The sequence below is a fragment of the Candidatus Nanosynbacter sp. TM7-008 genome (assembly GCF_022828245.2).
In the GTDB taxonomy this organism is placed as follows: domain Bacteria; phylum Patescibacteriota; class Saccharimonadia; order Saccharimonadales; family Saccharimonadaceae; genus Nanosynbacter.
Window position 1 is genome coordinate 173,015 of record NZ_CP157587.1, and the last position, 57,174, is coordinate 230,188.

Below are 57,174 nucleotides of genomic sequence, written 5' to 3' on the forward strand. Positions count from 1 at the left end.
GCGACTACTCCAGTTCTAGTAGAATCAACCTCAGTTCCAGCTTCTCCACGCAAAGAAGCTAAGCCTACCGAGACTTTAGCTGAAACTGGCGCGAGTGTATACTCAGTTATTGCCGCTGCTATTACGGCAATTACCGCTGGCGGTGCTGCAATTATTAAGCGATCGTAATTTTGTAGATTCTCATAAGAATTTCAGTAAAAAATATCCTCCTCTTCATGGGGAGGATATTCTATTGACTTTTAACCGTACTTATGCTAATATATCACTGTTAATTGATAAAAATAAAAAAAGTTATGCAAAATTTATTCAACAAATTATTCGGTAGTAAAATAGGGTTTTCGCCAATCGACCCGCTGGCGGATGGGCTTGCTGAGGAAATTATTAAAGAGCAGCGGGAGCCGCAGGCGATTCGTCTGGATGCCGACGATATAGAGGATATTCGTAAGTTTTGGTCTCGTGCGGATGGCGATTTTGACAGATAATAGTGTATAATTAGCTCATGTTAATTGAGTCTTTAATGTTTTTTGCTCGAGCCGGCGGAGGAGGGTCGGGCTCTTCTGGGGGATCCTTAATTTTGATGCTACCCGCAGCTGTATCGGGCGGTGTGGCAGGCTTTGTAAAAAGGAAGACTAGATCAAAAATAGCAGGCTTCTTGGTGGGCGTTGCTGTTGGACTAGTTTTTAGCTTACTGTATTTAGCCGACTTAATGTGGTTCATATGTGCAGTTATTTCTACTTTTGTGGGGGCCGCTATCTCTGTATTTGTTGATAAGCTCAAAGTATTTCGCCAAAATAGTGAGGCGGCTACTAATACAGTTCACCAAGCTTCCTCCGCTGATTCGTTATGGCAGCCAGATAATCTTACTAATTACGCTAGGCAAGTTTTCGAGAGGTTTCAGTATGATTGGAGTAACTTAGATTATGAGTCAATTCATAAGTACACGACACAGAGATATTCAAATCACATTGGACTAGTAATGCAGGCTTTGCGTCAAATGGGTCGTAGGAATGTCGTCGATAACGTGCGGATAAATGAGGCCATTTTTGCTGACGCGCATGACGATGCTAATAATCAAAGCGATCGGGTGAGTGTAGCATTTTTGGCGGAAGCAGACGATAGGCTGGAGGAGGTTGCTACAGGTAAGAAAATCCGAAGTGCTAACGAAGAATTTGCAGAGAAGTGGAACTTTGTTCGTGAAGGCAATGAGTGGAAATTAGATGGCATAAATCAGCCAACTGAAGATGTAAGTACGTTGATTGGCTCACTCAATAAGTTTGCCGAAGATAACGGTATGTATTTTAGCCTGGATTGGGGTAGGCTACTTCTTCCGAAGGGTGGTAACTTATTTTTGCCGCGCTATTTTAACTCTGCTGACGTAAATAACCACGTTATTGGTGTTTGGGATGGTGGCATTCTTGTTCAGCTTTATACTTGTGTGCTTAAAAATGGCAATGGATTTACGGACGAGGGTAAAAACAAAGATGAGGTTAACTATCTTATCGGTCAGATTATGCTGCCCAAATCTTACGGTGGAATTTTGGTCGACAGGGATGATAATAGCATTTTTAGGAAGCGCGTGATAGCTCCGTTTGGATACAAAAAAGTCAAAATGGAGTGGGGTGATTTTAATAAACGCTATACCATTTTTGCCACAAACGAAGATCAGGCGGCGAGCTTTGAGTTATTAAATCCGAGTTTTATGGCATGGCTATATGACCAGGATATAAAAGCTAACATTGAAGTGATGGATAATATAGTTATTCTATATGCCCGGGTTTCTTCTGATGAAAAACGCTATGCGGAAATGTTGGAGATTTTAAGAAGAGCTCACAAAGAGCTGAAAATGTAGGAGGTGCTATGATTACTAAAGCTATTATTCCGGTCGCTGGTTGGGGAACGCGAATGCTGCCGATTACCAAATCTATCGAAAAGTGTATGTTGCCAGTTGGTACTCGTCCAGTGATTGATTATATTGTGCAAGATGTTGTGCGAGCGGGCGTGAAGGATATTTACTTCGTAGTTGGTGAGCAGAGTACGCAGGTGCAGAGCTATTATCGATCGAATATTCAATTGAACGATTATTTACGTCGAGCGGGCAAGCAGGACAAGCTTCCTCTGGTGGCGCCACTTCGCGACGTCCGAATACATTTTTTAACTCAGCCGGGAACTGGTGGTTACGGCACAAGCATTCCAGTTGGTCTGGCGAGCGAATTTATCGAACAGGGCGAGTCGGCTTTTGTGATTATGGGTGATCAATTCTTTTGGCGTGACGATGGCGGCTCGAATGCGGCAGATTTGGCGGAGTTGGTGGAGTCGCGCGGATTGTCGGCTGGGCTATTGGGAAATCCCGTCGAAGAGGAATTTATTCCACAAACAGGAATTATTGAAACTGACGATCAGGGCAATTTTGTGCGAATAATTGAAAAGCCAAAATTGGAAGAAGCTCCAAGTAACCTCAGTAATTCAAGTTTTTACGTCTTGAACAAAGAGATTTTCGAGTTGGCGCGAACTTTGCCGGCGAATCCTAAGAGAGGCGAGTTTGAGCTAACGGACGCGATTAATGCGTACATCGATGGCGGCGGCGTGATTGTTGTCGGCGAAGCTAAGGGAGAATATATGGAATGCGGCTCACCGAGCGGTTGGTTGAAGGCGAATAACACCATGGCGAAAAACGCTACTTGCTAACTGTACTTGATTTTATTGCTAGTTTTTGATAGAATTATTAGAGTTAATTCATAATAATTAAGGAACGAAATGAAAGCAGTCGTAAAAATCTCTGGCAAACAATATCTTGTCAGTGAAAAAGAGTCCCTCTTGGTGGATCTCCTCCCTGAAGGCACAAAAGAACTCACTCTCGACGCACTTTTAGTGATTGATGGTGATAAAATTAAGGTTGGTACGCCAACTGTAAAAGGATCTAGCGTTAAAGCTAAGGTCGTAGAAGCGGAAGTTAAGGGCGACAAGCTTCGCGTTATCCGCTACAAGAGTAAGAAGCGTGTACATAAAGAAACTGGTCATCGCCAGAAGTACACGAAGATTGAAATTACGTCAATTAAATAATCTGAAGAGCCGCTTTCGCAAAGGAAGCGGTTTTTTGATGTCTGTTATTTATGTTCTGCTCATGCTATAATTAAGGCAGGTAAAAAGGGGAACGAATGACAAAAATCATTGCGGTGACAAATCAAAAAGGTGGCGTCGGCAAAACAACGACGTCGATTAACGTGGCGTATTTTTTGGCAAAAGCTGGCAAGAAAACATTGTTGGTGGATTTTGATCCACAGGGTAATGCTACCAGTGGACTTGGAATAGATAAACAGAATTTGGGCGCAACAATATCAGAGGTGATTATGCGACAAATTGACCTGGCGAATATCATATTGCCGACGGAATATAAAAACTTATCAATCGCTCCAGCCACACCTCATTTGGCGAATACAGAAGTGGAGTTGGCGCAGGCGCAGGGAAGGTTTGTTCGCTTACGAGAAGCTTTACAAAAGGCGACGGATTACGACTATATTATTATTGACAGTCCGCCGAGCTTGAGTTTGTTGACGGTCAACGGTATGATTGCCGCTAATTACGTATTGCTTCCAGTTCAGGCGGAATTTTATGCTCTGGAAGGGTTGGGGCAGCTTTTGGAAAGTATGAAATTGATAAAGAAGGGGCTTAATCCACCTCTGGAATTATTGGGCGTTTTATTGACGATGATGGATTCCAGGACTACATTATCTGGGCAAGTTCACGCTGAGGTTAAAAAATATTTTCCAGATAAGATTTTCAAGAATAGCATTCCGCGAAATATTCGCTTGGCTGAAGCCCCTAGCCATGGCGCGCCAGTTGGAGCATACGATCGTTTCTCAAAAGGTTCTCGGGCTTATAAGGCGCTAACGAAAGAAATTATAGAGAGGGTGGAACGATGAAAAAAGGTTTAGGTAGAGGTTTTGGGTCATTGATTCCAACCAATTTGATCGATGAAACGTTCGATCCGACAGCGCAACAGGACGTGAAAGTTTCTCATTTGAGAGATATTGCTATTGATCAAGTTGTCCCAGATCCAGATCAGCCGCGTCGTTTTTTTGATGAGAATGCTTTGAATGAGTTGACGGAATCGGTGCGCGAGCACGGCGTGGTTCAGCCGATTGTTGTGACGCCAAAAGGCGATAAATATCTGATAGTGGCGGGCGAGCGACGCTGGCGTGCGGCGAATAGGGCGAATTTAACAGAGGTGCCGTGTATCGTCAGGAGTATGAGCGATCAAAATCGCCTGGAGGTCTCTTTGATTGAAAACTTGCAACGACATGATTTGAATGCGCTTGAAACTGCGACTGCTTATCAAAAATTGCGCGATCAATTCAATATGACGCTGGAGGAAATTGGCAAGCGTTTGGGCGGCAAATCTATAAGTGCGGTCAGTAATACGTTGAGGCTACTGAAATTGCCGAAGTCTGTGCAGCAGGCGTTGTTTGAGGGGCGATTAAATGAAGGGCAAGCAAGGCCTCTAATCGGTTTGCCTGATGACGCCGCGGAAGATATTATGGAGCGAGCTATTCGCGAGGAGTGGTCAGCACGACGAATTGAACAAGTGGTGACGTTATGGAAGCAGGCGAAGGCTAGTCCAATAGAGAACAAACGCCGCCCAGCAGATATGCCTCACGCAGATGCTGTTGAAAGTCTTTCAAAGCGATTCGGCACAGGTGTGAAAATTCGTACAAACGGCCGTGGAGCTGGTCAGATTAGTATCAAGTTTAAGGATAATCTTGAATTTGAACGAATAAGAGAATTGCTCGAAAAGTAATTTTTATTAGAACGAGCGAATTTTATTGAACGGGAATATTCGTAGGCTGACTGGTCCGACGATATCATAAAGGGGGATTGGTCCCATGCAGTTTCGAGAGTCGCAAGAATAGCTTCCTTGGCGGTGATCGCCCATGACGAATATCGTGCCTTCCGGTACAGTCGTATCGACATCTCCAGAAGTAGGCTGTCCTGGCTCATTTTTATTGACTGAGGTGTCAGGGTTAAATCCGTCGGGATTTTCTGTGTTGTAAACAGTTACGGTACCGTTTTTCACAGTAACTCGCTCACCAGCAAAGGCGATTACACGCTTAACAATATATTCGTCTTTGCCTGTCGAGGCGTTAAAATTCGGATTCTTAAACACAATTACTTGTCCGCGCTTTGGAATATAATTTTTATTCTGCAATTTTGAACCAGTGACGGGCAATCGATTGACGATCAGACGATCACCAGTGTACATCGTCGTTTCCATGCTGGCACCTTCAACATTGAAAGTTTGAAATACAAAAGTGTTCAATAAAAGAGTGCCGATCACCACGCCAACAACGAAAATGACCATTCCCAGGCCATCTTGTAATTTCGGATGACGATCCATAAAAGTAGCGTCCATTGTTTCAATTATAAGCGTTTTGTGTGTTATAATCAATAGATATGAAACCACGCAAACAGTCGATGGACGGATTTGTCGCCAAGCGACCACAGCGAACTTCGTTGGGGGAAATCACTAGCAAAAAAACGACTACGCTCGGGCATCATCGTAGTAACGAAGATAGTCCGCAAGTATCGAATAATGCGACAAGGAATATTCAGCAACCAACTTCTGCTAATAAATTAAAGCAGAATATTAGCGAATCGTTGGCGGCGATTGATGAAAATACCAAGCCTTCTCATCGACAGGAGCGCAAACAGAAGCGTAAGAAAAAGTTAATTACCAGGATTATTCTTGCGATTATCGGAATTATTATTGCAATTGTGGCGGGTTGGCTGCTATTAAAATTATGGCAGACGATGAACTCGGTGTTCCATAACGGCGGAATCTTAGGACTATTTTCACAGCAGAAACTGAAAGAGGATGCTTATGGTCGAAGCAATGTGCTGATTTTAGGTACAACAGATGATGATCCGGATCACCCGGGTGCGACATTGACCGACTCAATGATGATTCTTAGCGTCAATCAGACAAAGAAGGACGCGTATATGTTCAGCATTCCACGTGACTTGTATGTAAAATTTGGCATGGCGTGTAACTCTGGCTACGCTGGTAAAATCAATGAATATTTTGGTTGCGTGAATAACGGAGATAGCGCACAGGCAGAAGCTGAACGAATGGATAAAACGAAGAAATTCATCGGCGATATATTCGGTATGGATATTCAGTACGTGGCGCATATTAATACTGCGGTGATTCGTGATGCTGTCAATGCGGTCGGCGGAGTTACTGTTGATGTACAGAGTCGTGATCCGCGAGGAATCCTTGATCCAAGCATGGACTGGATGTGTCGAGCGAAGGAGTTGAATTATCAGCAACGTCGCGAACGATGTCCAACAGGTCACTATATGCAATTAACTAATGGCAAGCACGAAATGGACGGCGAAAAAGCGATGTGGTTTTCTCGAGCGCGTGGTTTGGTGGCACCAACTTACGGATTGGAACAATCCAACTTTGATCGAGAGAAAAACCAGCAATTGGTACTTATGGCACTGAAAAACAAAGCTACTTCCACGGGAACGCTAACTGACTTTGGTAAGGTGACGTCTCTGATGGATGCCATGGGCAAAAACTTGCGCACAAACATTGACACGAAAGAAATCCGCACAATTATGAACCTTGGCTCGGAGATAAAAGAATCTGATATTCACAGATTGAGTTTTGTCGAGGAAAACAACGTACTTATGACTACTGGCACGGCGGGTGGCGCAAGCATAGTTCAGCCAGCTGCGGGATTGTATGATTATGACGACATTCGCGCTTATATAAAGTCTGAGATTTATGCAACGCCGCTATCTAAGGAAAAAGCCACAGTTGCTGTCTTGAACGGTTCTGGCGTGGCTGGTGCAGCGCAGAAAGAAGCGGACAAATTGACAGAATTAGGAATGAAAGTTGTTCATGTCGGCAATGCTCCAGGTAATGAAAAGCTAGGGAAGACTCAAGTTTATCAATTGCCAGCTGGTAAAGAAAAAACTGCCACGAAAGATAAATTTAAGGAGTTGTATGGCTCGGTTTCATCAGATTCCTCGAAGTATAATTTGAATGTTGATGCACAATTTATCGTTGTTGTGGGAAGTGGCTCATAATTTGGTATAATAGAGTAAGTTATGGAGTTACTGAAAACTGTTAAGCGAAGAACGTTTTGGAGCGAATTAGTTTACTATGTCTTAAATATTGGCTTGGCGGCTGCATTGCTTGTCATTGCTCAAGCATTTCAGACCCCATTTCCAGCGTTAGCGCTTGTTGTGCTGAGCAAATGGCGCATAATTGCCGTTCGTCCGCGTTTTTGGTGGGCAAACATTCAGGCTAATTTAGTTGACTTAACGGTCGGAATTGGTGTTGTTGGTTTGATGTATCTACCTACGTCGGTGTTTTATTTCCGTGTAGCGTTGGCGATACTATATGCAATTTGGCTAGTTGTGATTAAGCCGATGTCTAAGCGCTGGCAGGTTGCTATGCAGTCGTTGATCTCTATTTTCGTCGGCGTAACTGCGCTGATGGTGGTGTCATACGAGTGGCCAGTTTCTGTGGTTGTTATTCTGATATTCTTGATCGGCTATAGTTCTGCGCGCCATTTCCTACACAGTTATGACGAAGAGCAAACGGTTTTACTTTCGGCAATCTGGGGGCTCGTCTTTGCTGAACTGGGTTGGCTGTCGTATTATTGGACTTATAGTTACGGAAAATCATTATTTGGCGGCGTTTCACAGGTTACGATAATCTTATTGCTATTCTCGCTCGTCGCCAGTAAAGCTTACCAATCTTATAACAAACACAAAGTTATTCGATTTTCAGACATATCCGCTCCAGTGATTCTTACAATCGGAATTATCTTAGTGATGCTAGTGTTCTTAAATTCTGTAGTGATTTAATCTTTAGCGCCAGTGAAACGCAGGACCAGGATGTAATTGAGAACTCTCTCTTTTGCGAAACCATTTTTCACGGCTTCGTCAATTATTCTATTGTGCTGTTGAGGATCCGCCTCGATAAATAGTAAGCCTTTTGAGGCGAGACATCGTGGTGCTTGTGAGATCAATTGCAATATCAATTTCAGCCCTTCGTCTTCGGCGAAAAGCGCAATTTCTGGTTCGTATTGGAGCTCTGGTGACACATCCCAATTTTTGTCAACGTAAGGCAAATTGGCAAATATATAGTCGACTGGTTTGAGCTGACCATTAAGTAATGATTGCTGTTGAATATGGACGTCTGCATTTAAGGCATTTGCATTTTTTTCTGCAATGTTTAAGGCTGGTTTGCTGATATCGGATAAAATTACCAACAAGTTGCTCCTCTCTAATTTGGCAGTAATTCCCAGGCAGCCAGATCCTGTGCCAACGTCAATTAAAACTTTTTCGACAATTTCACTGGCGGTCAGTTCTAAGAATAATGAAATTAGATCTTCGGATTCAGGGCGGGGAACTAAAACAGAGGGAGATACAGTGAATTTACGCCCGTAAAATTCTTTATAGCCCAGAATGTAGGCGATTGGTACGCGGTCTAATCTTAGATCTAGTCTGGCATTTGCGATGTCAAATCTTCTGGGGTCAATTTCTTCGTCCAGGTGAGCGTGTAGGTAAGTGCGGTTTTTCCGTAAAGTGTTGGCTAATATCAATTCGGCGTCTAATCTGGCGGATGAAATTCCAATATTTTTCAGGGATTTGGTCGCTGTTTTTAACCAGTCAGAGATAATCATGTGGCTAATTATAACATATATCTATGGAATGTAAAAAGTAAAATGCTTGCAAAAACAAAACAAATGGAGTTTGCAGAAGGATTTAATCTTGAACTGACGACCGAAGAAAAGTTGCGGGCGGCAAAGGAATTTGATGATCTGGTTCAGCTGACATTGCTTAGATTCGCGGGAGACGCGGAAACTTACGATCATACTGAATCGATGGATCGGGTAAAATCGCAAGTTTTATTAGAAATTCCTCAAAAAGACGGATCTTATGTATTGGTCAGTGTGGAATCCGCTCTGCTTGATAATGGAGATAAAGAACGATCCATATTAATTATGGAGTGGAATGAGGGAAGTAAAGAGACGCATGATTATTATATAGAAGATGATCAGGTTTTTAGGTACGATGACAATATTGCTGAGCGGTCGAGAGAGTTAAAGAGAGTACTGCGCCCCGAAGGTATCATCATAATACGTATGGTTGATAGGTGTAACGATGAAATAGAGAATGATAAATTAGAGCAACAAATGGGGCTGAATCGTCAACCAGTCGGTGTGGACGAAATAAATAAGCTGGCAGAATTATTGGAGTCTACTGAGCCGCGTAAGCCGTACTAGTTACTAGCATTCTGAGCTTTCAGTTCACGCTCATATCTCTGTAGATTTTCAATCAAATCATCGATATCCCCGTTCATTGCAGCGGGGATATTGCTACGGCTGTAGTGAATGCGGTGGTCGGTGATTCGGTCTTGCGGGAAGTTGTACGTTCGGATTTTTTCCGAGCGGTCGCCAGTTCCAACCAACGAGCGTCGCTCGGCACTTAATTTGGCGTTTTCCTCGTCAATTTTCATCTGTAACAATCGCGAACGAAGCACGCTCATGGCTTTTTCGCGGTTTTTAATTTGCGATTTTTCGTCTTGGTTTGTGACGATCATTCCAGTCGGCAAGTGGGTGATTCGCACCGCTGAGTCTGTGGTGTTCACGCTCTGTCCGCCGTGTCCGCTGGAGCGGTAAATATCAACTCGCAAATCGTTTGGATTTATCTCAATGTCAGCCTCTTCTGCTTCTGGCAAAACCGCCACCGTTACGGTTGAAGTATGGACGCGACCTTGGCTTTCAGTGACTGGGACTCGCTGGACTCGGTGTACACCACCTTCGAACTTCAATTTAGAGTATGGCGCATCGCCCTTGATCATGAAAATAACTTCTTTATAGCCGCCAGAATCATTGGCTGATTCGCTAATTAGTTCTACTTTATAGCTGTTAGATTCACACCAACGTAGATACATGCGGTATAGTTCCGCCGCAAATAACGACGCTTCATCGCCACCAGCTCCAGCGCGGATTTCCATGATGATATTTTTCTCATCATTGGGGTCTTTCGGGGTAAGCAGGATGAATAATTCTTCTTCTAATTCGGTCAATCGAGCTTCAGTTTCAGTGATCTCAAGTTTTGCCAGGGCAGCCAATTCACCGCCTTCGCTAGCTAACTTTTTGGCCTCTACTAAGTTTTTTTCCAGGTTTTCTCTCTCTTCACCCTTGGAAATAAGCGTTTCTAATTCTGAAAATCGTTTGTTTTTTACCGTAAAATCTGGTGAGCTGTAAGCGTCAGGTTGCGCTAAAAAATTGCTTAAATCAGCTCGTTCATTTTTCAGAGAATCCATATCTAAAGAAATCTTTGCCATATCTATAAAATTATATCATACATTGACAAATATTTCTCAGTATTGTATTATATGGTGACAATGAAAGAATGCAAGGTTGATTCGCGTGATTTGGTTTACGAAAATGCTGATAAGTTGGCGCTTTTCGACGTTGGAAAGTCGTCTGAACTGGTGCAGTGTATTGAAGACCTTCCAGAGACTATGTCAGCAAACGATCCGAGAGTTGATTTGATCGTGAAGAGTTTGTTTGAGATTGACGCCAATCCAATAGAGAAGCCAGTTTCACTACGCGATTTGAATGAATCAATTAAAGGTAATATTGTCAGTGAAACGAAAATATCTATATATGAGGGTGAGTGGCCTGACATGAGAGCGATTCCGGAATCTGACGTTCCGTTGCCGGTTGAATTATTTGTGGCTGCACCGATGATTAAAGATTGGCAGGAAGGGAGAGTGTCGGAATCGAAAGGCGGGAAAAGTAGCCGCGATATTATTAGACAATACGCAGGAATGAATCCGAAAACTAGCCCTCCAATACGCAGTGTAGACGTTGTTGTGGATTCTGATGGCGGAGTATTTTTGGCTTTACAAGGCGACGGCGCTCATCGTTTATGTGCCGCAAAGATGCGGGGAGATCGTGAAATATTGTGTCGCGAGATAAGTATTGTCAAATTGAACTAACGTAAAATAAAACCGCCCAGCGATTGAGCGGTTTTTGAATTATCGGACTAATTTGTCAGATTATTTAGTCTTTTTGTCTGATTTTGGAGAATCAGTTTTAGCTGCTTTTTTAGCGTTAGCTTTCTTTGCTTTGTTCGCCAAAGCTGCTTTACGAGCTTCAGCGGCTGCTTGACGAGCCTTAAAGCGATCAACACGACCTTCGGTGTCGATAATCTTTTCCTCACCAGTAAAGAATGGGTGAGATGCTGATGAAATGTGAACCTTAACCAATGGATACTCGTTGCCGTCTTCCCATTTGATAGTTTCGGTTGTTTGCGCTGTTGACTGAGTCAAGAACGCGAAGCCCGCTTGTTCGTCGCTAAATACGACAGGGCGATAGTTCTGTGGGTGAATACTGCTTTTCATAACTGTTCAATTGTACATAATTTATCGGAAAATGTCAAAAGTCGGTAACCTTAACTTTGCTATTTTGATAAAATTATTATATAAAATAAAAGTATGAGTGAGTTATCAGCTAGTCTTGATGTTTTGGACGTGTTAAATCCGGTGACACCGCCAGATTTAACACTGCAGGCTCAAGACACTAGTCGAGGTAATCTTATGGTCTATGTAAAAGCGGATAATTATCTGGGCACGGAAACGAGCGACCCTTCGTTCATGAAAAGTCGATGTGAAACGACTGAATACGAAGCGATAAATGATTTTGTGCAATTTATAGAGACGACAAAGCATTATTTACCTGATTACATGGAGTATTGCGCTAAAGAATTAATAGATGAATTGGTTTTTTTGGGCATGTCGGAATTGCATTTTGCGGCAACAGCGCTAGCAAAAAGACTTAGGCACCATTTGGAGGTTGATAATAAGCCGGTCTATATTGACGTAGGAAATTCGCTAAGTCAGTGTCGTGTTAAAAACGAGATGAAAAGTAGTCAGTATATTTTAAGTCTGGTCTTATCTAAATTTCCAGACGATGAATTCGAAGAATATGAAGGTAGACTGAAAGTGTATGGCGGTAGAGGTGAGATTGACAAGAGTTCTAAGGTTTTATTTCTTGATGATTGGATTATTAGCGGTGATCAAGTAAAGAAGCGAATTGCAGGATTTGCAGTAGATAATGATCCTGAGAGCCATGAGGCAAGTGTTTTGGTTATGGCAGCTAGTAGTGAATACATTGATAATGGTATAGTTGCGGACTCTCTGTGGGGGGAGGCGACATATCCTGTAGAGGCTTACTACAGACTCAAAAATGACCATAATGATTGGGGTGTGAGTAGAGTGACAGGTATACATTCTTCGACTGATAGCGCATTTGGCTATGAGGTTGATGATATAGCTTATCGTGCTATCGAAGGGGGGATTCTCAAGGGGGAGAGAATTTATAGGTTAACTTTACCTGCGTTGGTAAATATAGTACGACCGTATCGAAATGGTGAAGATTTTGATGGTTTATCGCGATTTAGACAATTGCTAGAGAAAGGGTAATATTTGCAGATTTATTGATTATTTGGTATAATTGCCAAGTAACTAATTTTAATGACACAGTCCGTTTCACACTCCAAATCGTGGGCGGATGAGGCAAAAGGAGAAGAGGATGTCTGTAAAGGTAGACATTAAGGCTTTGCTGGAGTCAGGTGTTCATTTTGGACACAAAACCAGCCGCTGGCACCCAAAGATGGCGCCATATATTCACAGTAAGCGTCAGGATAGTCACATTATTGACTTGACTAAGACTGTTGAAGCTTTGGACAAGGCTTTGCCAGAATTGACAAAAATCGCCGCATCAGGCCGTAAGGTTTTGTTTGTTGGCACCAAAAAACAAGCCAAAGACGTTGTTCGTGAAGCAGCTGAAAAGATCAACCAGCCATACGTAGTTGAGCGCTGGATTGGTGGTATGCTGACTAACGGTTCAACTATTGCTCAGCAAATTAAGAAACTGAAGAATCTTGAAAAGCGAATGGCTTCAGGTGACTTGGAAAAGCGTTACAATAAGCTTGAGGTGCAGCGCTTCCAAGAGGAAATCGACAGCTTGAATATGAAATATGGCGGCATTAAGGATTTGATGGGCAAGCCAGGCGCTGTTGTTGTAGTTGACGCATTGACCGACGCAAATGCAGTTCGCGAGGCTCAAACTTTGAGTGTGCCAGTATTTGCGATTGTTGACACCAATGTTAACCCGACAGGAATTGATTACGTAATTCCAGGTAACGACGACGCTGTTAAGGGCATTCAATTGCTATTAGACTACTTCACCGCAGCTGTTGCTGAAGGTGCAGGTAGTGTAAAGGTTGAAGAAAAACCAGCTAAAAAAGAGGAGAAATAGGATGGGTGTTTCTGTTGACGATATCAAAAAATTGCGTGAATTGACCGGCGTAGGCTTGACTGACGCTAAGAAAGCTTTGGTTGAAGCTGAGGGCGATTTCGATAAAGCTTTGGAAGCTATGCGCAAAAAAGGCTTGACGAAAGCTGAAAAGAAAGGTGACCGCGAAGCTCGTGAAGGTTTGATCGAAGGTTATGTTCACTCTGGTCGAATCGGCGTTATCGTTGAGGTAAACTGCGAAACCGATTTCGTGGCTCGACTTGACGACTTTAAGACGTTGGCGCACGAAGTCGCTATGCAAATTGCAGCGATGAGCCCAAAGTATGTTTCTGAAGCTGACATTCCAGCAGAGGAAATGGAGCGCGTTAAAGCTGAGCTTATGGCTAGCGAATCTTTGGCAAGCAAGCCTGAAGAAATGCGCGAAAAGATTGTTGAAGGTCAATTGAAGAAGCACTTTGCTGAGCAGGTTCTTATGAGCCAGGCTTACATCTTGGACGATTCTAAGACTGTTGAGCAGCACATTAAGGAAGCAATTGCGAAATTAGGCGAGAACATCGTAGTTCGTCAATTCAAGCGAATTGAGCTGGGCGTAAGCGAATAGATTTTCACGCAGAGAAGAAGTCGGCCGTAGCAATGCGGTCGATTTTTTATTTTGTCAATATTTATCATAAGCATATTGACAATATCGCAAATATGTGCTAGTATGGGTACATATCAAAAATGATAGTAAAAACAAAAAAGGAAAGATATGAGCGAAAAACCAAAGGTAAAATTTAATCCAAACGCTGATGTGCCTGATACAATGACATATGAGCTTAGGGATATACCAAAGTCGCGTGATGAGCGTATTGCTGACGGTCAAGAGAAAGTTGCTGCGCTGAAGAATAAGGCTAAAGAAGGTCTTGGTCGCGTATGGAAGGGTTTGAAAGATAGTTTTTATATTGGTGTGAGTCGGGGTTCTGAATTACCTGGACAGATTGCTGAAGGAGCTGGACGCGCTAAGGAACAAATAGGCAATACTTTGTCTGAAGCAAAGAATAAGGCTGCAGAATTGTTTGCGGGCGGTCGAGAGTTTATTCTTCAGAAAGCCTCAGAAGCCCGTACGCGAAAAGAAGAAAGGCAAAAAGCTCGTCAAGAACGCAAGGAAGCTCGGGCTAAGGCTAAAGAACAGCGCGAGTTGGATAGACAGAAATATAACGAAGCACGGGAGCAGGATAAGGCAGGCAATGAGGCTGACAAGTCGACAATTGATAGCAATAAAGAGACTGTAAAAAACTCTAAGCAAGAACAAAAAGAGGCTGTCGTCAAGCTGGAAGAATTAGAAAAGATACGACGAGAGGCGGAAGAGAAGGCTAAGAAAGCTGCCGCTGAGTATGACGCCGCAAAGAAGGCATTTGAAGCTGATCAAACGAATGAGAAGTTGTGCTTGGAGGCTGATAAAAAGCGTAATCTGGCTGAGGCTGCCGCAGTGGATTTGAAGCTTGCTGAACTTGATGTTAGTGAGCAGAAGAGTAAGATTGATTCTGCCGAGGAAGAAATTGATAAGGCTAAGAGTGAAATAGATAAAGCTAAGGAAGCCATGAAGGAGCGTGCAGGAAAAGCCCGGGAACGTAAAAACGCACGACGACAAGCTCGCAGAGAGGCTCTCGGTGACAAATGGGAATCTGCCAAAGATAAACTGGCGCGGGTTGCTGGCAAGAGCGCGAACTGGATGCTGAATCTTGGTAGAAGGGCTGTTGCGGGAGCTGGTAGGGCTGTCGGTAGGGCTGCTAGGGCGGTCGCCAACAAACTTGACCCAGTTGAGGCAAATAGCGAATCAAGCAACGGTAAATAAGCATAATTGATAATAAAACATAAAAAGGATATTATAAAATCATGAATAACGACCAAACCCAATTAAACATTCGAGTAACAATAGTCACCAAGGCACAGCTGAATTCAATCGGCATCAATCTACCGGAAGATCAGATGCAGGCGCTGATTCAGCACGTAGAAGATACGATCAATAGCCAAATTGGCGAAGAAATCGTTGAATCTCTGGACGATGATCAGCTGAAAGAGTTGGTACAGATGCAGGACAATGACGCGCCAGCTGAAGAAATTGACGCATGGATTCGTGCACGAGTTCCAGAATATGATGAGATCATTGAAGATAACGTGGCGATTGTTCTGGGTGAATTAGCTGATAACTCTGATGCGATTCAAGCATAAATAAGCCTAGGAAAAATAAATCCGCCTTCACATGAGAGGGCGGATTTTATTGTGTGGAAATTATTGAGCAGCCGTCTTTTTGGTGGCGCGCATCTGTCGTGGTGACGATGAATTGATGATTCTGGATGGTTTCTTGGAGGAGTTTTTCGCGAGTGGCGTCTAGTTCCGAGAAAACGTCGTCCAGTAGAATTAGCGGTCGAGATTGACTGACTTCTGTTTGAAGTTCTAGCTCTAATAATTTGAACGCCAGCATAATAGTTCGCATTTCGCCACGTGAAGCAACTTTAATAGCGGGCTGATTATGGAGGAAAATTGTGAAATCTTCACGGTGTGGTCCAGCCGAAGTAAATCCTGTGACTATTTCATATTCGCGGGATTTTCCTAAGCGATTGAGTAGGGCTTGGTCGTAATTTTCCAGGGGTACAATAGCGCCATATTCGATGGATAATTGCGTGTCCTTTCCCGCCAAAGATTCGTATAAATTTTTTATGCGAGGCTCGTTTATCTGGAGAAATTTGGCTCGTTTTTGGGCAATGTTGGTTGCATATTGGACAAATTTTATGTCCCAAGCAAACAGGTTGTCGCGCCAAATTGATGAGTCTTCTTGGTGGGACTTTAAGAGTTCGTTGCGCTGTAAAAGAGTGCGATTGAAAGCTCTTAAATCCGTGTCGTATTTGGGGTCAAGTCGGGCGATTAAGTCATCCAGAAAGTCGCGTCGTCGGGACGGTGAGGAGGAAATTAATCTTAGTTCGCTTGGCTCAAACAAAACGACAGGCAAGCGGTTTTTTCTGGTTAAAGCCTTTGATTTGGCGTCGTTGATAATGAATTCTTTGTTGATTTTTCCGGAAATTGAGTCTAGCTTAATACGTCGCTCGCCAAAATCGCCCTCCAGATGAACAATTGTTTGCGGAGCGTTCAGCGTCATGCAATCACTGAGGCTGCCACGAAAACTACTGCCGCGTAGCGCCACATAAACTGCCTCAAGCAGATTCGTCTTGCCGGTGCCATTTGGTCCAACGATTACCGTCCCAGAATTGCTAAAAGTCGCTTCGTGCAGATGATAAGACCGAAAATTGTATAGCTTAATCTTAGAAATCACTCTGTTATTATAGCACGGGGCGCGAGGCAAAATTAGCAGACAAGACGCTTGAAGTTTGATATAATAACGGATAGATAAATTGGAGGAAATATGTTCGACACAAACCCTTATGAAGAAAAAATGAATGCAGCGTTTAGCTTTTTTCAAGATGAATTGAAGAAGGTGCGAACGGGCAGGGCGCACGCTGGAATGCTCGACGGCATTATGGTTGAGGCTTACGGTACGAAAATGCCACTTAATCAAGTCGCAAACGTTACCGCACCTGAGGCGCAAATGTTGTTAGTTACACCATTTGACCCGAGTAACATTACGGCAATTTCTTCTGCAATTCGCGATAACCAAAGCTTGGGTTTCAATCCATCTGATGATGGACGAGTGGTTCGCGTTCCAGTTCCGGCCTTGACCGAAGAGCGCCGCCATCAATTGGTGAAACAGGTTAGCGAGAAGGTTGAGGAGGCTCGAATTGCGATGCGAAATATTCGTCAGGATGCCCTTAAGGACGCTAAGCGAATGAAGGACAATAAAGAGCTGAGTGAAGACGATTTGAAGCGTGTAGAGAAAGAAATTGACGGCTTAATGAGCAAGATGCAGGCGCAAATTGACGAGGCATTTAAGGCGAAAGAAAAGGACGTCTTAACAGTTTAATGAGCGAAACTTTTGCCGACAAAGTGAAGGCGTTGAATTTGCCGTTGGATCAAATTATTGTTATTGGTAGCGGGATTTTGGATCAATTGGGGATTCGTCCAGCTAGTGATATTGATCTTGCGGCGAGTTCTGATTTGATGAAAAAGCTCTCTGAGGAAAGTGGCGATTGGATTAAAAAGTTTGACGACAATCAGCGTTTTTATTTTGTAAAAGATGATGGTTCGGCTGAAGTTTGGGACGGCTGGGTTTTTGATGGGCAGGCTGTTGGCTATGATGATTTGCTTGATTATGCGGTAGAATATGATGGCGTGAGGTTCGTCAATTTAGAGTTTTTATATCAATGGAAAAAATGGCGTAGTCGCGAAAAAGATGTTAAAGATGTAAAATTAATTGATGAATGGAGGGCAGATAATGAGTGAAAATGCTAATTTGCCGCGGCATATAGGGTTTATTGTTGATGGAAATCGGCGATGGGCAAAACAGCATGGTCTGCCGGCGTATGAAGGACATCTGGCGGGCTATAACGCGCTAAAAGACGTGGCGCTAGAGGTTCTTCATCGAGGCGTGAAATACGCGAGCGCTTATGTTTTTAGTACAGAGAACTGGAAGCGATCAGAGGAAGAAGTCCGACATTTGATGAAATTATTATTGAACATACTGAAGGCTGATCTTCCGATATTTATTGAAAACGAGGTTCGCTTGAGGGTTGTTGGGTCCAGGGAAGGTCTGTCGGATCAATTGATCAAAGCGATTGACGAGGCTGAGGAGAAAACTGCCGATCTGAAAAATGGAGAATTGGTTTTATGTTTGAATTATGGCGGACATTTGGAAATTGCTGATGCGGTTAAAAAAATTGTTCAATCTGGAATTTCTGCTGAGGAAATTACGCCTGAGTTGATTGCTCAAAATATATATGCGCCAGAGGTGCCGCCGTGTGATTTGATTGTTAGAACTTCTAGTGAACAGCGGCTCAGCAACTTTATGTTGTGGCGCTCGGCGTACAGCGAATTGATGTTTATTGAGAAGAATTGGCCAGACATGACGGTGGACGACGTGTCGGTGATTTTAGAGGAATATGCTAATCGGAATAGGCGGTTTGGAAAATGATTATTTGGGGAATACTTTTAGGGCTATTTGTTCTCATTTTATTGGTGGTTTTGCATGAATTAGGTCATGCTATTGTCGCCAAGAGAAACAGCGTTAAGGTTGAAGAGTTCGGAGTCGGGTTTCCGCCTGCCGCAAAAAAATGGAAAGTAAAGCGAAGTTTCTTGGGCGAGAACGTAACGTTTAGCTTGAACTGGCTGCCGCTTGGTGGGTTTGTCAGATTGAAAGGCGAATACGATTCCGCAAAAGGCGAAGGCACATACGGCGGATCGACGTTTTGGGTGAAGACGAAGATTCTGCTGGCTGGCGTTATGATGAACTGGATAACTGCGATTGTTTTGTTCACGATTCTTGCGATAATTGGCATGCCGAAAATTCTATCAAACCAAATCCAATTGCCATTTGATACAGAGTTCAGGCGTTCGCCGGTGGCGATAGCAAAAGTTACGCCAGGTTCGCCTGCCGATAAAGCTGGGCTTAAGATTAATGATCAATTGGTGCAAATAAATAATCAACCGCTTACAGAGGCGGGAAAGTTGCCAGTTGTAACGAAGGAGAATGCTGGCAAAAAAATCAACGTTAAGTATAGGCGTGACGGCAAAGAGTCAACTATTGACGTCCAGTTGAATGATGAAAAGTCCGTGAAGGGAAGCGGATATCTGGGTGTTGTTCCGGGGCAGACGGAGAAAATGTATAGCACATGGTCGGCGCCTATTGTGGGTGTGGCGACTACTGGGCAATTGTCATACGAAACTATCAAAGGCGTTGGTGTGTTATTGGTGAAAACCGTGCACGGATCAATTGGGCAAATATTCGGTTCTGCAGAATCAAAAGAATCTGCACGAGCTGATTTGGCCTCTGTCAGCGGGAGCGTAGCAGGACCAATTGGCATATTGGGCGTATTATTCCCGTCGGTTGTCAGTTCTGGAATTGAGTACATCATTTTCGTGGCGGCGTTAATCTCGCTGACGCTGGCGGTGATGAACATTTTACCAATTCCAGCGCTTGACGGTGGTCGCTGGTTCACTATGACGATTTTCCGCTTATTTAAGAAAGATTTAACAAAAGAGCGCGAGGAAAATATTCAGGCAACTGGTATGTTGGTCCTATTAATCTTAACAATTTTGGTGACGATCAGTGATGTTGGAAAACTCTTCTAAGAAATTAAAAAACCGCAAATGGTGGCTGATTTTGGCGCTCCCAGCTTGGGTTTATGGCGTATTTTTGGCGGTGGAAGTTGTTGTTTCATTGGCGGTCGGTGCTTTGGCAAAAATCGGCGTACCTCTCAATTCTGTGAATCCAGTTATTTTTCATACGGTGCTTTCGGTTGTTGTATATATTTTGTCGCTAATTGTCGTGATTTCTGTACCGTTTTTGGTTAAGAAGCGCCGAACAACTTTGAGCAATTTGGGCGTGAATGATTGGCCAACGTTTTTGGAAATATTCATCTCTCCGTTTGCTTTCGTGGCGTACTTTTTACTAACAATGGTTACGATGAGCATTGCCAGTGGTGTTTTCTCGGTGGATATGCAGCAAAAGCAGGCCATACCGTTCAGTCAGAGTATGTTGGCGACTCATTGGCAATTTATCATGGCGTTTGTTGTATTGGTGGTGCTGGCGCCGATTGTTGAAGAACTTTTGTATCGCGGATATCTTTACGGCAAGTTGCGTAATTCTTTCTCGATTTGGCTATCAATTATCGTAACGAGCATAGCGTTTGGCGCGGCACATCTTTGGGTTGGTCCAGATTCGCCATTGCAATGGGCGGTGGCAGTTGATACATTTACTTTAAGCCTGGTTATGTGTGCGACCAGGGAATATACTGGCGCAATTTGGGTGCCTATTATGATGCATATGGCGAAAAACGGAATAGCGTTTTATTTCTTGTTTATCAATACGGGCGCGATTAATCAGACAGAATCGTTATTGCCATTTATATTTATGTAAAGGAGAAAAAATATGCGAATGACACAACTTTTTACTAGAACTTTGAAACAGGCGCCAGCTGGCGAGGTTGCGCGAAATGCTCAGCTTTTGATTCGTGCTGGCTACGTACATAAAACGATGGCGGGCGTGTATTCGTTTTTGCCGTTGGGCTTGAGAGTTCTTGAGGATATCAAGCAAATTGTTCGCGAGGAAATGGACAAGGTTAATAGCCAGGAATTGGTGATGAGCACTTTACAGCGAAAGGAATTATGGCAAGAAACTGGTCGCTGGAGTGATGAATTGGTCGACGTTTGGTTTAAATCTAAGCTGCAAGACGGCACAGACATTGGTTTTGGTTGGACGCACGAGGAGCCGATTGTTGACCTTCTTCGCAATTACTTAAAGAGTTACAAAGATTTGCCAATTAGCGTTTATCAATTCCAGAATAAATTGCGAAATGAGCTTCGCGCTAAGAGTGGAATTATGCGTGGTCGTGAATTTGTGATGAAGGATATGTATTCGGTTCACGACAGCAAGGAGAGTCTGGATAGTTACTACAATTCAGTCATTGAGGCGTATAAGCGTTGTTATGACCGATTTGGAATTGGCGATGAAACGTATGTGACGTTTGCTTCTGGCGGCGCTTTTACGAAGTTTAGCCATGAGTTTCAGACAATTTGCGATGCTGGTGAGGATTATATTTATCTGCATCGCGGTAAAAATATCGCTGTTAATGAAGAAGTTTTGGACGAGGCAATTGAGGAGCTCGGCGTCGATCGTACTGAGTTAGAGAAAGTGAAAACTGCCGAAGTTGGCAATATCTTTAATTTCGGCACGCAGAAATCCGAAGAAATGAAGTTGGTATTTACTGACGCTGAAGGTAAAGAGCGATATGCTTACATGGGAAGTTATGGCATTGGAATTACGCGAGTTATGGGCGTGATTGTTGAGAAGTTCGCTGATGATAAAGGTTTGGTCTGGCCGGAAAATGTTGCGCCGTTTAAGGTTCATATTGTTGCAATTGGCGAAAAGGGTCAGGAACTAGCAGGCAAGTTTTATGACGAGCTGGCTAGTAGCGGCGTCGACGCGCTGCTCGATGATCGCGATGAGCGTCCAGGCGTGAAATTTGCTGATGCTGAGCTAATGGGATTGCCGTGGCGGATAACGATCGGCGATCGAGCGATTGACGGTGATGGCTTGTTTGAACTGACGGAACGATCAACTGGCGAAACGCGAAAAATGGATTATCAGCAGTTGATGGATTTTTGCTTGAGTCGGTAAGGCTGATTATATTGACATAATAAATAGCGATTGATATACTCAGATAGACTTAATCAAGACTAATTAAAAACACTATATTTAGTGTAGATCGTAAGACTAATACCACTACATACAGTAGAGGAGGAAATTTTTATGAAAAAAACTTATCAAATTACAGAAGCTGGAAAGGCTGATTTAGAAAAAGAATTGGCAGAGTTGAAAGGTCGACGTGGCGAGATTGCTGAAAAAATTGCGGCAGCGCGAGACTTTGGCGACTTGAGCGAAAACGCGGAATATGACGCTGCACGCGAAGAGCAAGGCTTGGTGGAAACGCGAATTTTGGAAATTGAAGATATTATTCAGAACGCCGAAATTATTAAATCCAACGGTAGCTCAAGCGTTGGTTTGGGTAGTACAGTTGAATTGCAATGTCCAGAAAGAACCGTATCTTACACAGTGGTCGGACCAGTTGAAGCTGATCCATTGGCTGGACGAATCTCAGATCAGTCGCCAATTGGTAAAGAATTGATTGGTAAGAAAATTGGTGATGAAGTAACGATTAAAACGCCAAAAGCCGAAATTACTTACATTATTAAGTCGATATCTTAAGTCTGGCGAGATCTGCCGCGTATAATGTGCTATAATTATCTCTGTTATGGCTACACTTCAAGATTATCGCAATGAACGACTACGAAAACTGGAAACATTACGTCAATTAGGCGTTGAACCATATCCAGCAAAATCAGAACGAACTCACACTTGTGCTGAGGTTTTGTCTAAGTACGATGAGCTAGCTGGTAAGGAAGTTGTCGTTGCGGGTCGTGTGGCGTCTATTCGCAGTTTTGGCAAATTGGCGTTTATTAAATTACGCGATCAATCTGGCGACGTGCAGCTTTACTTGCAGCGTGATGACGTGGCGGAATTAGATGCTGCGCGCGGTGTGCTTGGCATGAAGCAACTTAAATTGCTGGACACGGGCGATTTTATCGAGGCGAAGGGCGTAATGACCACGACGCAAACGGGCGAAAAATCTGTTGGCGTGCGCGAACTTAGATTGTTGACCAAATCGTTAAGACCAATGCCAGAAAAATTAGAGAACAAGGAAGAGCGCTTGCGCCGACGTTATGTTGATATGAACGTCAATCCTGAAGTTCGCGAGCGATTCATCCGCCGAAGTAAGTTTTGGCAAGCAACGCGAGATTATTTGAACAGTCATGGATTCATTGAGATTAATGTTCCTGTTTTGGAGCACACCACTGGCGGTGCGGACGCGAACCCATTTGTGACGCATATGGATGCGCTGGGTGATCAGCAGTTTTACTTGCGAATTAGCCACGAATTGCCATTGAAGCGATTGATTGGCGCTGGATTTGAGAAAGTTTATGATCTCGGTCCGCGTTTTCGTAATGAAAATTATTCGGACGAGCATTTGCCGGAGCATATTGCTATGGAATGGTACGCGGCTTACTGGGATTGGAAGCAGGGAATGCGTTTTATGGAGTCGATGTATAAAGATGTGCTTCAGAAGACTTTTGATACTCTGCAATTCCAATTAGGCAAGTTCAACGTCGATATGAGCGGCGAGTGGGAAGTTTGGGATTACGCTGAAGTTATTCGCAAGCACTACGGAATCGATGTTTATAACACGACAATTGAAGAAGTTGCCGCTAAACTGAAAGAATATAATTTGGAAGTCGAAAAAACCGATTCTATTCCGCGCAGCATTGATAAATTATGGAAGAATATTCGTAAAGATGTTGCTGGTCCGGTTTGGTTGGTGAACACGCCGAAGTTTATTAGTCCGTTGTCAAAGACTAATCCGGAAAATCCAGAGACGGTGGAGCGTTTTCAGCCGGTGATCGCTGGTTCAGAATTGGGCAATGGATTCTCTGAGCTGAATGATCCGATTGACCAGCTGAATCGTTTCCTTGAGCAGCAGCAAATGCGTGACGCTGGTGATGAGGAGGCGATGATGCTTGATATTGATTACGTCGAGATGTTGGAATATGGAATGCCGCCGGCTTGTGGTTGGGGTTATTCTGAGCGAGTATTCTGGATTTTCGAGGGCGTGACTGCGCGTGAAGGTGTGCCGTTCCCGCAGCTTAAGAGTGAAATTGACGAAACAACTCGGGCGATTTATCCGCAAGTCAACTTGTAATTTTGCTATAATTAAAGCATGAAACGTTTTCTTTTGGGTCTACTAACTGTTGGGCTATTGCTGGCCGGGTCTGGCAAAATGGCGTTTGCGGCGCGCTCGACGGATAATTTTACTATCACAAAATTTGATGCGGAATATTCGTTGAGTCGCGACTCTGATAATCGATCAAAATTGGAAACCACTTGGCGGATTACTGCTAATTTTCCGCCGAACCAAAATCGGGGAATCGCGCCGGTTTTTGTTAAGAAATATGATGATCACTCGACGAATTTTTCATTGCAATCTGTAACTGATGAAAATGGTACGCCGCTTGAATATTCCTGGAATGACGACGAGTTGAGAATTGGCAATAAAAATACTTACGTGGAGGGCGAGAAAACTTACATTATTAAGTTTACACAGCGTGATGTAACTAAGAATTACGGTGATACGGGGCGTGATGAATTCTATTGGGATGTGATCGGTGACGAATGGCGTGTTCCGATGGAAAATGTGCAAATTTCCGTGAAACTTGATGAGTCTTTGGTTGCGGCAAGGCAAGGGAAAGCTTTTTGTTATGTCGGCAGTCGAGGTTCGAAGACGCAATGCGATTTGAGTGAAATTGAGAACCAGATTACTGCGAAAATAGATAAGTTGGGTCGTCGACAAGGTGCAACCGTGGCGGTTGGATTTAAGAGCGGAACTTTTTCTGAATATCAAGAAACGCTGATGGAAAAGTTGATTGGAATTTGGCATTTTATGCAGATTTTGGCTTATACAATCGCGACACCTTTGGCGATTTTTCTAATAATTCGATATAGGCGGTTGGTTGGCAGAGATAAGGAATTAAAACCGATTCCACCGGAATATTTGCCGCCAGAGGATATTAGTGTTTTGATATCGACATATGTTTTGAAAAAATACGATGATCCATTCAAGGTCAAAGGTCTGCCGAAGGTCGCGCAATTATTAGACCTGGCGGTTCGGCATTATATTAAAATTTATGAAGTGAAAAAATCTTCGCTGTTTAGCGGTGCGCAATATGAGATTGAAATTATTAAAGATTTGCAAGAACTTAAAGCCGAGGAAATTGAAATTATCCAGGATATGTTCGACAGTCCATCTATTCCAAAGCCAGGTCAACGCCTAAATCTGAAAAATCTTCAAAATAATATAAAATACATGACGCGAACGCGTGACGATGATAAAAATCTGGAGACGCTAGCCAGAGAGAAGTATGGTTTATGCGAGCAAAATCCAGAAGTGAAACGAATAATGATGGGATGGTTTAAGCGAGTTCTTGTGCTGGCTGTTTTGTTTTTGTCGCCGATGCTCCTTGTTATGTCAATTATGCTCGTCTTAGCGTCCAGAGGTTGGTCGTTAACTGATGATGGTTTAAGTTTGAGGCGATATTTGGAGGGATTGAAGATGTATATCGGTGTGGCTGAGGTCGAGCGCTTGAATATTCTACAAAGTCCTGAGGGAGCGGAAAAAGTAGTTGTTGATGTGAATGACGAAAAGCAACTTGTTAAATTATATGAAAGAGTTTTGCCTTACGCTGTGTTGTTTGGGCAAGAGAAAAATTGGAGCAAGCAAATGGGCAAATATTACGAGCAAGTTGGCGAGGCGCCAGATTGGTATGTTGGGCAAGGCGCGTTCAATGCTGTGGCGTTTTCGTCTGGACTGGGCGGTTTGTCGACGGCGGCTGGTCATGCTAGTGATTATTCTTCAACCTCTGGCGGTTCGTCTGGTGGTGGATTTGCTGGCGGTGGCGGAGGCGGCGGCGGAGGCGGCGGCTGGTAGAATTTGCTATAATTATAGATATGGATTTTTTATTGGAGTTATTTTCTGGCAGGCTATTTTTAGCTGCGATTCAGAGTAGAGGTTGTAATTATGTCTGATATTTTATTGTGGTTGGCGGCGACTGTTCTATTGGCGCTTTCTGGGCTATTTTCCGGTCTGAATATTGGTCTAATGATGGCGCGACCTGATGATTTGAAGCGAAAAGCCAGGCAAGGCGACAAAATTGCGGCGCGAGTGTATCGATATCGAAAAGACGGCTATTATTTGATTTTCTGTATTTTGCTCGGCAATGTCGGCGTGAATACCGCGATGTCGATTTTGCTTGGCAATATGACGAATGGCGTGGTTGGCGGCTTGATTGCGACGCTTCTTATCACGATGTTTGGCGAGATTTTGCCGCAGGCGATTTTCTCACAGCGTGGATATCGATTTGTGCGATATTTCTTTTGGCTGCTTGATGTGATTTACGTACTATTTTGGCCGCTTGCTCAGCCGATGTCGAAATTGTTGAATCGCTGGTTGGGTAAGGAAACGCCGCAATTATATTCTCACCAGGAGCTGGAGGAGATTATTCACGAGCACGCCGTCAGGTCTGATAGTCCGGTTGATTATGACGAAAGTCGCATTGCTGCGGGAGCGCTGCAGTTTAGTAAAAAGACGGCTGGCGATTTGGTTACGCCGATGAGCGAGGTTTTTGTCGTGGATTTGGATGACGAGCTGGATGCGACTCTACTAGCTCAGATTAAGCACGCTGGACATTCGCGAATTCCGGTTCAATCTGACGGGGAATTGGTCGGAGTTTTATACGTGAAGGATGTAGTTGGACGAGATTTGCCGTTGCCAATTAGCCAATTGTACCGCGATAAAATTTACGATATTGACAAGAGGTCGCGCCTGGATACGGTCTTAAGTCGATTCATTCAAACGCGGAATCATTTGTTTGTGGTGATGGATGATGAGGCGGAGCTGGGAATTATTACGCTGGAAGACGTGATTGAAGAGATTCTGGACCAAGAGATTGAAGATGAGTATGATGAGGAATAAGATTAAATTGAGGAGGTCATAAAATGTCTGAAGAATATAATAATGGAGTGCCTGATAGATTACGACAAGTTACAGCCGAGACAATGTCTCCCGAAGTGCTATACACACTCGATACTTATCCGGACGTATCGCCACAGGATGTGATGTATATTGATGAGTCTAGAGCAGAGGGGAGTGGTCGTCTAATTATCAGTAAAGGACAGTCTGTTAAGCTACTTGAGGAGGCTGATCTGTCTACTTCTGATCTGGTGATATTGATGAGCGTATGGCAGAGAAATGACCAAGGTGATTTGTGTCGTGGTATTGTCGCCGATTGTCGATTTTATAGCGGACGCTTTGATGTTGAGTATGGCGACGAAGAGATTGATGATTACGATGGAGTTGATGATGAAGTCTACAATAAGGACGACGAGCAGGTTATCTCTGCAGTAATTGATTACGGAGATGATAGAGAAGTCAAGATTTGGGGAGATCCGATGTTTTTTGATGCCGCTAGATATATGGCTGGTTTGGTAGATAATGAGTCGATAGAAAATAATGGAGTTTCCGCGGGTGATCGTGAGATTCAGGACAGCGTGAACGACGACGGGTTGCGGGAGCGTGTGAGCACTGAGCCTTTTTATAGGCGCGCGCTTAATGGCTTGGCAAAGATAGTTAAAGCTAAGCGAAAATAGCGATTCCTAAGCTGACGGAATTTGTGATTTTTGAATATTTTTTCAAAAATACCTTGACTATTTAAGATACCTTGTATAACATAGTACTATGTATAGTAAATCAACAAGGAGCTTAATGTGAGAAGAATTGACATTATTAAACGCGCCGGTCGAAATTTGGGGCAATCAAAAGGTCGCACGATTTTAACCGCGCTGGCAATTTCAGTTGGGGCGTTTACGATTGGTCTGGCGCTGATGGCTGGAGAAGGCGGTCGGCTGTATACGAACAGTATGGTCGACGCGGCTGGCGATAAAAAATCTGTTTCGGTCTATAAAAAAGTGACCTCGTCGGGACCTGATAACAATCTTCCAGAATATAGCGACTCGGAAGATACGGAGAAGGATCAGTCTAAGGCGATAGAAAAATACTCGATGACTGATAACGACGTGAAAAAAATACAGAAAGTTCCGCACGTAGAAAAAGTGACGCCAGCTTATTCTATGTATGGAGTTTTATACGCCAAAAGTTCGGCAAGCGACAAAAAATTCGTGCCGAGTGTAACCGTGAAGTTTGATAAAACTCGAATGAAGTTTGCGGCTGGTAATTTGGACAATTTTATGCCGAAAAAAGGCGAAGTTGTTATTCCGGAATCTTACGTAAAAGAAATGGGATTTAGTGATGCAAAATCGGCAATTGGACAAACGATTACGCTGGGATTGAAAAAAGGAGATTCGCTGAGCAAGAACGCTGACAAGGAAATATCTCTGAAAGTTGCGGCAGTCGATAAACCTTCGGACACGATTCTGTTTTATCAGCCAGCTGTGCGCGTTTCTGTGGACGACGCTAAGGATATTTACGACTTTAGCCACCCTAAAAATTTGCCTAATGATTATTCTTACGTAATTGCGTCGGTTGATGATGAGAAAAACGTTGAGGCGGTGAAGAGTGAACTTGGTAAGGATTACGTGGCATCTTCGGTTCAGGATGTGCGCAAGGCTATGCTTACTTTTGTGAATATGGCTCAAATGGCGCTGATTGGGTTTGGCGGTTTGGCGCTGCTTGCGAGCGTGTTTGGAATTGTTAATACGATGTACATTTCTGTTCTGGAGCGAACTAGCCAGATTGGGCTAATGAAAGCTCTGGGAATGCGAGGTCGTGATATCGGTAAAATGTTTAGATATGAAGCGGCGTGGGTTGGGCTTCTCGGCGGTTTGATCGGCGTTGGTTTGGCGAGTTTGATGTCGCTACTCAATCCTATGATTGCTAATTTCCTGAAGTTGGAGCAAGGCACGAATTTATTAGTCATTAATCCTTTACAAATGGGACTTTTGATAATCGGGCTGATGATTATGGCGGTACTTTCTGGCTGGCTACCGAGCCGCAAGGCAACAAAATTAGATCCAATTGAAGCGTTAAGAACGGAATAGGAGAATTGTTATGATTGAGCTTAAAAATGTGACGAAAATTTACGGCAAAAAGAAGAACCAGTTTGTGGCGCTAAATGATGTGAGCTTGCAGATTCCAACGGGTGTGAGCGTGGCGATTTTGGGAAAATCTGGTTCAGGAAAATCAACGCTGATGCACGCAATTTCTGGCTTGGATCGACCGCAGCAAGGTGAGGTGATTATTGACGGTCAGGACATTCTGAAATTGAAACAAAAGCAAGTTGACGAGTTTCGCGCGAGAAAAATAGGTTTTATTTTCCAGAGTTTCTTTGTTCAGGGAAATGAAAGCGTGGCGGATAATGTGAGTTTGCCGCTGGAAATTGTGAAAATGCCAAGGGGCTTGAGGGAAAGTAAGATCAATGAGGCGTTGAAGGCGGTGGACTTGTATGAGAAACGAAAGAATCGTGCGAAGGATTTGTCGGGCGGTCAAAAGCAACGTTTGGCAATTGCGCGGGCAATTGTCGGCAGTCCTCAGATCATTTTTGCGGACGAACCTACGGGAAATTTGGATAGCGAAACTGGCGCGAAGGTGGAAGAATTGCTGTTCAATTACAACAAGCAAGAAGGCGCAACGCTGATTATCGTGACGCACGACGTTGACTTGGCCAAGAAATGCGATTATCAAATCCTGATCAAAGACGGAAAAATTAAGGGTTCTAACATACCGAAAGAAGGTAAAAGTGGACGTTGATAGCTATGCGGAAAGCTTGGCGGTCCAATTGCGAAAAGGATTTTTGGTTTACTGCGTTTTACTGGTTTGTTCCAATAAGGCGCAGTACGCCGGCGACATTGTTAAGCAATTGAACGATTCAGATTTAACGGTGGTCGAAGGTACGATTTATCCGCTACTGAATAGGCTGCAGAAGGACGGATATTTGCAACACGAATGGCAGGAAAGCGAGCAAGGTCCGCCGCGAAAATATTATTCATTGACAAATCACGGCGATAAGTTGATTCATGAACTTAAGGATCGCATAAATATGCTAAATAATTCGCTTGATAACTTAGAGAAAGGAATAAAATAATGAAGGAAATAACTAGGATTCATCTGGCAAAAACGGCGTTTAGTGTGGAAATTGACGCTAAGAAATCGCTAGAAAAATATCTTAATTCGATTCAGAAAAATATGCACGCCGACGCGGAAGCGATGAGGGAAATAGAGGCGCGAATGGTTGAAATTCTAGCCGAGCGTGGCGTGATGAAAGAAGGCGTTATTGGCGACGATGATGTTTTGGCGATTAAAAATCAAATGGGCGAACCGCGTGATTTTTCGGATGATAGCGATGACCTAACGAATGAATTGACGGATGATAATGAAAAACCAGAAAAGCAATTGATGCGCGACACGGACGGAGCTGTCATTGGCGGTGTGTGCGCGGGAATAGCGGCATACTTTAATATCAATCCGTTGTGGGTGCGACTTATTGCAATTATCTCGCCGTTCGTAACATTCGGCACGATGGTGCTGGTTTATCTCGCGATGTGGGTGTCAATGCCGCCAGCAAAAACCGCGTCGGACAAATTACGAATGCGCGGGAAGCCAGTAACTTTGATTGCACTTAAGGAGGCTTCCGCTGATGGAAGTTCAATTGCGTCTGTCAGAAAAACTCCAATTGCGAAATTTTTCCAATATTTTATCGGTGCTGTGGTGCTACTTACGACGCTAGCGGTGCTGTTTGGGCTGATTGTTGGCGGGGCGCTTGGTGTTTCCGTGGTTAATATGCTCGGCGGTTTGGGAATGCAAATATGGGCGTGGGGAGTGTGGATTTCCTTAGCAATTGGCGGAATATCAGCGGTTATATTTGGCGCAATTGTAACGCGTAGCATATTCGCTTGGAAGGTCAATCGAATGTCTGTAATCACAATGATCGTGGCGGCGTCCGTTGTTTTTATGAGTTTGGCAAGCGCCGCAATATTTAGCGCGCACGCTGGCTTGGAATATGCGCGTGAATCGCAGCAGCTCACGAAGAAAGTGAATATCGATATTCCAGATACGACAAACGCTAATTCAATTTTTATCGATATGCCAGTGGGGAATGTTTCGCGAATAAATTCTGACAAGTTCAAGGTGGAAGCGGAGTTTGTGGATTTACCAAAGGCGAATAAGCCAGAAATTAACGTGCGTCGCGATGGCGATAAAATTGTGCTGTCCGCTTCTGAAAAGTGTAACGCGATATTCTTTGACGGCTGCTTGAAGTTTTATAAGCCGATAACTGGCTTGAAAATTTATGCTCCTGCGGGTGTGAATGTCAGCGGTTTGTTCTATCATAACTCGATTGAAGCAGAAAATTCCGAATCTTAGGCTCGTGCATTTGAATGATTTTACCGCTAATGCTACACTTGAAGGATGAAAGGTAATTTTTAAGCGTGGCGTGGTGGCAAGCAATTATTCTCGGCGTAATCGAGGGAATTACGGAATTCTTACCGATTTCTTCTACTGGGCATCTGACAATTGCTGAGAAGTTGTTGGGAATGCGAATTGACGATCCGAGCGTCGTGGCTTTTACGGCGATAATCCAGATCGGAGCAATTTTGGCGGCAGTGATTTATTTCTGGAGCGACATTTGGCGAATTTTACAGGCTTGGTGGCGCGGTTTATGGTGGAAGCGAGCGCGTCGAAAGTTTGATTATAAATATGGTTGGGCAATTATTATCGGCTCAATTCCTATTGCGATTGTCGGATTATTATTTAAGCATGAAGTTGAAACGGTTCTGCGCAGTTTGTGGTTTGTGGCGTTCGGGCTGATTGGCTGGAGTGTTGTTATGTGGCTGGCTGACAATCGTGCGGTAAATAACAAGCGTGGCGAAACTGAGACAAGCTGGAAAGACACGCTGGCTATTGGCGCGGGGCAGTGCTTGTCTCTCATTCCGGGAGTTAGTCGCTCTGGCGCAACAATTTCAGTCGGTCTGTTTCGTGGATTTGACCGCGTGTCGGTTACGAAATTGAGTTTCTTCTTGGGTATTCCAGCGTTGGTCGCAGCAGGACTATTGGAAGTCGCTACCAAATATAAGCACATTTCTGGCGGCGTCGGCTGGACTTCAACCATAATCGCCACGGTAATTTCATTCGGCGTCGGTTATTTGGCTGTGTCGTGGCTGTTAAAATTTATTCAGAGCAATAATTTTCGACCGTTTATAATTTATCGATTTGTCCTGGGTTTGTTGTTGTTGGTTATGCTTGGTTTGGGAGTGATTTCTCACGTTTAATGAGATTGATTTTTCATATTGCTGCATGTAAAATAAAAGCATAATCAATATCAAATAAAGTTTAAAGGAATATTTTAAGTGGAGCGAGAAAATACAAGAAAGCCTGCATCAAAAGCTTTCGTGCTAAGTCTTTTTATGATCACAATAATACTTATAATATTATTGTTTTTTATTAAGATTTCACCACGTGGAGTAATTGATCCGAATGCAGTTTCTATTCGTCAGGATTCGGGCGAGATTCAATATAAGTATGCTGATGGCAATTGACAGAAGATAGTTTCGCTTGAGGATTTGAAAAATAAGGATAACGGTACTAATAAGGAAGATGACAAGAAAGAATCTAGCAAATCTGATAGTCGCGAAATTGAGATCCAGAAGAACTCCTTGTATATACAGTGGCGATATGCCGGGGAATCTGAATGGAAAAATATCATAGCCTACTCAGACTTAAAGGGTAAGGATGGCCGAGACGGTAGAGATGGTCTTAATGGCCAGAATGGCAAGGATGGGCGAGACGGTATTAACGGCAGGAACGGTCAAGATGGCAAGGACGGTCTTAATGGTCAGAATGGTAGAGATGGTCGAAAAGGCGACAAAGGCGACACTGGTGCGGCGGGTCCCGCTGGGGTAGCTGGAGCCACGGGAGCTACAGGAGCTACAGGTGCAACTGGTGCTACAGGAGCGGCTGGCCGAAATGCTACAATTTCTGTAACTAATAGTACTCAGCCTTGCTCGACTGGATTGACTATTACCGGAAATGGCACAAGTAACCTAGGTTTACAATTTACAGGTAAGAATCTTCCTGCGGGTGGTAAAACAAATCAAGTACTCGGTAAGAAAACTGATGACGACTGCGACGTAGAATGGAAAGATTCGTATGAAATTCGCGGGACTGGTATGCCTGAAGGCAATGTTAAGGCTAGTGTTGGTACGTACTATACCGATACAGCTGCTACAAACGGTGCCGTTCGCTGGATTAAAACTCGTGGTAGTGATAAAACAGGTTGGAAGGTTGTATATGGTGACACTGGCTGGAGAAGTGTTCCTCAAATTCTCTCAACATCCATGAAAGCTAGCGTGGTTAAGGTTCGACGAATTAACAATACTGTTTATCTATATGCAGCTCTTACAGGCTGGGCCAACAGCTGGAACGGTGGTGGTGCTGCGTTGCCAGATGGGCTGCGTCCTAGTGACCAGATGCAAGGTCCTTCTGCTGGACGATGGGGTGGCTCGTATTTGACTTGGATCGTTCAAACTTTCGGGATGATTAACGCTGAAGCAGCTAGCGCTCAGAATCCAACGCCAACACTTCCCCCGATTGTTAGCGTATCATATGTGCCAAATGACAATGTTCCATGGCCAACGACGTTACCTGGCACGGCTATGTAAGTAAATTATTTAAACTTATCTAAAAATCCCCGTCTGTTAAATCCGGCGGGGTTTATTTATATATAGTCTATGTTGTTATATAATTGAGACATGTTAGACATTAAGTTCATCAGGGAAAATGTCGATTTGGTGCAAAAGTCGGCAAACGATAAAGGCTATAAAGTTGATATTGCGGCATTGTTGCAATTAGACGATGAGCGTCGCGATTTACAGAAGCAGGTTGAAGCGCTACGCGAACAGCGGAATGTTATTTCAGCGAAAATGAAAGGCGGCCGACCAGACCAAGAACTGATTGATCAGGGCAAGCAATTGAAAGTTGAGCTGGCAGAGCGTGAGAGTTATCTGAAATCGACCGAGGAAAAAGTTGCGGCAATTCTTAAAAACGTCCCGAATATCACTTTTGACGACGTACCTCTGGGCGGTGAAGAAGATTCCGTTGAAGTAAAAGTTTATGGCGATTGTAAAACTGGTGCAAAGGACCATCTGGATTACGCTGTAAGCCGCGGCTGGGTGGACTTTGAGCGTGGCGCTAAGGTGGCTGGTGCGAAGTTTTACTACTTGAAGGGTGATTTGGCTTTGCTGGAAAATGCCGTAACTCAATTTGCCTTGGATTACGTAACAAAGCAGGGCTTCACATTTATGACTGTGCCGCATATGGTCAATTTGCGAACGGCTGAAGGCGCAGGTTTTACTCCGAAGGGTGAAGGTAGTAATGAATATGTAGTTGACGGTGAAGATTTGACGCTAATTGGTACGGCGGAAATGCCATTAACCGGCTATCACGCGGATGAGATTTTGGACGAGAAAGATTTGCCATTGCTATACGCTGGATATAGTCCTTGCTATCGAAAAGAGGCGGGGACATACGGCAAGCACACGCGTGGTCTGTTCCGAGTTCACCAATTTAATAAACTGGAAATGTACGCGTTTTGTCTGCCGGAGCAATCTAAAGAGATTCATGAGAAAATTCTTAGCGTTGAAGAGGCGCTTTGGCAGCAAATTGGGATTTCTTATCACGTGGTTAATATTGCGGCGGGCGATTTGGGTGCGCCGGCTGCAAAGAAGTACGACATTGAATATTGGTCGCCAGTTGACCAAACTTACCGTGAGCTGACGAGTTGTTCGAACTGTACTGATTATCAAGCTCGTGGTTTGAATATTCGAGTTCGTCGAGAAAACGGCACGATTGAATCTGTTCACACTTTGAACGGAACTGCGGTGTCGCTGGCTCGCTCATTGGTGGTGATTTTGGAGAATTTCCAGAATCCAGATGGAACTTTGACTGTCCCTAAAGTACTTCGTCCGTATATGAATGGTCGTGACGTGATATAATAGAGAGCATACTAGTTAGTAGGAGGAAAAATGATTAAGGATATTACAATTACTGGCGTTAAATATGAGCTGAACGCCACAACAAAAAAATACGTTGAGCGAAAAATTGGTTCTCTGGGAAAATACTTGCCACGCCACGCGCGAAAAAGTGCGTCTGCAGACGTTAAGATTAAGCAGATTGACAATCCTGGCGGCAACAAGTACGAAGTTGAAGTTATCATCAATGTGCCAGATAAGAAAATTATAGCTAAGGATTCAACCATGAACGTTTTGGCTGCAGTGGATATTGTTGAAGCTAGGTTGAATGGTCAAGTTCGTAAGTACAAAGACGATGTGCTGGCTCACGTTGGCGGAAGTCGTGGGGTTTTGGCGAAGCTAAAGCAAACTTTCGGCCGAAAATAATTGATAGATGAAATTAGCAGGAAAGCGTTCAGATTCTGGGCGCTTTTTCTTTTCAAATTGCCCGAAAAAAGTTATAATAAAAGAAGTTTTTGAAAATGCCTGAAAGTGAGGGAGTTTTAAGGTTTATGGCAATTACACAACAAAAAGCGCTGAGTAAGATTTTTGGCGATCCACAGAAGAAGATTTTGAAACGATTGCGTAAGCAAGTTGACGTTATTAACGGTCTGAATGACAAATATGAAAAGATGTCCGACAAGGAGCTTCGGGCGCAGACTGATGAGCTGAAAAAGCGTTTGTCGAAGAAGAGTGTGACGCTTGATACGATTTTGCCAGACGCGTTTGCTGTAGCAAGGGAAGCCGCTAAGCGTGTGATTGGTGAGCGTCCGTATGACGTGCAGTTGATTGGTGGTATGGTTCTTCATGAGGGCAATGTTGCCGAGATGAAAACTGGTGAGGGTAAGACTCTTGTGGCGACGCTGCCAACTTACTTGAATGCTTTGGAGGGCAAGGGCGTTCATGTGGTGACAGTTAACGACTATTTGGCGCAGCGTGACGCTGGTTGGATGGGTCAAGTGTATGATTTTCTGGGCTTGACCACCGGTGTGATTATCAATGAAGCGTCATTTGTTTATGATAAAGATTACGACAATGAGCATCACGACGATCCTCGAATGCGAAAACTTCGTCCGGTTTCGCGTAAGGAGGCTTATGCTGCGGACATTACGTACGGCACGAATAACGAGTTTGGTTTTGACTATTTGCGCGATAACATGGTTAACGATGTCGATTTGCTCAGGCAGCGTGAATTGAACTTCGCAATTGTTGACGAGGTTGACTCAATTCTGATTGACGAAGCTCGTACGCCACTTATCATCTCTGCTCCAGCGGCTGAAAATCCTGACAATTATTATACGTTTGCTAAAATAGCCGCGAAGTTGGTTCCGGAAGATTACGTTTTGGATGAGAAGCGCCGAAGTGTTGCCTTGACTGATGAAGGTGTTGAAAAGGTCCAGAAATTGTTGGGAATAAAAAACTTGTACACACCAGATCACGTGCGCAGTGTTTATCACATGGATCAGGCTTTGCGAGCACAGACATTATTCAAGCGCGACAAGGATTATGTTGTAACTAATGACGGCGAAGTAATTATCGTTGACGAGCATACTGGTCGTCTGATGCAGGGTCGCCGCTACAACGAAGGGTTGCATCAGGCGATTGAGGCGAAAGAAGGTGTTCCTGTGCTGGAAGAAAGCATGACCTTGGCGACAATTTCATTCCAGAATTATTTCCGTTTGTATAATAAATTGAGCGGCATGACTGGTACGGCGTTCACTGAAGCCGAAGAGTTCCAGCAAATTTATTCACTTGACGTTATTCAAATTCCACCGAACAAACCAGTTATTCGCGAGGATAAGGAAGATCTGATTTTCAAGACTGAAAAGGCCAAACTTAAAGCTGTAGCTGAGGCGATTAAGGATTACCACAAGCAGGGTCGTCCTGTTCTGGTTGGTTCTGGTTCTATTGAAAAGAATGAACAAATTGCCAAATATTTGGAAAAAGAAGGCATTAAATTTGAGATTCTGAACGCTAAGAACAATGAGCGTGAGGCTGCGATTGTGGCGAAAGCCGGTGAAAAAGGTGCGATTACTTTGGCTACAAATATTGCTGGTCGCGGTACTGACATTAAGCTTGGCGAGGGTGTCAAGGAATTGGGCGGATTGGTTGTTATCGGTTCGGAGCGACACGAATCACGCCGAATTGACAATCAGTTGCGCGGTCGTGGCGGACGTCAGGGTGATCCAGGCGAGACTCAGTTTTATGTTTCGACCGAAGATGATTTGATGCGAATTTTCCAGGGCGAGCGAATTGCGTCGTTGATGGATAGATTGGGTGTTGATGATGATACGCCAATCAGAACTCGCGCCGTATCGAAAACATTGGAAGCGGCACAGAAGAGAGTTGAAGGCTACAATTTTGATACGCGCAAAAATGTTGTTCAATACGACAATGTGATTAACCGTCATCGTCGCGTCGTTTATGTTATGCGACGCAGGATTTTGGAAGGCGATAATATCAAGCCAGAAATTGAGCGTTTGCTGAAGGCTAAAGTTCACGAATTGACAACTCTTCCATCAAAGAATAATCCAAAGTTTGTCGAGGATTTCTCGGTTATTTTCCCGGTTGATAAGGAAAAAATTGAAAAGGTTGGCAAGGAGAAGAAAGATCGTTTGCGCTATGAGAAGGCGCTGGAGCTGGTCGAAGAAGCTTACGCAGAGAAAGAGCGTGAGATTGGCGCTGATGATTTGCGTGGAGTTGAGCGCGAAGTTTATATGGCGGTGTTGGATACATTGTGGATGCAGCATTTGGAAAATATGCAACATTTGCGCGAGGGCATTCACTGGCGAAGTGTTGGACAGCGTGACCCTTTGGTGGAATATCGATCAGAATCCCAGAAGTTGTTTGAGAGTTTGCAAGCTAATCTCCGCGATGAAGTTCTAGCAACGATATTTAATATCCATAAAGCCGACGCTACAGTTCGTCAATCTCAAGACGACGAATATGACACTGAGCTAACTAGGTTGGCAGAAAATGCCGTTGAGCGTGGCGTAAATGAAATTGGTTCGGGCGAGGAAAATCGTGACGATGACTTCTCTGTGAAAAAGGGTAAGACTAGCGCGGAATCAAATCGTGCGAAGAATCAAGCTCGAAAGAAGAAAAAGGCTCAGCGACAGAACCGTAAGAAAAATCGTAAATAATCAGAGAACTAGGCAATGAAACATACAGTTGAGGAAATTAGACTGAAGAATGGTGCGCGCGGCTTGTTGATTGACGTTCCAGATGCTACGGTAATGAGTTTTCAGGTGCAGTTCAGGGCGGGAAATCGCTACGTTCTGAATAAAGATATTTATGAAACTGCTCACATTATGGAGCATATGGCGTTCGGTGCGAATGAAAAGTTTCGTTCGGAGCACAATTACGAGCAGGAATTTACCAAGAACGGCGCCTATCACAACGCTTACACTTCTGACTATTCAATGGTTTATGAAGCGATTTGTGCGGATTTTGAGTGGGACAGGATTTTGGAGCTTCAGAGATTGGCTATTACAACGCCGCGATTCAACGCTGATGAGCTTGAGGCGGAAAAGGGCAATGTTCGCTCTGAATTGACTGGCTATCTCAACAATCATAACCGCGTGATGTGGCCGCGCATTCAGCAGGCGCTGGGTGAAGATATTTTGACGTATAATCAGCGCTTAAAAACAATTGCTAATATTGAGCTGAAAGACATTAAAAATCATCACAAGCGAACGCATACCTTGAAGAATATGCGGTTTGTGGTGGCTGGAAAAATGGCTGGACGAAAAGCGGCTATTAAAGAACATCTTGAGGGATGGCAATTAGAGACGGGCGAGCGGTTCGTTATTCCGCGCGATGAACCACGCAGGGCTAACCCAGTCTTAGTTAAGCGAAAAGAGGCGACGAATTTGACGTTTGGCTGGTCAATGATGATTCCGCGCGAGTTAAGTGATGAAGAAGTCACGGCCATGAACGCATTGAATCACATTCTGACCGGCACGATGAGCTCGAGGATTTTTGGCGCGGCTCGTAAAAAAGGCTTGGCGTATGGTATTTTTAGTGATACGTCGATTGGTTTTTACGATTCGGCTTGGGATTTTGGTGGACAAGTAAATGTTGAAACTGCAGAAAAGCTCTTTGATATTATCGTGAGAGAATTGAAGAAAGTTTTGGCTGGATCTATTTCCGAAGAGGATTTGGAAAGTGTGAAGTCATATTCGTTGGGTCGTTATCAAATGGGCGCTCAAACTGTTGGGCAAGTAAGTAATTTTTACGTAGGACGATATTTTGCTGATGATTTCGTGAGAGATTATGCCGCCGTTCCAGATTCTATTTTGGCGGTAACTCCTGATCAGTTGATTGAAACGGCTCGTCAATTTTTTGCATCCAACACGTGGACGTTGGCGGCAGTTACTTCGGAAGAAAAAGAGCTATTAACAAAGCTGTACGATAAGCTCGACAAGCTGTTTTAGGGTGTAATCGTAAATTGCCCGTGATATAATCAGGTTATGAAAATTGTCATTGCTGGTTTTGGTGTTGAAGGTCAATCTAATTTGCGGTATTTTCGAGAGAAGTTTCCGGAAGCTGATTTTTTGGTGGCGGACGAGCGTGAAAAAGTAGATAATTTGCCGGAAAATGTGGCTTATCAGACGGGATTTTCGGGGCTGGATGACGCGGATTTAATCGTTAGGTCGCCAAGTCTTCCGCCAAAAAAGATAAAGACTAACGGTCGAATTTGGTCATCTACTAATGAATTTTTTGCCAATTGCCCAGCGACTATAATTGGCGTGACTGGCACAAAAGGCAAGGGTACGACGTGTAGTTTTATCTCGTCGATTTTGCGTGCGGCGGGTAAAACTGTTCATTTGGTGGGAAATATTGGCGTGCCAGCTTTGGATATTTTGCCAAAAATTGAGAAAAATGACATTGTTGTTTACGAATTGTCCAGTTTTCAATTGTGGGATTTGCAGAAATCTCCGCACGTTGCTGTGGCGCTGATGATTGAGCCTGACCACTTGAACGTCCACGCTGATTTTAATGATTATTTGGCGGCAAAAGCGAATATTGCCAAGTTCCAAACCACGGACGATTATGTTGTCTATAATTCTCAAAATGAGTTTAGTTCGTCGATTGCAGATACGAGTTTGGCGCAGAAAAAGGAATATCCATTTGCTCTTTCGGACGATATAATTTCTGCGATTCGCTTGCCAGGGAGGCATAATGTCGACAATGCGTGCGCAGCGATAGCGGCGGTAAAGTCGATTTTGCCGAACGTGTCGGATGATGAGATAAAGAGGGGGCTTAGCGAGTTTACAGGGTTACCGCATCGACTGAAGTTTGTTGCTGAAAAATACGGTGTGAAATATTACGATGACAGCATTTCGACCACTCCGGGCAGTGCGATTGCGGCATTAAAAGCTTTTGCGGAGCCGAAAATTTTGATTTTGGGCGGCTCAGATAAGGGCGCAGACTACTCTGAATTAGCGAAAGAAATTGCCCGACAAAACGTGCGATCGATAATTATCAATGGTGCTAACGCTGATGAAATTAGGGAAGTTTTAAGGGAAGAAAAAGTTGATTGCGAGATTGTCCAATTGAATATGGCGGGAATGAAAGAAGTTGCCAAATCAGCCAAAAATAAAGCGCAATCTGGCGACGTGGTGATTCTTAGCCCAGCGGCTGCCAGCTTTGATATGTTTAAGAGTTATTCTGATCGTGGCGAGCAATTTGTCGCCGCCGTAGAAGAGCTTTAATCTTGATAGACTTCTGGTTTTAAGACGCCGATGTATGGCAAGTTGCGATATTGCTGGCGGAAATCCAGGCCATAGCCAACGACAAATTCATTCGGCGTATCGATGCCGACATAATCGGCTTTTGCGTCAACTTCGCGCCGCGCTGGTTTGTCTAATAGTGAGCATATTTTTACCGATGCGGCATTTTTTGCGGCAAATAATTCTCTTAGCGCCTGGGCGGTTCGACCGCTGTCAATTATGTCCTCAACTATTAACACATGTCTATCCGTCACGTCGGTATCCAAATCTTTGATGATTTTTACAGATCCAGAAGATTTTGTGTCGTCACCGTAGCTGGAAACCGCCATGAAGTCAATTTCCATATAGCAATCTATCGCTTGTATCAAGTCGATCATAAACGGCGCCGCGCCGCGTAAAATACCCACGACGACAGGATTTTTATCGTGATAATCCTCGGTCAATTTTTTCCCAAGTTTTTGAACTGCTGTTTTTATATCTTCATTCGTAAATAGAATTTTCTCAATATCTTTATCCATCTTTTTATTTTAACAGAGAATTGAGCGCTGAAAAATGGTACAATAAAATATATGCAACCGCTAAAAAAGAAAATTGGTGAATTGGAAAAAGAAATTGAACAGGCTAAAAAAGCGCTGAAATTTTCTGATTTGGAGCAGAAATTGGCGGAGCTGGATGATCAATTGAATCAGCCGGAAATTTGGAATAATCCTGATTACGCCCAAGAATTAACGAAACAAGCCGCCAGCCTTCGTCAGATCGTCGAGCCTTGGCAGACTTTGACAGTGCAGGTTGGTGATATGGTGGAACTGATGGAACTTGGTGATGACGATTTATTGCCGGAATTCCAGGCGCAAGTTTCGGCAATTGAGAAGAGTTTTGATAGGCATAAAACCGATTTATTATTCTCTGGCGAATATGATAATCGTTCGGCAATTATGCGCATTTCCGCTGGCGTGGGCGGGCTGGATGCGCAGGATTTTGCGGCGATGTTGGAGCGAATGTATTTGCGCTGGGCGGAAAAGTCTGGCATGAAAGTTGATACGCTGGAACGCTCGACAAATGACGACGCTGGAATTAAAACGGTCGTCTTGGAGATTTCTGGATCCTTTGCTTATGGAAAATTGCGGTCGGAAAATGGCGTGCATCGTTTGGTGCGATTAAGTCCGTTTAATGCGGACAATTTGCGCCAGACTAGTTTTGCGCTTGTCGAGGTTTTGCCGAAAATTGACGCGCCCGATGAAATATCAATTGACCCGAATGATTTAAGAATTGATGTCTATCGTTCGGGCGGCAAGGGCGGTCAAGGCGTGAATACGACGGATTCGGCGGTTCGAGTGACGCATGAGCCGACAGGGATTACGGTGGCTATTCAGAATGAGCGCTCGCAGATTCAGAATAAAGAAACGGCGTTGAAGATTCTGCGGTCAAAATTGCTCGCGATGAAATTAGAGCAACACGCCGAAACTTTGTCTGATCTCAGGGCTGGCGAATCGGCAAACTGGGGTAGCCAAATTAGAAATTACGTTTTGCATCCGTATACGTTAGTTAAAGATACTCGTACAAAGCATGAAAACAGTAACGCTCAAGGTGTTCTGGACGGCGATATTGACGAATTTATCACGGCATATTTAGAACAAAATGCTAATTCTAAAAATATTTAGCTTATGGTATAATACTAGTAATGATTCTGTTAGATAGGGTAACGAAGAACTACGGAAAAAATAATAAGCCGGCGTTGAATCGAGCAAGCATTCATGTTGGCGCTGGTGAATTTGTGATTATTGTTGGTACGTCGGGTGCTGGCAAATCGACGCTTTTGAAGCTTTTGACTCGCGAAGAAAAGCCGAGCTCTGGAAAAATTGTGGTTGGCGGAATTGATTATGACAATTTGAAGGACAAGCATATTCCGCTGTTGCGTCGTAAAATTGGCGTGGTTTTTCAGGATTTTAAGTTGCTTCCGAATCGAACGGTGTTTGAAAATGTGGCGTTTGCGCTGGAAATTGCTGGAATGACAAATCGGGAAATTAAGGCGACTGTGCCGAAGGTGATTGAGCTGGTTGGTCTTAAGGGGAAGGAAAAACATTTTCCTCATCAGCTTTCTGGTGGTGAGCGTCAGCGTGTAGCGATTGCGCGTGCGGTGGTGCGCCAGCCGAAGATTCTGATTGCAGATGAGCCGACTGGAAACTTGGATCCGAAGCACAGCTGGGATATTGTTCGCTTGCTAGAAAAGATTAACAAGTATGGCACGACGGTTATTTTGACGACTCACAACGTGGAGATTGTCAACAAATTGAAGCGACGCGTTATTACAATTGATCATGGTAAAATCACCTCCGATCAGGCGAGAGGGAGTTATAAACAGTAATGAAATCATCAAAGTCTAACAAAAATAAAGAAACTATTCGTATACGTCAGCGCCGACGAGGTTGGTTGACGTTTGTCAGAATGTGTCGATATGGCATCAATAATTTTAGTCGTAATGCCTGGCTAACGATTGCTGCGACTGCGGTGATGAGCGTCACGTTGATTATTGTGTTTATAACATTATCAGCGCGTCAGGTTTTGGTTGATACCGTTTCAAACGTTTCCAGACGTGCCGATATGTCAATTTACTTAAAGGGTGACACGCCAGAAAAAACGATTAAAACGATTAAATCTCGAATTGAAAAATTAGATAATGTCGATAGTGTTAAGTATATTTCCGCGGAAGAAGCGCGTGAAAAGCAAGCTGAACAGTACAAGGACAATCCAGATACGCTTGAGGCGATTCGCGAGTCTAGTAATGAGATGTCAGCAACGCTTCGTGTTTCCGTGAAAGAATTGAACAACCAGCAATCATTGAACAATTTTGTTAAAACTGATGATTTATATAAAAAATATAAAGACCCTAACAGGGAGCCGTCATTCTCGGGTGAACGCCAGCAGGCTATTAAAACAGTTGGCAATTGGGTGAGATTGGCGAGTATCGGCGGGTCAATCGCTACAGTTGTTTTCGTGGTGATTTCATCGCTTGTGGTCTTTAATACCATTCGCATGGCAATTTTCAACCGCAAGGACGAGATTGAAATGATGAAGTTGATCGGCGCAGAACGCAGTTTCATCAGGGGTCCGTTTATCGTTGAGGCCATAATGTACGGATTTATCGCGGCAATTATCGCAACGGTGGTTGGGTATGGACTGTTAATCCTTGCGCATGATCCGATGGTGAAATACGGAATTCCTATTGATAATCTTTTGAATCATCTAAAAATGTACGGCGTGTTGGTTTTCTTGAGTATGATTCTGGTTGGTGCGGCAATTGGCGTGGCGTCATCCTGGGTGGCAACTCGCAAATACCTTAAGTTGTAAAAGTCCTTGACATACTGATTATGCTTATGCTAACATAGACGTATGAAACTACGGTCCACCACACCAGTTTCGGCGTCATTAGTCAGCAGAGCGTCTCTGGTGGCGATGTCTGCATTGCTCGCTGGATCGGGCATTTTTGGCTTGGCATCACACGTATTGGCTCGCGACTATAACGCCGAAATTCAGGCAAAGCAACAAGAAGCAGACAACTATAATTCTGAGGCTTCGCGCTTGGGTGAGATGGCTGATAGTTTGCAGGCGGAACTTGATAAGATAAACGGACAAATATCAGCTATTCAGACACAGATTTCTGATAGCCAAAAGAAGATAAATAGCCTTAATGACCAGATAAAAAAGAACGAAGAGCTAATTAAGCACAATCGTAAAGCGATGGGGCGGATTTTGGCAGATTTGTATGTTGATGATCAGATTTCGCCGCTGGAGATGCTTGCTAGCTCAAAAAATATTAGCGATTACATTGACAAGCAAGAACAGCGTAATTCTTTGAAAACTTCATTGAATGATAAGATTAAAGAAATTAAGTCTTTGCAGAAAAAGTTGGAAGAGAATAAGAAGTCTGTCGAGAATACGCTTCGCGACCAAGAATTGCAGCGCAATGCAATGGCGGCTAAGCAATCTGAGAAGGCGAAACTGATTACTGATACGAAGAACGATCAGAATAACTATGCGGCGTTAGCTCAGAAACGTAATTCTGAGGTGGCGAAGTTGCGAGAAGAGCAGGCTGCAGCCAACCGACGAGCTCTTGGTGGCGGCAATGTCTCTATTCCAGGCGGCGTACCTGGCGGCGGCGGTTATCCTGGCGCCTGGGCGAGTGCTCCACTTGACGCTTATGTCGATCCATGGGGACTATACACGCGTGAGTGTGTGAGCTACGTGGCTTGGAAAATTCATAGTACTGGACGATACGTCCCGCATTTTGGTGGCGCAGGCAACGCAAATCAGTGGCCGTCAACTGCAGCGCGCTATGGTATTTCTAGCGGCTCAACGCCAAAAGCTGGCGCGGCAGCCGTGATGAATATTGGATATTACGGACACGTTATGTATGTTGAATCTGTCAATGGCGATGGAACCATTACTGTTAGTGACTACAACTTTGCCTGGGACGGTTTATATAGGCATTACACACGCTCAGCTTCAGGATTGACATACGTTTACTTCTAATCGGCATAAAGTGATATACAAAAACGCTCGTGTTAAACGGGCGTTTTGTAGTATAATAAGCATATGGTTACGGGAGAGAAAAGACAGCAATTAAGTTGGTTTTTGACGCTTGTTATTGTGGCTATTGTTAGCTTTGTGGCGGGAGCTCGCTCTGATGCGCTGTTTGCTAACGTGGCGTCGGTATTTGGCGTTAGAACTTCAAATAAGACGATTGACTTATCTAGCGTTCAAAAAACATATCAAGAACTGGTTGCTAATTATGACGGAAAATTGGATACTCAAAAGTTAATTTATGGCGCCAATCGTGGGCTAGTTGAAGCAGCTGGGGATCCTCATACGGCGTATATGGATCCTGATGAGACGAAGGAGTTTGACAAGTCATTAAGTGGGCAAATTGGCGGCGGAATTGGTGCGGAGATTGGTCTTAGGAATAATAAGCTAACTATCATAAAACCTCTGGAAAACAGTCCAGCTCAGAAGGCGGGAATTAAGGCTGGCGAGGTAATTGTTAAGGTGAATGATGAGGCTTCTTCTGACTGGTCAGTGGAAAAAGTTGTGAGTAAAATTCGTGGAGAAGTTGGTACATCTGTTAAATTGACGTTATTAAGTGGCGGTCAAACGCGCGAGGTGTCGGTTGTGCGTCAGAATATAGTTTCTCCGGCAGTAGAGTCGGAAATTGATGGAGAGATTGGTATTTTGAAAGTTAATCGATTTGGCGATGATACAGTAAGCTTGTCCAGAAAATACGCTTCGGAATTTGTTGAAAAAGGCGTTAAGAAGGTAATTTTGGACTTACGGAATAATCCTGGTGGAACGGTTGGGGCTGCTCAAGGGCTATTGGGTATTTGGCTGGACAATCAAATAGCTATGACCGAGCGTCGTGGCTCTGAAATAGTTAAAACGCTGCGTACAACTGGAACACCAATTCTGGGCAATATGAAGACGGTGGTACTTATTAATGGCAATAGCGCCAGTGCTAGCGAAATTACGGCTGGGGCGCTTCGTGAATACGGAAAAGCCACGCTGGTTGGGCAGAAGAGTTACGGTAAGGGAAGCGTGCAGATTGTGCTTGGGCTGCCTGGCGGGTCGCAAATGAAGGTTACGGAAGCTAGATGGTATACGCCAAAGGGTAAAAATATAGATAAAACTGGTATAGAACCTGATGTAAAAGTTGATCTTTCGTCGGACGATGTCAATAATAACGTAGATCCGCAGATGGATAAGGCGAAGTCGTTATAAAGCTTGTGTTTTTGGGCTGGACAACATAAAATGGAGATAGTATGAACGGACAAAAAAAGAAGATTTTACTAGTTGAGGATGATATGGCTCTGTCTGCGGTTTACAGGTCGCGGCTGGAGATTGAGGGGTTTGACGTTAGGGAAGCCAACAATGGAGAAGACGCTCTGTCTGCCACTGTTGAATATCGTCCAGATTTGATTCTTTTGGATGTGATGATGCCAAAAATTAGCGGCTTTGATGTCCTGGACATTCTTCGCAATACGCCAGAAACTGCTAACGTGAGGATTATTATGCTGACGGCGCTTAGCCAACCAAAGGATAAGGAGCGCGCTGAGAGCTTGGGCGTTGATGATTATTTGGTGAAATCCCAGGTTGTAATTGGCGACGTTGTGGCTCGCGTAAAGCATCATTTGGGCATTCAATAGAAGCTAAGCTGAGTAAAAGAAGTCATCCTCTACGGGGGTTGACTTTTTGCTTGTTTTTTGATATAAAGTAGTTATATATGGAAAAACCAAAACCAGCACAGAACCACGAACAAGAACGACCAAAAACATTGGAAGACTATGCAGTTAAGACTTTTCCTGTTGATACCGATCCAGATAATGCAAGGCGTCCACTAACCGTTATTCGCAGTGGTCAAGACGGAGAGGGCGTTAAGTATGACAGAGGTTGGAATCCTATTGGTATGTCGGTCGTGTGTGACACTGATTCTGAGGAGGGTATTGGTCCAATTAAGCTGCTTATGGAAGCATATAAACTGGTTGGAACTGATATTAAAACTGAGTTTGTGCCGTTGGAGGACATTCAGGGTCTAAATGAAGATTATATTAAGTATCTTTACGGAAAAACTCCCAAGGAAATGATTGAAGAAGCTAAGCAGATTTGGCGGCAGAAACATCCGGATAGTATGAGGATTGAGTCTTTGGCTCCAGGGGTAGGCTCAGACTCAGGCGCAGAAACCCCAAGTAATGGCTTGGTTGAAGATAATACCTCTGATCATGAGAAGCCTTTAGTGGATGAAGTTAGTCCTGCAATGGGAGGTGTGGCTGTTGAGGCTACTGGAATTAAAAAGCCGATAACGAATAAGGTAGAAATCAACGAGCCAGTTAGAGGGCCAGTGAAGACGAATGAGACTGGCGTCGGTTCACCAGCCTTGAGGATGACTAAAGAAGTTCTGGAGTCGATTGGGGCGATCAAAGTCAATGACTCAGTAGGTTCGCCAGCGGTTGAGTCAGCTAAAAAGCCAGCGGAGATAGATAAGGTGGGTATTAATCCAGCGGATTTGGTAGCAACCGAACCAGTTAAAAAGCCGGTGGAGACGGATAAGGCAAGCGCTGCTCCAGCAGATTTGCCAGCAGCTAAATCAGTTGAAAACCCAGTGGTTGAAAAGTCGATGGAAACGAATGAAGCCAATGCAGACATGTTACTTGAGGACTTTAAGTCTGTGATGAATGATTTTGAAAAAGACACAGAAGAGAATAATGGTAAGTTTTTTGCAAAGGTTCAATATATAACTGGAGAGCTGGATCGGTTTAGGGGGCTAATTAAATATAATCCAACAGCAGCAATGAATGATCCTGTGATCTCAGAGATGATAACATCTGAGCCGGATAGAATTAGAAATCTTGAAGATTCTAGGGCTGAGGATGCGAATGAATTTAAGAATAACATAAAGAGTCTTCTGGAGAGTCTAAAAAGTAAGATTGAAAATGATGACGAGCGTAGGCGTCTGGTTAAGATAACTGAGTATGTAGGTCAGATGGGTAAGGATAATGTAGTTCTGGGTGATACAACTAATAACTTGTTGGATAAATTAATAAGAATAAGACGTTATATTGAGGGGTGGCAGAATGACAGATGGGGGGCCGACGGCTATAAAAGTAATATATCTCAGGTGATTGGTGAAATTATTAGTGATTTGTCGACAGCTAGTGGGCACCGTCAGAATATCGTAGACGGTATTAAGAGAATTAAGAGTGAGGGATATTATCAAGAGAGGTGATTAATATTAAAATAACTCCGTGTTTACCGGAGTTATTTTAATAAAAAGTCTTTACCGATTAAAGAACAACAACTTGCGTTCGGCGTTCTGATTTACCAGTAAACTTGGTTTTCTTAACTGACTTAAAGCCAACTACGCCATCTTTTGCAGCGTGGATGGTGAAATTGCGGCTAACATATGTGCCGTCACCAGCGATCTTTGTGGCACCAGTTTGGCGAACTAGAACTTCTCCAGCGGAAACTTTTTGACCGCCAAATCGCTTAACGCCAAGACGTTGACCAGCATTGTTGTGGATGTTCTTACTAGAACCACCAGCTTTAACCTTTGACATTCTTTACTCCTTATAGTTTCTATAAAACAATCTGTTCTAGTTTATCGAAAATGAAGCCAGTTGTCAAGCGGTTTTGGCTATATCTGCCGGTTTTAATACCAATATTTCTCTGGCAACAACTTGATCTTCACGGTAATATAAGAGGTTTTTATCGATAATTTGTTGATATCCAAGTTTTTTAAGATTTTTTATCAGAGGCGAGTGAGTAAATTTACCTTCGTGATTTTGCCACGCTGGAACGGCTATGCAAAGCGTCGTGTATGGGCGGATTTGCGAATGGATATTTTGCAGAAAATCGCTAATTATGTGATTACAATTTCCGACTACTTCGTGAAGTTTTTCTGGGCTAGGTGGTGCGGAAAACGGCTGACCTAAATATGTTTCGCAAACAATTCGAGAAATCCGTTTCTTCTGTTCATCTGTTAATTTTACAGAGGTGGCATCGGCCTGATGTGCTTGCCAGAAAGTGTTTGTCGAAAAAGTTTTTTCTACCCAGTTCATATTTTCAGTCGTGTAAGATATCATCTTATCGCTCAAATCGCTGCCATAAGCATTCACGCCGATAAGCGCAGCTTCTTGCAGTACTGTTCCTGTGCCACAGAACGGATCCCAGAGATAATCATCAGGTTTTGCGCCAGACAGGTTAATCATAATTTGTGCAAGCTTGGGCGGAAGCATTCCCACGAAGGCGTCGCGCTTTGGTCGTCCGCGGTCGCGCTGAGTATACGAATTGATATTTTGAGCGCCACGACTTTCAGCGATTATCAAATCTCCGTACACGTTCTTAGCTATGATAATTTCAATTTTCGCCTCAGACCTGCCGAGTTTATTATTGTGAGAGGTCGCAGTGGACAGCGCAGCGGTTTTATTAGGAATTAGGCGCAAACTGACGCCAGATTTTTTCAGGTTGTTTTTTAAGATGATTCCGATTTTTTGGACGTTTCTCGGATCTGTTTTATTGCCATAAAAACTTATTCCGAGGGTTATTTTTTTTTGACTATTTGAAAGGTTTTTTGTGTATTTTTCAACAATAATTTTTGACGCCTGGAGCAGGGTGTTGCGGTCCGATTTTTGCGACTTTATCTTCGTGATAACTTGTCCGCATTTAATCGTTCCGCCGAGATTGTCAATTGAAAAATTGTCGCAATTAACCGTGGCGGCTTGGTTGGAGATTTTTTGGACATTTTTAGCACCGTAAACCGCCTCTAATTCAGCGATAGAGATTTCTGGTTGACGGCCAAGAATAGCTATAAACATATCGTAATTATAACATTTATCGTGGTATAATGAAGGTTATGTTACCGAAGGTGTTGCAACTGTTGAAATCGCCACGAGCCATTATGAGCGTTTTGACGTTGGCGGTTTTGGCAATAATAATTTTTCTATCTCGGCATGAGCTAGTGAAGGCGTGGAATTTGTTTCTGCATGCGGATTTATGGCTATTATTCTTACTATTGCCGTTTCAGATTATCGTGTACTTCGCTGGCGGCGAGATGATTTTTTCGTATCTGAGAGAGAAGAATCTGATTCATCATATTTCCAGGCTGGAACAGACGAGGATTGCGCTGGAGCTTAATTTGGTCAATCACATTTTTCCGTCGGGCGGAGTTAGCGGAATTTCGTATACAACGTGGCGAATGCACAAGCTCGGTGTGAGTTCGGCGCGTTCGACATTTGCGCAGGTGATTCGTTACGTTACGGGATTTTTGTCGCTTTTGGTTTTGTTGGTGATTGCTGTGCTGGCGCTGGCTATTGACGGCAAGGTTAATCGTTATATCGTTGCCGCTAGCTTCTTATTGATTATCGTGGTTTTGGCGCTGACGTTTGGTCTGATTTTCGTGTTTTCGTCAAAGCGACGTATGCAGATGACTGCCGCTAAATTGTCTAAATTCATCAATACATTGGTAAAAATTGTAACCTTAGGTAAGAAGCGACGAGTGATGAAGTCGAAGAAAGTCGAAGAGTTTTTTGTTGATATGCAGGACGATTTTCAAGATTTGTCCAATCATCCGAAACTTCTGATAAAACCGATGATTTGGGGAACTGTCTACACTGTTTTTGACGTGGCGATGTTTGCTGTGGCGTTTCTATCGCTGGGTGTTTTTGTTAATCCGGCGATTTTGATGGTTGGATACGGCGTGGCTGGATTGGCAGCGATTGTCGTGTTTACGCCTGGAGGGACGGGCGTTTATGAAACCATTATGATCATTTTCTTAAGCATGGCAGGCACTCCGCCGGATTTGGCGATTGCTGGAATAATTTTGACGCGAGCAATTTTACTTACTGGCACGATTATCTTTGGCTATATTTTCTATCAACACGCACTGATTAAATACGGCAAGCCAGATGATTCCCAGATTTAGCGTTAGCAATTTCATAGCAGTTGTCAATCAAACTTTTGACGTGGCTTTTGCTGGGATGGTTGAAGTTGAGGGTGAAGTTTCTGGCCTCAAGTCTTATCCTCCGAAATACGCTTTTTTCGATCTGAAGGATGACGATGGGCTGGTTCGGTGCTTTGTTGGTTTTAGCAATTTACGCACGCCAATTGAAGATGGAATGAAAGTTGTCGTTCGAGCGATGCCAGTACTTAGAGATAAAGGCGCTTTTAGCTTGAATGTTCAAGAGATTCGCCCATTAGGCAAGGGAAGTTTGAAGCGAAGTTTTGATCTTTTGAAACAAAAATTGACAGTTGAGGGTTTGTTTAATTCTGAAAGAAAACGTCCATTACCGCAATATCCTCAGAGGGTGGCTATTATTTCCAGCACGAAAGCGGCGGGATATGCTGACTTTATGAAGATTTCCGGTGAGCGTTGGGGTGGTGTGAAATTCGTAGTCGCCAACGTTAATGTACAGGGCGTGAATGCTGCGGATCAAGCTGTGCGAGCAATATCATATTTTAATCAAATGTCAGAATCTCCAGATGTGATTGTTTTGATTCGTGGCGGTGGCAGTGCGGAAGATTTGGCGAGTTTTAATGATGAAAAACTGGTACGGGCGGTGGCGAGTAGTCGTATTCCGACAGTGACTGGAATTGGTCATGAAATTGATGAGAGTTTATGTGATTTGGCGGCGGACGTTCGCGCAGCCACGCCGAGTAACGCCGCGCAATTGCTGTTTCCCGATAAGCGAGAAGTGGTTCGGCATTTGCATTACAGGCTAATTGACGCGAAAGATTCAATTTGTAGAGCTATCGAAGAGCAATCGCTTAATGCAACAATGTTGCAAAAAGAAGCGCTAAAACAGTGGTCAAGCCGTGTGGATGTGGCTGTAAATGCAACATTGTCGCAACAAAAAGTCATCGCTGAGTATGATCCGGAAATGGCGCTGCGTCGTGGCTATGCAATGATCAAGGGTGATTTACAGATTGGTAATATTGTAGAGATTACAACAAAAGATATAATTATGAAAGCGAGGATTGAGAATAGTGAACAACGATATGACAATTGAGCAAATGATGGCTGAATTGAACGAGCGAATCGCGTGGTTTCAGGGCGATGATTTTAATCTGGATGAGGCGAAACAGAGGTTTATTGAGGTGAGAGAGTTATCAAAAAAAATTACTGCCACGCTGGAAGATATGCGACATGATATCGAGGTTCTTAGCGAGGATTTTAACGCTGAGTAGGATCTTTACACCAATTAAAGCATAAGCTATACTTTACAATATGATGATGAGAGATAAGAGTGAGCGCGGCTCAGTTAATGGCTGGATGGTCGGCACAATCGGCTGTCTGATATTGTTTTTGATTGCTGGATCTTTGGCAATTTGGGCGTATATGCAATACTCCCGAGAAAAAAGCAGTGTTGATAGTAAAGTTGCGATTGAAGTTGCTAAGGGGAAGAGTGAACAAGCCGAATCAGACCAGAAGAAATTTTCTGAAGAAGCAAAAAACCCGCGTATTGAATTTGTTGGTCCTGCTGAATACGGTCGAGTATCATTCATGTATCCAAAAACTTGGAGTGTATATGTAGCAAATGACGGCAGCGACAGAGGTGATTACAAAGCTTATCTTCACCCTGTTTCAGTCCCTTCGACAACTAATAAAAATAGTCGGTTTGCGTTAAGGCTGGAGATTATCAACAAGAATATGGATACGGTGCTGAATGATTATCAATCACGACTAAAGAAGGGCGAATTGACCTCAAGTAGTACCGAGTTTAACGGAATTTCAGCGACTCGAATTGACGGTACGTTTGAGAAAGAATTGCGCGGCTCTGTGGTTTTGATGAAAGTGCGCGATAAAACTATTCGTTTTTCAACCGACGCGGATACGTTTAAGCCAGATTTCCAGACTATATTGAGCACTGTAAAAATCTCTGAATAGAAAAACCCAGTACATATTTGCTATACTAGAATTGTATGGCAGGTAAAGAGTGGAGTGATGCTGATTTTGGGGGATTGCCGAGTGTTTTGGTGGCGGCACACGAGCTGAAGACGCCGCTGGCTTTGATTAGACAATTGGCACTACTGTTGGACGACGATTTAACCAGTTCCGCCGATAAAACTCAGATCCAGCAACGAATTATTCGAACTTCTGAACAGGCGTTGCAGCTTACGATCGATTTGGCAAATTCAGCTAATTTAACGCCGTCGTTATTTCCGCTTGAACCGGTCAATCCGTTGGCTTTATGTCAGCAAGTAGCGATGGAAACGAAGTTCAACGCAATACTTTACGGACGAAAAGTTATCTGGCCTAAGAGCAGTCGAAATAGTCAATTGATATTAGCGAACCGAACACTTTTGGGGCGAATTTTGGCGAACTTTTTGAATAACGCGTTGGCGTATACGGAGGATGGATCAGAGATTAAGGTTTCGGTTAAGGCAACGAAAGATGCCGTGAGAATGAGCGTGCGGGATTTTGGACCGATGATGAGTTTGAAGGAATATCGGCTGTTACTTGATGAAATGGAAACGCGAAAAACCGTGCGAACAAGGCCGGAAAGTAGCGGGCTGGGGATTTACGTGGCGAATCAATTTGCGCAGGCGATGAACGGGCGGATTGGTCTGATTCGTCATCGTGATGGACTGACTTTTTATGTAGAAATGCCAATTAGTCGGCAGTTGAGCTTGATATGAAAAAACTGTTAATCGTTGAGGATGATAAGAATTGGGCGGATATTCTGGGCAAGTTTGCCGCGGATGTTGGCGCGGAATATCGAGTGGCGGTTTCTGGTGGTCAGGCGATTGAAATTATTGACGATTGGCAACCCGATGCTTTAATTTTGGATATGCTGTTGGCTGGCGAAACGGCGATTGCTTTGTTGAATGAGCTACGATCGTACGCGGATTTGGCGAGTTTGCCGATTGTGGTTTGTACGAATATTGACGTTAAAATGGACAATTTGCGTCCGCTTGGCGTGAAGGCGATTTTGAATAAAACATCGATGCGTCCGAATGAGGCGCGGGCGATTTTTCGCGAGGTTCTAAATGACGGGGCAGAGTGAACGAGTAAAAGCAATTGTTCTGAGGCGAACGAATTACGCCGAAGCTGACCGAGTTTTGCAATTATTAACGCCAAAAGGTCGACGTAGCGTAATCGCCAAAGGCGTGCGTCGGGAGCGCAGTAAATTAGCGGGCGGAATTGAATTATTCGCGATTTGTGATGTGGTTATTCGTTCTGGTCGGGGCGATTTGGGGCTATTAACTTCCGCTCGATTGTCGGCTTTTTATCGGCATATTTTGGAAGATTATGATCGGATGCAATTTGCGTATTCAGTAATGAAATTGGTCTCTGCGGCGAGTGAAAATATTGACGAACCAGAGTGGTATTATGTGCTGAGTCAAGTTTTGGAGCAATTGAATAATCCTGCAATAAACCAAAAATTGATTGAAACGTGGTTTTATTTGCAATACGCGAGTCTGCTGGGAGATGAGCTGAATCTTCGAACGGACGTAACGACTGCGGCGCTGCTTCCTGATAAAAAATATATGTACGATAGTGCGGAAAAAGGTTTGAGATTGGCGGAGCAGGGCGATTTGGGCGCGGACGCAATCAAATTGTTAAGGTTAATCCAGGCCAAGCCTCTGGCAAATGTGGCGCAAATCGGCGGAATAACTGAGGTTATAAACGATTGTTGGTTGACCGCCAGACAGCACGCGGCAGTGTAAAATTGTCAGTAAAATGGTATAATTTGGGTAATAATGTGAATCGCCATGTTGCCAACATGGAGAAAGGTTTTTTGATGAGTCAAGCAAAAATGGAAGATATTATTAGCCTGTGTAAGCGCCGTGGTTTTATTTATCAGGGTTCTGATGTTTACGGCGGTTTGTCTGGAACGTGGGATTATGGTCCGCTTGGCGTTCAATTGAAGCGAAATATCATGAATTTATGGTGGCGAATGTTTGTTGATGAGCGCGACGATATATATGGCGTTGATGCGGCGATTTTGATGAACCAGAAGGTCTGGAAGGCGAGTGGGCATGTGGATACGTTTGTCGATCCATTGTGTGAAGATGTGGTTAATCATCGGCGTTATCGTACAGATCATATCCTTAAAGACAATGGGGTTGACGCTGATGGCTTGACGATGGAACAAATGGACGAGTTGATTGCAGAGAAGGGTATCAAAAGCCCAGACGGTAATCCGTTAAGTAAGTCGCGAACGTTTAATATGATGTTTAAAACTTTTGTTGGACCTTCTGGTGGAGATTCAATTGAAATAGGTAAGGACGTAGAGGGGGCTATAGTACCAAAAGGTAAGACGATATATGCGTTGCAATATAATCCAACTTCTATAAGTTATCTTCGCCCCGAAACTGCCCAAGGCATCTTCACCAATTTCAAAAACGTCGTCGATAGCTTTTATCCTAATCTGCCGTTTGGAATTGCTCAGCAGGGCAAGGCGTTTCGTAATGAAATTGCGCCGCGAGATTTTGTTTTCCGTTCTCGGGAGTTTGAGCAAATGGAGATTGAGTATTTTGTCAGTCCAGAAAATTGGCAGGAAGCGTTTGATGAATTACTTAAGGCGACGCACGAGTTTTTGGAGGCATTGGGATTAAATCCTGATAATATTCACGAGTTGGATGTTCCGGCGGAAGACAGAGCGCATTACAGTAAGAAAACGATTGACATTGAATACGATTTTCCAATTGGCAAGGAAGAGTTGATGGGAATTGCGTATCGGACTAATTTTGACCTAAATAATATTCAGGACGCCAGCGGAAAGAGTATGGAATATACGATTAAGGGGACGAATAAAAAGTTTGTGCCACATGTGATTGAGCCGAGTTTTGGTGTTGAGCGGGCGCTGATGGCGGTCTTGTCGAGTGCGTATCGCGAGGACGAACAGAACGGCAGCAAGCGTGTTTATTTAGCACTTCCAGAACATTTGGCGCCAGTTAAATTTGCTGTTTCACCGTTACTTAAGAATAAGCCGGAACTGGTGGAGAAGGCGCGTGAAATTTACGCCGACCTATCTAAGAAAAATCCTGGACGCGTTATGTGGGATGACAATGGAAACATCGGTAAGCGTTATCGCCGTCAGGATGAAATTGGTACGCCACACTGCGTAGTTGTCGACTTTCAGACGTTGGAAGATGACACTGTTACTGTTCGTGAGCGAGATACGACGGAGCAGAGGCGGGTGAAGGTTGAGGAGTTGTAGATATTGGACGTGAAAAAAGCAAATTGGTTTTGAGGAGATAAAAGATTGACAAAAAGTAGACCTGAGTTTGATAAAATCACATCGTTTGATGAGTTTAATCAATACTATTGGTATCGTGAAGAACTTTCACAGATATGCAGGTCGCTAGCATTAGAACATAGAGGTACAAAACAAGAACTTAATTATATTATTGAGCAGTACTTTAAGGGTAATTTAATTAAAAAATCATCAATAAAAAACGAAACAAAGCAAGTTGAAAATATTACTCTATATATGCCATTACTTGAATGTGGGTTTTCCTTTAATACAAAATTTAGAGAATATTTCTCTGCCGTAACAGGTATTGCACCTTTTAAATTTACTGCTGATATGGCTACTGCTTGGAGAAAAGTAAAAAGTGAAAATGATTTGAGTTTTACGATTCAAGATATGCTGAAAGTTTATTATGGAAAATCGGATTATGCTAAATATGATAATTCGGTTTGTCAATGGAATCAATTTTTAAAGGATTTCTGTGCAGACGAAAATAGTCGCAACTATTCGAATAAGTTAAAAGTAGCTGCTATTCTTTGGAAAGAAGTTAGAGATTCAAGAAATGAAAAAATTTATTCAAAGAATCTTTTGACTGAATATGCAGGAAAAATAAAAGAGTATCACAATTAGGTAATTTAGGTAATTCCTAACTTATTAACACTCAATGAGTAGTTAGTAAATGGATATTGGAAAGACAGAGTATACTGTAGGTGAAATGGTATTAGCTATCTAGCGCTCGGGTGTAGTATAATGACTTTCATGACAAAAATCACCAACGGACGTATCATTACACAGAATTTAGATGGAACGGACCATCTGGATTGTCTGTATCGTGTTTCCATAAAAGCCTTGATTTATAACGATGCTGGGCAGATTTTGGTTGTCAAAGAAGATGGGCGGCCGTGTTGGGATTTGCCGGGCGGTGGTATGGATTATGGCGAAACTTTTGAGTCGGCTTTGAAGCGGGAATTGTATGAAGAAGTTGGCTATAAGGGCAATCTTCGCTATCAGCTTTTTGACGCGTCGGACGAGATTTATATTGAGCGAATTGATGCTAATCAAATTTGTTTTTCCTGTCG

Annotated in this window: 63 protein-coding genes (2 of these 63 only partly in view); 55 read left to right on the forward strand and 8 right to left on the reverse strand. The window is 43.6% G+C overall.

All coding sequences use genetic code 11. The annotated features are described in order from the left end of the window. From LRM48_RS00910 to LRM48_RS00940, 7 genes are all read left to right on the forward strand, one after another. Positions 1-168, forward strand: partial view of a hypothetical protein gene (locus LRM48_RS00910; protein WP_243812554.1) — the end only. The gene continues 567 nt to the left of window position 1, outside the view; the window shows 168 of its 735 coding nt (coding positions 568-735); the start codon falls outside the window, past its left edge; the stop codon is at positions 166-168. Between the two features lie 125 nt (positions 169-293). Beyond that, complete coding sequence (locus tag LRM48_RS00915; RefSeq protein ID WP_129744451.1) at positions 294-482, forward strand: hypothetical protein; 189 nt, start codon at positions 294-296, stop codon at positions 480-482. A gap of 95 nt (positions 483-577) precedes the next feature. Then, complete coding sequence (locus tag LRM48_RS00920) at positions 578-1,849, forward strand: TIM44-like domain-containing protein (protein ID WP_164999962.1); 1,272 nt, start codon at positions 578-580, stop codon at positions 1,847-1,849. 8 nt (positions 1,850-1,857) lie between these two features. Beyond that, positions 1,858-2,685 (forward strand): sugar phosphate nucleotidyltransferase, encoded by an 828-nt coding sequence (locus LRM48_RS00925; protein ID WP_243812553.1) that lies wholly within the window; start codon positions 1,858-1,860, stop codon positions 2,683-2,685. Between the two features lie 69 nt (positions 2,686-2,754). Next, positions 2,755-3,060 (forward strand): 50S ribosomal protein L21, encoded by a 306-nt coding sequence (gene rplU / locus LRM48_RS00930; RefSeq protein WP_129632343.1) that lies wholly within the window; start codon positions 2,755-2,757, stop codon positions 3,058-3,060. A gap of 95 nt (positions 3,061-3,155) precedes the next feature. Beyond that, complete coding sequence (locus LRM48_RS00935; protein ID WP_129632346.1) at positions 3,156-3,920, forward strand: ParA family protein; 765 nt, start codon at positions 3,156-3,158, stop codon at positions 3,918-3,920. Beyond that, positions 3,917-4,795: a ParB/RepB/Spo0J family partition protein gene (locus tag LRM48_RS00940; RefSeq protein WP_129637007.1), complete on the forward strand. Its 879-nt coding sequence runs from the start codon at positions 3,917-3,919 to the stop codon at positions 4,793-4,795. Before LRM48_RS00935 ends, LRM48_RS00940 begins: the two co-directional genes overlap by 4 nt. Positions 4,796-4,801: 6 nt before the next feature. On the opposite strand, the gene lepB is transcribed toward LRM48_RS00940, so the two are convergent. After that, positions 4,802-5,407, reverse strand: coding sequence for a signal peptidase I (gene lepB / locus LRM48_RS00945; RefSeq protein ID WP_129632352.1), 606 nt, complete (start codon positions 5,405-5,407; stop codon positions 4,802-4,804). A gap of 41 nt (positions 5,408-5,448) precedes the next feature. Between lepB and LRM48_RS00950 the strand changes: the two genes are divergently transcribed. Both LRM48_RS00950 and LRM48_RS00955 read left to right on the forward strand, forming a co-directional pair. Next, positions 5,449-7,092 (forward strand): LCP family protein, encoded by a 1,644-nt coding sequence (locus LRM48_RS00950; protein WP_243812552.1) that lies wholly within the window; start codon positions 5,449-5,451, stop codon positions 7,090-7,092. A 21-nt stretch (positions 7,093-7,113) separates the two neighbouring features. After that, a complete protein-coding gene (locus LRM48_RS00955; RefSeq protein WP_243812551.1) occupies positions 7,114-7,878 on the forward strand; it encodes a hypothetical protein in 765 nt (254 codons plus the stop codon). On the opposite strand, the gene prmC is transcribed toward LRM48_RS00955, so the two are convergent. Continuing rightward, a complete protein-coding gene (gene prmC, locus LRM48_RS00960) occupies positions 7,875-8,699 on the reverse strand; it encodes a peptide chain release factor N(5)-glutamine methyltransferase (RefSeq protein ID WP_243812550.1) in 825 nt (274 codons plus the stop codon). The genes LRM48_RS00955 and prmC overlap by 4 nt on opposite strands. A 42-nt stretch (positions 8,700-8,741) precedes the next feature. Between prmC and LRM48_RS00965 the strand changes: the two genes are divergently transcribed. Continuing rightward, positions 8,742-9,302: a hypothetical protein gene (locus LRM48_RS00965; RefSeq protein ID WP_243812549.1), complete on the forward strand. Its 561-nt coding sequence runs from the start codon at positions 8,742-8,744 to the stop codon at positions 9,300-9,302. Here LRM48_RS00965 and prfA read toward each other — a convergent pair. Next, positions 9,299-10,369: a peptide chain release factor 1 gene (gene prfA / locus LRM48_RS00970; protein ID WP_320412680.1), complete on the reverse strand. Its 1,071-nt coding sequence runs from the start codon at positions 10,367-10,369 to the stop codon at positions 9,299-9,301. The genes LRM48_RS00965 and prfA overlap by 4 nt on opposite strands. A 60-nt stretch (positions 10,370-10,429) precedes the next feature. Here prfA and LRM48_RS00975 point away from each other — a divergent pair, with 60 nt between their 5' ends. Next, entirely contained in the window at positions 10,430-11,029 is a 600-nt protein-coding gene (locus LRM48_RS00975; RefSeq protein WP_243812548.1) for a hypothetical protein, read from the forward strand. Positions 11,030-11,089: 60 nt separating this feature from the next. Here LRM48_RS00975 and LRM48_RS00980 read toward each other — a convergent pair whose 3' ends face one another. Beyond that, positions 11,090-11,434 (reverse strand): type B 50S ribosomal protein L31, encoded by a 345-nt coding sequence (locus tag LRM48_RS00980; RefSeq protein ID WP_129636941.1) that lies wholly within the window; start codon positions 11,432-11,434, stop codon positions 11,090-11,092. Positions 11,435-11,527: 93 nt separating this feature from the next. On the opposite strand from LRM48_RS00980, the gene LRM48_RS00985 reads away from it, so the two are divergent. From LRM48_RS00985 to LRM48_RS01005, 5 genes are all read left to right on the forward strand, one after another. Beyond that, complete coding sequence (locus LRM48_RS00985) at positions 11,528-12,514, forward strand: phosphoribosyltransferase-like protein (protein WP_243812547.1); 987 nt, start codon at positions 11,528-11,530, stop codon at positions 12,512-12,514. Positions 12,515-12,623: 109 nt separating this feature from the next. After that, complete coding sequence (rpsB, locus tag LRM48_RS00990; RefSeq protein WP_243812546.1) at positions 12,624-13,352, forward strand: 30S ribosomal protein S2; 729 nt, start codon at positions 12,624-12,626, stop codon at positions 13,350-13,352. A 1-nt stretch (position 13,353) separates the two neighbouring features. Continuing rightward, entirely contained in the window at positions 13,354-13,950 is a 597-nt protein-coding gene (tsf, locus tag LRM48_RS00995; protein ID WP_243812545.1) for a translation elongation factor Ts, read from the forward strand. A gap of 147 nt (positions 13,951-14,097) precedes the next feature. After that, positions 14,098-15,183 (forward strand): hypothetical protein, encoded by a 1,086-nt coding sequence (locus LRM48_RS01000; protein ID WP_243812544.1) that lies wholly within the window; start codon positions 14,098-14,100, stop codon positions 15,181-15,183. Positions 15,184-15,224: 41 nt separating this feature from the next. Next, positions 15,225-15,560, forward strand: coding sequence for a DUF5663 domain-containing protein (locus LRM48_RS01005; RefSeq protein WP_243812543.1), 336 nt, complete (start codon positions 15,225-15,227; stop codon positions 15,558-15,560). Positions 15,561-15,606: 46 nt separating this feature from the next. On the opposite strand, the gene recF is transcribed toward LRM48_RS01005, so the two are convergent. After that, positions 15,607-16,659: a DNA replication/repair protein RecF gene (gene recF / locus LRM48_RS01010; protein WP_243812542.1), complete on the reverse strand. Its 1,053-nt coding sequence runs from the start codon at positions 16,657-16,659 to the stop codon at positions 15,607-15,609. A 90-nt stretch (positions 16,660-16,749) separates the two neighbouring features. On the opposite strand from recF, the gene frr reads away from it, so the two are divergent. From frr to murD, 22 genes are all read left to right on the forward strand, one after another. Continuing rightward, entirely contained in the window at positions 16,750-17,304 is a 555-nt protein-coding gene (frr, locus tag LRM48_RS01015; protein WP_243812541.1) for a ribosome recycling factor, read from the forward strand. Next, on the forward strand, positions 17,304-17,723 hold the full coding sequence (locus tag LRM48_RS01020) for a hypothetical protein (protein WP_243812540.1): 420 nt from the start codon (positions 17,304-17,306) through the stop codon (positions 17,721-17,723). Before frr ends, LRM48_RS01020 begins: the two co-directional genes overlap by 1 nt. Next, the gene (gene uppS, locus LRM48_RS01025; protein WP_243812539.1) at positions 17,716-18,411 is read left to right on the forward strand and encodes a polyprenyl diphosphate synthase; all 696 of its coding nucleotides are present in this window, start codon (positions 17,716-17,718) and stop codon (positions 18,409-18,411) included. The genes LRM48_RS01020 and uppS overlap by 8 nt, the downstream gene beginning before the upstream one ends. Continuing rightward, positions 18,408-19,568, forward strand: coding sequence for a M50 family metallopeptidase (locus tag LRM48_RS01030; protein WP_243812538.1), 1,161 nt, complete (start codon positions 18,408-18,410; stop codon positions 19,566-19,568). The genes uppS and LRM48_RS01030 overlap by 4 nt, the downstream gene beginning before the upstream one ends. Then, entirely contained in the window at positions 19,549-20,355 is an 807-nt protein-coding gene (locus LRM48_RS01035) for a CPBP family intramembrane glutamic endopeptidase (protein WP_243812537.1), read from the forward strand. Before LRM48_RS01030 ends, LRM48_RS01035 begins: the two co-directional genes overlap by 20 nt. An 18-nt stretch (positions 20,356-20,373) precedes the next feature. Then, positions 20,374-21,615 carry an aminoacyl--tRNA ligase-related protein gene (locus LRM48_RS01040; RefSeq protein ID WP_243812536.1) on the forward strand — a complete coding sequence of 414 codons (1,242 nt, stop codon included), beginning with the start codon at positions 20,374-20,376 and terminating at the stop codon, positions 21,613-21,615. A 132-nt stretch (positions 21,616-21,747) separates the two neighbouring features. Next, the gene (gene greA, locus LRM48_RS01045) at positions 21,748-22,203 is read left to right on the forward strand and encodes a transcription elongation factor GreA (RefSeq protein ID WP_243809589.1); all 456 of its coding nucleotides are present in this window, start codon (positions 21,748-21,750) and stop codon (positions 22,201-22,203) included. A 46-nt stretch (positions 22,204-22,249) separates the two neighbouring features. Continuing rightward, complete coding sequence (locus tag LRM48_RS01050) at positions 22,250-23,752, forward strand: lysine--tRNA ligase (RefSeq protein ID WP_243812535.1); 1,503 nt, start codon at positions 22,250-22,252, stop codon at positions 23,750-23,752. Between the two features lie 18 nt (positions 23,753-23,770). Further along, complete coding sequence (locus LRM48_RS01055; RefSeq protein ID WP_243812534.1) at positions 23,771-25,534, forward strand: DUF2207 domain-containing protein; 1,764 nt, start codon at positions 23,771-23,773, stop codon at positions 25,532-25,534. Positions 25,535-25,624: 90 nt separating this feature from the next. Beyond that, on the forward strand, positions 25,625-26,578 hold the full coding sequence (locus LRM48_RS01060; RefSeq protein WP_243812533.1) for a CNNM domain-containing protein: 954 nt from the start codon (positions 25,625-25,627) through the stop codon (positions 26,576-26,578). 23 nt (positions 26,579-26,601) lie between these two features. Next, a complete protein-coding gene (locus tag LRM48_RS01065) occupies positions 26,602-27,252 on the forward strand; it encodes a hypothetical protein (protein ID WP_243812532.1) in 651 nt (216 codons plus the stop codon). Positions 27,253-27,369: 117 nt separating this feature from the next. Further along, complete coding sequence (locus LRM48_RS01070; protein ID WP_243812531.1) at positions 27,370-28,659, forward strand: ABC transporter permease; 1,290 nt, start codon at positions 27,370-27,372, stop codon at positions 28,657-28,659. A 4-nt stretch (positions 28,660-28,663) separates the two neighbouring features. Then, positions 28,664-29,368 (forward strand): ABC transporter ATP-binding protein, encoded by a 705-nt coding sequence (locus LRM48_RS01075; protein ID WP_426303691.1) that lies wholly within the window; start codon positions 28,664-28,666, stop codon positions 29,366-29,368. Beyond that, complete coding sequence (locus LRM48_RS01080; protein ID WP_243812529.1) at positions 29,358-29,702, forward strand: PadR family transcriptional regulator; 345 nt, start codon at positions 29,358-29,360, stop codon at positions 29,700-29,702. Before LRM48_RS01075 ends, LRM48_RS01080 begins: the two co-directional genes overlap by 11 nt. Continuing rightward, positions 29,702-30,979, forward strand: coding sequence for a PspC domain-containing protein (locus LRM48_RS01085; protein WP_243812528.1), 1,278 nt, complete (start codon positions 29,702-29,704; stop codon positions 30,977-30,979). The genes LRM48_RS01080 and LRM48_RS01085 overlap by 1 nt, the downstream gene beginning before the upstream one ends. A 65-nt stretch (positions 30,980-31,044) precedes the next feature. Further along, complete coding sequence (locus LRM48_RS01090) at positions 31,045-31,884, forward strand: undecaprenyl-diphosphate phosphatase (protein WP_243812527.1); 840 nt, start codon at positions 31,045-31,047, stop codon at positions 31,882-31,884. A gap of 291 nt (positions 31,885-32,175) precedes the next feature. Then, positions 32,176-33,273, forward strand: coding sequence for a hypothetical protein (locus LRM48_RS01095; protein WP_243812526.1), 1,098 nt, complete (start codon positions 32,176-32,178; stop codon positions 33,271-33,273). Positions 33,274-33,363: 90 nt separating this feature from the next. Further along, entirely contained in the window at positions 33,364-34,605 is a 1,242-nt protein-coding gene (gene serS, locus LRM48_RS01100; protein ID WP_243812525.1) for a serine--tRNA ligase, read from the forward strand. A 30-nt stretch (positions 34,606-34,635) separates the two neighbouring features. Further along, positions 34,636-35,007 (forward strand): ribosome hibernation-promoting factor, HPF/YfiA family, encoded by a 372-nt coding sequence (gene hpf / locus LRM48_RS01105; RefSeq protein ID WP_129744703.1) that lies wholly within the window; start codon positions 34,636-34,638, stop codon positions 35,005-35,007. Between the two features lie 125 nt (positions 35,008-35,132). After that, a complete protein-coding gene (gene secA / locus LRM48_RS01110; protein ID WP_243812524.1) occupies positions 35,133-37,763 on the forward strand; it encodes a preprotein translocase subunit SecA in 2,631 nt (876 codons plus the stop codon). Between the two features lie 15 nt (positions 37,764-37,778). Next, entirely contained in the window at positions 37,779-39,056 is a 1,278-nt protein-coding gene (locus LRM48_RS01115) for a M16 family metallopeptidase (RefSeq protein WP_129637201.1), read from the forward strand. Between the two features lie 36 nt (positions 39,057-39,092). Continuing rightward, positions 39,093-40,337, forward strand: coding sequence for a UDP-N-acetylmuramoyl-L-alanine--D-glutamate ligase (gene murD, locus LRM48_RS01120; protein ID WP_243812523.1), 1,245 nt, complete (start codon positions 39,093-39,095; stop codon positions 40,335-40,337). Here murD and hpt read toward each other — a convergent pair. Further along, positions 40,334-40,873: a hypoxanthine phosphoribosyltransferase gene (gene hpt, locus LRM48_RS01125; RefSeq protein WP_243812522.1), complete on the reverse strand. Its 540-nt coding sequence runs from the start codon at positions 40,871-40,873 to the stop codon at positions 40,334-40,336. The two genes, murD and hpt, sit on opposite strands and share 4 nt — an antisense overlap. Positions 40,874-40,924: 51 nt before the next feature. Between hpt and prfB the strand changes: the two genes are divergently transcribed. The 7 genes from prfB (at position 40,925) to LRM48_RS01160 (ending at position 48,126) form a co-directional block, all read left to right on the forward strand. Next, a complete protein-coding gene (prfB, locus tag LRM48_RS01130; protein ID WP_243812521.1) occupies positions 40,925-42,016 on the forward strand; it encodes a peptide chain release factor 2 in 1,092 nt (363 codons plus the stop codon). Positions 42,017-42,036: 20 nt separating this feature from the next. Next, on the forward strand, positions 42,037-42,720 hold the full coding sequence (gene ftsE / locus LRM48_RS01135) for a cell division ATP-binding protein FtsE (RefSeq protein WP_129744749.1): 684 nt from the start codon (positions 42,037-42,039) through the stop codon (positions 42,718-42,720). Next, complete coding sequence (locus tag LRM48_RS01140; protein WP_243812520.1) at positions 42,720-43,703, forward strand: cell division protein FtsX; 984 nt, start codon at positions 42,720-42,722, stop codon at positions 43,701-43,703. The genes ftsE and LRM48_RS01140 overlap by 1 nt, the downstream gene beginning before the upstream one ends. A 42-nt stretch (positions 43,704-43,745) precedes the next feature. Further along, positions 43,746-44,885: a CHAP domain-containing protein gene (locus tag LRM48_RS01145; RefSeq protein ID WP_243812519.1), complete on the forward strand. Its 1,140-nt coding sequence runs from the start codon at positions 43,746-43,748 to the stop codon at positions 44,883-44,885. 63 nt (positions 44,886-44,948) lie between these two features. Continuing rightward, positions 44,949-46,124: a S41 family peptidase gene (locus LRM48_RS01150; protein WP_243812518.1), complete on the forward strand. Its 1,176-nt coding sequence runs from the start codon at positions 44,949-44,951 to the stop codon at positions 46,122-46,124. 41 nt (positions 46,125-46,165) lie between these two features. Beyond that, positions 46,166-46,549 carry a response regulator gene (locus LRM48_RS01155; protein WP_129632476.1) on the forward strand — a complete coding sequence of 128 codons (384 nt, stop codon included), beginning with the start codon at positions 46,166-46,168 and terminating at the stop codon, positions 46,547-46,549. A 77-nt stretch (positions 46,550-46,626) separates the two neighbouring features. Beyond that, on the forward strand, positions 46,627-48,126 hold the full coding sequence (locus tag LRM48_RS01160) for a hypothetical protein (protein WP_243812517.1): 1,500 nt from the start codon (positions 46,627-46,629) through the stop codon (positions 48,124-48,126). A gap of 58 nt (positions 48,127-48,184) precedes the next feature. On the opposite strand, the gene LRM48_RS01165 is transcribed toward LRM48_RS01160, so the two are convergent. Both LRM48_RS01165 and LRM48_RS01170 read right to left on the reverse strand, forming a co-directional pair. Continuing rightward, positions 48,185-48,457 carry a 50S ribosomal protein L27 gene (locus LRM48_RS01165; protein WP_129632482.1) on the reverse strand — a complete coding sequence of 91 codons (273 nt, stop codon included), beginning with the start codon at positions 48,455-48,457 and terminating at the stop codon, positions 48,185-48,187. Between the two features lie 63 nt (positions 48,458-48,520). Further along, the gene (locus LRM48_RS01170; RefSeq protein WP_243812516.1) at positions 48,521-49,714 is read right to left on the reverse strand and encodes a TRM11 family SAM-dependent methyltransferase; all 1,194 of its coding nucleotides are present in this window, start codon (positions 49,712-49,714) and stop codon (positions 48,521-48,523) included. A gap of 38 nt (positions 49,715-49,752) precedes the next feature. On the opposite strand from LRM48_RS01170, the gene LRM48_RS01175 reads away from it, so the two are divergent. From LRM48_RS01175 to LRM48_RS01220, 10 genes are all read left to right on the forward strand, one after another. Further along, positions 49,753-50,820 carry a lysylphosphatidylglycerol synthase transmembrane domain-containing protein gene (locus tag LRM48_RS01175; protein WP_243812515.1) on the forward strand — a complete coding sequence of 356 codons (1,068 nt, stop codon included), beginning with the start codon at positions 49,753-49,755 and terminating at the stop codon, positions 50,818-50,820. Next, positions 50,804-51,904 (forward strand): exodeoxyribonuclease VII large subunit, encoded by a 1,101-nt coding sequence (gene xseA, locus LRM48_RS01180; RefSeq protein ID WP_243812514.1) that lies wholly within the window; start codon positions 50,804-50,806, stop codon positions 51,902-51,904. The genes LRM48_RS01175 and xseA overlap by 17 nt, the downstream gene beginning before the upstream one ends. Next, positions 51,894-52,082 (forward strand): hypothetical protein, encoded by a 189-nt coding sequence (locus LRM48_RS01185; RefSeq protein ID WP_243812513.1) that lies wholly within the window; start codon positions 51,894-51,896, stop codon positions 52,080-52,082. Before xseA ends, LRM48_RS01185 begins: the two co-directional genes overlap by 11 nt. 40 nt (positions 52,083-52,122) lie before the next feature. Further along, complete coding sequence (locus tag LRM48_RS01190) at positions 52,123-52,782, forward strand: hypothetical protein (protein WP_243812512.1); 660 nt, start codon at positions 52,123-52,125, stop codon at positions 52,780-52,782. Positions 52,783-52,817: 35 nt separating this feature from the next. Next, positions 52,818-53,534, forward strand: a complete 717-nt coding sequence (locus LRM48_RS01195) for a sensor histidine kinase (protein WP_243812511.1) — start codon at positions 52,818-52,820, stop codon at positions 53,532-53,534. Then, a complete protein-coding gene (locus tag LRM48_RS01200) occupies positions 53,531-53,902 on the forward strand; it encodes a response regulator (protein ID WP_129744619.1) in 372 nt (123 codons plus the stop codon). The genes LRM48_RS01195 and LRM48_RS01200 overlap by 4 nt, the downstream gene beginning before the upstream one ends. Beyond that, on the forward strand, positions 53,886-54,566 hold the full coding sequence (gene recO, locus LRM48_RS01205) for a DNA repair protein RecO (RefSeq protein WP_129636524.1): 681 nt from the start codon (positions 53,886-53,888) through the stop codon (positions 54,564-54,566). The genes LRM48_RS01200 and recO overlap by 17 nt, the downstream gene beginning before the upstream one ends. A 56-nt stretch (positions 54,567-54,622) precedes the next feature. After that, on the forward strand, positions 54,623-56,062 hold the full coding sequence (locus tag LRM48_RS01210; protein ID WP_426303692.1) for a glycine--tRNA ligase: 1,440 nt from the start codon (positions 54,623-54,625) through the stop codon (positions 56,060-56,062). 45 nt (positions 56,063-56,107) lie between these two features. After that, positions 56,108-56,725, forward strand: a complete 618-nt coding sequence (locus LRM48_RS01215; RefSeq protein WP_146555028.1) for an SAP domain-containing protein — start codon at positions 56,108-56,110, stop codon at positions 56,723-56,725. A 129-nt stretch (positions 56,726-56,854) separates the two neighbouring features. Next, positions 56,855-57,174: the 5' portion of an NUDIX hydrolase gene (locus LRM48_RS01220; RefSeq protein WP_243812509.1), read on the forward strand. The gene runs 151 nt beyond the window's last position; the window shows 320 of its 471 coding nt (coding positions 1-320); the start codon lies at positions 56,855-56,857; its stop codon lies beyond the right edge, outside the window.

Coding starts and splice junctions, on each gene's coding strand:
- ftsE (WP_129744749.1), top strand. CDS start 42,037: ATGATTCTGTTAGATAGGGTAACGAAGAACTACGGAAAAAATAATAAG.
- LRM48_RS01030 (WP_243812538.1), top strand. CDS start 18,408: ATGATTATTTGGGGAATACTTTTAGGGCTATTTGTTCTCATTTTATTG.
- LRM48_RS01065 (WP_243812532.1), top strand. CDS start 26,602: ATGTCTGAAGAATATAATAATGGAGTGCCTGATAGATTACGACAAGTT.
- hpf (WP_129744703.1), top strand. CDS start 34,636: ATGATTAAGGATATTACAATTACTGGCGTTAAATATGAGCTGAACGCC.
- LRM48_RS01175 (WP_243812515.1), top strand. CDS start 49,753: ATGTTACCGAAGGTGTTGCAACTGTTGAAATCGCCACGAGCCATTATG.
- LRM48_RS01190 (WP_243812512.1), top strand. CDS start 52,123: ATGATGATGAGAGATAAGAGTGAGCGCGGCTCAGTTAATGGCTGGATG.
- LRM48_RS00940 (WP_129637007.1), top strand. CDS start 3,917: ATGAAAAAAGGTTTAGGTAGAGGTTTTGGGTCATTGATTCCAACCAAT.
- LRM48_RS00950 (WP_243812552.1), top strand. CDS start 5,449: ATGAAACCACGCAAACAGTCGATGGACGGATTTGTCGCCAAGCGACCA.
- tsf (WP_243812545.1), top strand. CDS start 13,354: ATGGGTGTTTCTGTTGACGATATCAAAAAATTGCGTGAATTGACCGGC.
- LRM48_RS01040 (WP_243812536.1), top strand. CDS start 20,374: ATGACACAACTTTTTACTAGAACTTTGAAACAGGCGCCAGCTGGCGAG.
- lepB (WP_129632352.1), bottom strand. CDS start 5,407: ATGGACGCTACTTTTATGGATCGTCATCCGAAATTACAAGATGGCCTG.
- hpt (WP_243812522.1), bottom strand. CDS start 40,873: ATGGATAAAGATATTGAGAAAATTCTATTTACGAATGAAGATATAAAA.
- prmC (WP_243812550.1), bottom strand. CDS start 8,699: ATGATTATCTCTGACTGGTTAAAAACAGCGACCAAATCCCTGAAAAAT.
- rplU (WP_129632343.1), top strand. CDS start 2,755: ATGAAAGCAGTCGTAAAAATCTCTGGCAAACAATATCTTGTCAGTGAA.
- LRM48_RS01170 (WP_243812516.1), bottom strand. CDS start 49,714: ATGTTTATAGCTATTCTTGGCCGTCAACCAGAAATCTCTATCGCTGAA.
- prfB (WP_243812521.1), top strand. CDS start 40,925: ATGCAACCGCTAAAAAAGAAAATTGGTGAATTGGAAAAAGAAATTGAA.
- LRM48_RS00915 (WP_129744451.1), top strand. CDS start 294: ATGCAAAATTTATTCAACAAATTATTCGGTAGTAAAATAGGGTTTTCG.
- LRM48_RS01145 (WP_243812519.1), top strand. CDS start 43,746: ATGAAACTACGGTCCACCACACCAGTTTCGGCGTCATTAGTCAGCAGA.
- rpsB (WP_243812546.1), top strand. CDS start 12,624: ATGTCTGTAAAGGTAGACATTAAGGCTTTGCTGGAGTCAGGTGTTCAT.
- greA (WP_243809589.1), top strand. CDS start 21,748: ATGAAAAAAACTTATCAAATTACAGAAGCTGGAAAGGCTGATTTAGAA.
- LRM48_RS01035 (WP_243812537.1), top strand. CDS start 19,549: ATGTTGGAAAACTCTTCTAAGAAATTAAAAAACCGCAAATGGTGGCTG.
- LRM48_RS00955 (WP_243812551.1), top strand. CDS start 7,114: ATGGAGTTACTGAAAACTGTTAAGCGAAGAACGTTTTGGAGCGAATTA.
- LRM48_RS01160 (WP_243812517.1), top strand. CDS start 46,627: ATGGAAAAACCAAAACCAGCACAGAACCACGAACAAGAACGACCAAAA.
- LRM48_RS00925 (WP_243812553.1), top strand. CDS start 1,858: ATGATTACTAAAGCTATTATTCCGGTCGCTGGTTGGGGAACGCGAATG.
- murD (WP_243812523.1), top strand. CDS start 39,093: ATGAAAATTGTCATTGCTGGTTTTGGTGTTGAAGGTCAATCTAATTTG.
- LRM48_RS01200 (WP_129744619.1), top strand. CDS start 53,531: ATGAAAAAACTGTTAATCGTTGAGGATGATAAGAATTGGGCGGATATT.
- LRM48_RS01020 (WP_243812540.1), top strand. CDS start 17,304: ATGAGCGAAACTTTTGCCGACAAAGTGAAGGCGTTGAATTTGCCGTTG.
- frr (WP_243812541.1), top strand. CDS start 16,750: ATGTTCGACACAAACCCTTATGAAGAAAAAATGAATGCAGCGTTTAGC.
- LRM48_RS01165 (WP_129632482.1), bottom strand. CDS start 48,457: ATGTCAAAGGTTAAAGCTGGTGGTTCTAGTAAGAACATCCACAACAAT.
- LRM48_RS01210 (WP_426303692.1), top strand. CDS start 54,623: ATGGAGAAAGGTTTTTTGATGAGTCAAGCAAAAATGGAAGATATTATT.
- LRM48_RS00985 (WP_243812547.1), top strand. CDS start 11,528: ATGAGTGAGTTATCAGCTAGTCTTGATGTTTTGGACGTGTTAAATCCG.
- recO (WP_129636524.1), top strand. CDS start 53,886: ATGACGGGGCAGAGTGAACGAGTAAAAGCAATTGTTCTGAGGCGAACG.
- LRM48_RS01000 (WP_243812544.1), top strand. CDS start 14,098: ATGAGCGAAAAACCAAAGGTAAAATTTAATCCAAACGCTGATGTGCCT.
- LRM48_RS01185 (WP_243812513.1), top strand. CDS start 51,894: ATGACAATTGAGCAAATGATGGCTGAATTGAACGAGCGAATCGCGTGG.
- LRM48_RS01150 (WP_243812518.1), top strand. CDS start 44,949: ATGGTTACGGGAGAGAAAAGACAGCAATTAAGTTGGTTTTTGACGCTT.
- LRM48_RS00935 (WP_129632346.1), top strand. CDS start 3,156: ATGACAAAAATCATTGCGGTGACAAATCAAAAAGGTGGCGTCGGCAAA.
- LRM48_RS01055 (WP_243812534.1), top strand. CDS start 23,771: ATGAAACGTTTTCTTTTGGGTCTACTAACTGTTGGGCTATTGCTGGCC.
- prfA (WP_320412680.1), bottom strand. CDS start 10,369: ATGGCAAAGATTTCTTTAGATATGGATTCTCTGAAAAATGAACGAGCT.
- LRM48_RS01155 (WP_129632476.1), top strand. CDS start 46,166: ATGAACGGACAAAAAAAGAAGATTTTACTAGTTGAGGATGATATGGCT.
- LRM48_RS01140 (WP_243812520.1), top strand. CDS start 42,720: ATGAAATCATCAAAGTCTAACAAAAATAAAGAAACTATTCGTATACGT.
- LRM48_RS01005 (WP_243812543.1), top strand. CDS start 15,225: ATGAATAACGACCAAACCCAATTAAACATTCGAGTAACAATAGTCACC.
- LRM48_RS00975 (WP_243812548.1), top strand. CDS start 10,430: ATGAAAGAATGCAAGGTTGATTCGCGTGATTTGGTTTACGAAAATGCT.
- serS (WP_243812525.1), top strand. CDS start 33,364: ATGTTAGACATTAAGTTCATCAGGGAAAATGTCGATTTGGTGCAAAAG.
- uppS (WP_243812539.1), top strand. CDS start 17,716: ATGAGTGAAAATGCTAATTTGCCGCGGCATATAGGGTTTATTGTTGAT.
- LRM48_RS01085 (WP_243812528.1), top strand. CDS start 29,702: ATGAAGGAAATAACTAGGATTCATCTGGCAAAAACGGCGTTTAGTGTG.
- LRM48_RS01115 (WP_129637201.1), top strand. CDS start 37,779: ATGAAACATACAGTTGAGGAAATTAGACTGAAGAATGGTGCGCGCGGC.
- xseA (WP_243812514.1), top strand. CDS start 50,804: ATGATTCCCAGATTTAGCGTTAGCAATTTCATAGCAGTTGTCAATCAA.
- LRM48_RS00920 (WP_164999962.1), top strand. CDS start 578: ATGCTACCCGCAGCTGTATCGGGCGGTGTGGCAGGCTTTGTAAAAAGG.
- LRM48_RS01060 (WP_243812533.1), top strand. CDS start 25,625: ATGTCTGATATTTTATTGTGGTTGGCGGCGACTGTTCTATTGGCGCTT.
- LRM48_RS00965 (WP_243812549.1), top strand. CDS start 8,742: ATGCTTGCAAAAACAAAACAAATGGAGTTTGCAGAAGGATTTAATCTT.
- LRM48_RS01195 (WP_243812511.1), top strand. CDS start 52,818: ATGGCAGGTAAAGAGTGGAGTGATGCTGATTTTGGGGGATTGCCGAGT.
- LRM48_RS00980 (WP_129636941.1), bottom strand. CDS start 11,434: ATGAAAAGCAGTATTCACCCACAGAACTATCGCCCTGTCGTATTTAGC.
- LRM48_RS01050 (WP_243812535.1), top strand. CDS start 22,250: ATGGCTACACTTCAAGATTATCGCAATGAACGACTACGAAAACTGGAA.
- secA (WP_243812524.1), top strand. CDS start 35,133: ATGGCAATTACACAACAAAAAGCGCTGAGTAAGATTTTTGGCGATCCA.